The organism is Pseudotenacibaculum haliotis (assembly GCF_042684245.1).
In the GTDB taxonomy this organism is placed as follows: Bacteria; Bacteroidota; Bacteroidia; order Flavobacteriales; family Flavobacteriaceae; genus Polaribacter; species Polaribacter haliotis_A.
Window position 1 is genome coordinate 980,413 of the sequence record NZ_JBHULH010000001.1, and the last position, 57,671, is coordinate 1,038,083.

Annotated in this window: 50 protein-coding genes (1 of these 50 running past the window's edge); 13 read left to right on the forward strand and 37 right to left on the reverse strand. The window is 35.4% G+C overall.

The window, feature by feature from the left end; genetic code table 11:
- The 4 genes in view from ACFSRZ_RS04685 to rnpA are tightly spaced (at most 38 nt apart) and all read right to left on the reverse strand, a layout consistent with a single transcriptional unit that may run on beyond the window.
- On the reverse strand, positions 1–692 hold the 5' portion of the coding sequence (locus ACFSRZ_RS04685) for a hypothetical protein (RefSeq protein ID WP_379665362.1). It extends 352 nt beyond the left edge of the window; 692 of the gene's 1,044 nt are visible here — the first part of the coding sequence; it begins with the start codon at positions 690–692; its stop codon lies off the left edge, out of view.
- A 24-nt stretch (positions 693–716) separates the two neighbouring features.
- Positions 717–2,396 carry a DUF6909 family protein gene (locus ACFSRZ_RS04690; RefSeq protein WP_379665363.1) on the reverse strand — a complete coding sequence of 560 codons (1,680 nt, stop codon included), beginning with the start codon at positions 2,394–2,396 and terminating at the stop codon, positions 717–719.
- Between the two features lie 38 nt (positions 2,397–2,434).
- Positions 2,435–4,066, reverse strand: a complete 1,632-nt coding sequence (locus ACFSRZ_RS04695; protein WP_379665364.1) for a S41 family peptidase — start codon at positions 4,064–4,066, stop codon at positions 2,435–2,437.
- Positions 4,053–4,445 (reverse strand): ribonuclease P protein component, encoded by a 393-nt coding sequence (rnpA, locus tag ACFSRZ_RS04700; protein WP_379665365.1) that lies wholly within the window; start codon positions 4,443–4,445, stop codon positions 4,053–4,055. The genes ACFSRZ_RS04695 and rnpA overlap by 14 nt, the downstream gene beginning before the upstream one ends.
- 211 nt (positions 4,446–4,656) lie before the next feature.
- On the opposite strand from rnpA, the gene ACFSRZ_RS04705 reads away from it, so the two are divergent.
- Entirely contained in the window at positions 4,657–5,835 is a 1,179-nt protein-coding gene (locus ACFSRZ_RS04705) for an acyl-CoA dehydrogenase family protein (RefSeq protein ID WP_379665366.1), read from the forward strand.
- Positions 5,836–5,889: 54 nt separating this feature from the next.
- Here the strand turns inward: ACFSRZ_RS04705 and ACFSRZ_RS04710 are convergent, their stop codons facing one another.
- From ACFSRZ_RS04710 to ACFSRZ_RS04735, 6 genes are all read right to left on the reverse strand, one after another.
- A complete protein-coding gene (locus ACFSRZ_RS04710; RefSeq protein ID WP_379665367.1) occupies positions 5,890–6,075 on the reverse strand; it encodes a YgaP family membrane protein in 186 nt (61 codons plus the stop codon).
- Complete coding sequence (locus ACFSRZ_RS04715; RefSeq protein WP_379665368.1) at positions 6,065–9,271, reverse strand: efflux RND transporter permease subunit; 3,207 nt, start codon at positions 9,269–9,271, stop codon at positions 6,065–6,067. The genes ACFSRZ_RS04710 and ACFSRZ_RS04715 overlap by 11 nt, the downstream gene beginning before the upstream one ends.
- Before the next feature lie 5 nt (positions 9,272–9,276).
- Complete coding sequence (locus tag ACFSRZ_RS04720) at positions 9,277–10,350, reverse strand: efflux RND transporter periplasmic adaptor subunit (protein ID WP_379665369.1); 1,074 nt, start codon at positions 10,348–10,350, stop codon at positions 9,277–9,279.
- A gap of 5 nt (positions 10,351–10,355) precedes the next feature.
- On the reverse strand, positions 10,356–11,663 hold the full coding sequence (locus ACFSRZ_RS04725; RefSeq protein ID WP_379665370.1) for a TolC family protein: 1,308 nt from the start codon (positions 11,661–11,663) through the stop codon (positions 10,356–10,358).
- Between the two features lie 101 nt (positions 11,664–11,764).
- Complete coding sequence (locus tag ACFSRZ_RS04730; RefSeq protein WP_379665371.1) at positions 11,765–12,397, reverse strand: Crp/Fnr family transcriptional regulator; 633 nt, start codon at positions 12,395–12,397, stop codon at positions 11,765–11,767.
- 42 nt (positions 12,398–12,439) lie between these two features.
- Entirely contained in the window at positions 12,440–12,577 is a 138-nt protein-coding gene (locus tag ACFSRZ_RS04735) for a hypothetical protein (protein ID WP_379665372.1), read from the reverse strand.
- Between the two features lie 443 nt (positions 12,578–13,020).
- Here ACFSRZ_RS04735 and ACFSRZ_RS04740 point away from each other — a divergent pair, with 443 nt between their 5' ends.
- From ACFSRZ_RS04740 to ACFSRZ_RS04770, 7 genes are all read left to right on the forward strand, one after another.
- Positions 13,021–13,341, forward strand: coding sequence for a hypothetical protein (locus ACFSRZ_RS04740; RefSeq protein ID WP_379665373.1), 321 nt, complete (start codon positions 13,021–13,023; stop codon positions 13,339–13,341).
- Positions 13,342–13,414: 73 nt separating this feature from the next.
- The gene (locus tag ACFSRZ_RS04745) at positions 13,415–14,452 is read left to right on the forward strand and encodes a transporter (protein ID WP_379665374.1); all 1,038 of its coding nucleotides are present in this window, start codon (positions 13,415–13,417) and stop codon (positions 14,450–14,452) included.
- 64 nt (positions 14,453–14,516) lie between these two features.
- Positions 14,517–15,704, forward strand: coding sequence for a GNAT family N-acetyltransferase (locus ACFSRZ_RS04750; RefSeq protein ID WP_379665375.1), 1,188 nt, complete (start codon positions 14,517–14,519; stop codon positions 15,702–15,704).
- Positions 15,701–16,567, forward strand: a complete 867-nt coding sequence (locus ACFSRZ_RS04755; RefSeq protein WP_379665376.1) for an acyl-CoA thioesterase — start codon at positions 15,701–15,703, stop codon at positions 16,565–16,567. The genes ACFSRZ_RS04750 and ACFSRZ_RS04755 overlap by 4 nt, the downstream gene beginning before the upstream one ends.
- A 171-nt stretch (positions 16,568–16,738) precedes the next feature.
- Positions 16,739–18,649, forward strand: a complete 1,911-nt coding sequence (locus tag ACFSRZ_RS04760) for a helix-turn-helix domain-containing protein (protein WP_379665377.1) — start codon at positions 16,739–16,741, stop codon at positions 18,647–18,649.
- A gap of 168 nt (positions 18,650–18,817) precedes the next feature.
- On the forward strand, positions 18,818–20,314 hold the full coding sequence (locus ACFSRZ_RS04765; RefSeq protein ID WP_379665378.1) for a leucine-rich repeat domain-containing protein: 1,497 nt from the start codon (positions 18,818–18,820) through the stop codon (positions 20,312–20,314).
- A gap of 320 nt (positions 20,315–20,634) precedes the next feature.
- Entirely contained in the window at positions 20,635–20,991 is a 357-nt protein-coding gene (locus tag ACFSRZ_RS04770) for an SdpI family protein (RefSeq protein ID WP_379665379.1), read from the forward strand.
- Here the strand turns inward: ACFSRZ_RS04770 and ACFSRZ_RS04775 are convergent.
- The 3 genes from ACFSRZ_RS04775 to porZ are packed head-to-tail and all read right to left on the reverse strand — an operon-like array spanning position 20,981 to position 26,501.
- Positions 20,981–23,419 (reverse strand): TonB-dependent receptor, encoded by a 2,439-nt coding sequence (locus ACFSRZ_RS04775; protein WP_379665380.1) that lies wholly within the window; start codon positions 23,417–23,419, stop codon positions 20,981–20,983. The two genes, ACFSRZ_RS04770 and ACFSRZ_RS04775, sit on opposite strands and share 11 nt — an antisense overlap.
- 26 nt (positions 23,420–23,445) lie before the next feature.
- The gene (recO, locus tag ACFSRZ_RS04780) at positions 23,446–24,171 is read right to left on the reverse strand and encodes a DNA repair protein RecO (RefSeq protein WP_379665381.1); all 726 of its coding nucleotides are present in this window, start codon (positions 24,169–24,171) and stop codon (positions 23,446–23,448) included.
- Positions 24,171–26,501 carry a type IX secretion system anionic LPS delivery protein PorZ gene (porZ, locus tag ACFSRZ_RS04785; protein ID WP_379665382.1) on the reverse strand — a complete coding sequence of 777 codons (2,331 nt, stop codon included), beginning with the start codon at positions 26,499–26,501 and terminating at the stop codon, positions 24,171–24,173. The genes recO and porZ overlap by 1 nt, the downstream gene beginning before the upstream one ends.
- 84 nt (positions 26,502–26,585) lie before the next feature.
- Here porZ and ACFSRZ_RS04790 point away from each other — a divergent pair, with 84 nt between their 5' ends.
- The gene (locus ACFSRZ_RS04790) at positions 26,586–27,059 is read left to right on the forward strand and encodes a CYTH domain-containing protein (RefSeq protein ID WP_379665383.1); all 474 of its coding nucleotides are present in this window, start codon (positions 26,586–26,588) and stop codon (positions 27,057–27,059) included.
- A gap of 255 nt (positions 27,060–27,314) precedes the next feature.
- Here the strand turns inward: ACFSRZ_RS04790 and trhA are convergent, their stop codons facing one another.
- Positions 27,315–27,956, reverse strand: coding sequence for a PAQR family membrane homeostasis protein TrhA (gene trhA / locus ACFSRZ_RS04795; protein WP_379665384.1), 642 nt, complete (start codon positions 27,954–27,956; stop codon positions 27,315–27,317).
- Positions 27,953–28,720: a lysophospholipid acyltransferase family protein gene (locus ACFSRZ_RS04800; protein ID WP_379665385.1), complete on the reverse strand. Its 768-nt coding sequence runs from the start codon at positions 28,718–28,720 to the stop codon at positions 27,953–27,955. Before ACFSRZ_RS04800 ends, trhA begins: the two co-directional genes overlap by 4 nt.
- Before the next feature lie 79 nt (positions 28,721–28,799).
- Here ACFSRZ_RS04800 and trpS point away from each other — a divergent pair, with 79 nt between their 5' ends.
- Positions 28,800–29,768: a tryptophan--tRNA ligase gene (gene trpS / locus ACFSRZ_RS04805; RefSeq protein WP_379665386.1), complete on the forward strand. Its 969-nt coding sequence runs from the start codon at positions 28,800–28,802 to the stop codon at positions 29,766–29,768.
- A gap of 53 nt (positions 29,769–29,821) precedes the next feature.
- Here the strand turns inward: trpS and ACFSRZ_RS04810 are convergent, their stop codons facing one another.
- From ACFSRZ_RS04810 to trhO, 13 genes are all read right to left on the reverse strand, one after another.
- Positions 29,822–30,319 (reverse strand): DUF1761 domain-containing protein, encoded by a 498-nt coding sequence (locus ACFSRZ_RS04810; protein ID WP_379665387.1) that lies wholly within the window; start codon positions 30,317–30,319, stop codon positions 29,822–29,824.
- Positions 30,320–30,432: 113 nt separating this feature from the next.
- Complete coding sequence (locus tag ACFSRZ_RS04815) at positions 30,433–31,413, reverse strand: DUF4837 family protein (RefSeq protein ID WP_379665388.1); 981 nt, start codon at positions 31,411–31,413, stop codon at positions 30,433–30,435.
- Positions 31,414–31,417: 4 nt separating this feature from the next.
- On the reverse strand, positions 31,418–32,917 hold the full coding sequence (locus tag ACFSRZ_RS04820) for a lytic transglycosylase domain-containing protein (RefSeq protein WP_379665389.1): 1,500 nt from the start codon (positions 32,915–32,917) through the stop codon (positions 31,418–31,420).
- A gap of 3 nt (positions 32,918–32,920) precedes the next feature.
- On the reverse strand, positions 32,921–33,682 hold the full coding sequence (locus ACFSRZ_RS04825; protein WP_379665390.1) for an exodeoxyribonuclease III: 762 nt from the start codon (positions 33,680–33,682) through the stop codon (positions 32,921–32,923).
- Between the two features lies 1 nt (position 33,683).
- Positions 33,684–34,337 (reverse strand): 3-oxoacid CoA-transferase subunit B, encoded by a 654-nt coding sequence (locus tag ACFSRZ_RS04830; protein ID WP_379665391.1) that lies wholly within the window; start codon positions 34,335–34,337, stop codon positions 33,684–33,686.
- Between the two features lie 34 nt (positions 34,338–34,371).
- A complete protein-coding gene (locus tag ACFSRZ_RS04835; protein ID WP_379665392.1) occupies positions 34,372–34,725 on the reverse strand; it encodes a four helix bundle protein in 354 nt (117 codons plus the stop codon).
- 56 nt (positions 34,726–34,781) lie between these two features.
- Positions 34,782–35,483 carry a CoA transferase subunit A gene (locus ACFSRZ_RS04840; RefSeq protein ID WP_379665393.1) on the reverse strand — a complete coding sequence of 234 codons (702 nt, stop codon included), beginning with the start codon at positions 35,481–35,483 and terminating at the stop codon, positions 34,782–34,784.
- Between the two features lie 28 nt (positions 35,484–35,511).
- A complete protein-coding gene (locus ACFSRZ_RS04845) occupies positions 35,512–37,812 on the reverse strand; it encodes a penicillin-binding protein 1A (RefSeq protein WP_379665394.1) in 2,301 nt (766 codons plus the stop codon).
- A 1-nt stretch (position 37,813) separates the two neighbouring features.
- The gene (locus tag ACFSRZ_RS04850; RefSeq protein ID WP_379665395.1) at positions 37,814–38,317 is read right to left on the reverse strand and encodes a gliding motility lipoprotein GldH; all 504 of its coding nucleotides are present in this window, start codon (positions 38,315–38,317) and stop codon (positions 37,814–37,816) included.
- A complete protein-coding gene (locus ACFSRZ_RS04855; protein ID WP_379665396.1) occupies positions 38,292–39,635 on the reverse strand; it encodes a PSP1 domain-containing protein in 1,344 nt (447 codons plus the stop codon). The genes ACFSRZ_RS04850 and ACFSRZ_RS04855 overlap by 26 nt, the downstream gene beginning before the upstream one ends.
- A gap of 192 nt (positions 39,636–39,827) precedes the next feature.
- The gene (locus ACFSRZ_RS04860) at positions 39,828–40,058 is read right to left on the reverse strand and encodes a ferredoxin (protein WP_379665397.1); all 231 of its coding nucleotides are present in this window, start codon (positions 40,056–40,058) and stop codon (positions 39,828–39,830) included.
- Positions 40,058–41,305: a peptidase U32 family protein gene (locus ACFSRZ_RS04865; protein ID WP_379665398.1), complete on the reverse strand. Its 1,248-nt coding sequence runs from the start codon at positions 41,303–41,305 to the stop codon at positions 40,058–40,060. Before ACFSRZ_RS04865 ends, ACFSRZ_RS04860 begins: the two co-directional genes overlap by 1 nt.
- Positions 41,305–42,336, reverse strand: coding sequence for an oxygen-dependent tRNA uridine(34) hydroxylase TrhO (gene trhO / locus ACFSRZ_RS04870; protein WP_379665399.1), 1,032 nt, complete (start codon positions 42,334–42,336; stop codon positions 41,305–41,307). The genes ACFSRZ_RS04865 and trhO overlap by 1 nt, the downstream gene beginning before the upstream one ends.
- A 236-nt stretch (positions 42,337–42,572) precedes the next feature.
- Here trhO and ACFSRZ_RS04875 point away from each other — a divergent pair, with 236 nt between their 5' ends.
- Genes ACFSRZ_RS04875 through ACFSRZ_RS04885 form a run of 3 tightly spaced genes read left to right on the forward strand, consistent with a single transcriptional unit; the run spans position 42,573 to position 45,319 of the window.
- Positions 42,573–43,583, forward strand: a complete 1,011-nt coding sequence (locus tag ACFSRZ_RS04875; RefSeq protein ID WP_379665400.1) for an aspartate-semialdehyde dehydrogenase — start codon at positions 42,573–42,575, stop codon at positions 43,581–43,583.
- Entirely contained in the window at positions 43,567–44,613 is a 1,047-nt protein-coding gene (locus tag ACFSRZ_RS04880) for a 2Fe-2S iron-sulfur cluster-binding protein (RefSeq protein WP_379665401.1), read from the forward strand. Before ACFSRZ_RS04875 ends, ACFSRZ_RS04880 begins: the two co-directional genes overlap by 17 nt.
- Positions 44,614–44,632: 19 nt before the next feature.
- Entirely contained in the window at positions 44,633–45,319 is a 687-nt protein-coding gene (locus ACFSRZ_RS04885; protein ID WP_379665402.1) for a LysE family translocator, read from the forward strand.
- Between the two features lie 30 nt (positions 45,320–45,349).
- Here the strand turns inward: ACFSRZ_RS04885 and ACFSRZ_RS04890 are convergent, their stop codons facing one another.
- The 9 genes from ACFSRZ_RS04890 to ACFSRZ_RS04930 all read right to left on the reverse strand — a co-directional run bounded on the left by ACFSRZ_RS04890 (position 45,350) and on the right by ACFSRZ_RS04930 (position 56,752).
- Complete coding sequence (locus tag ACFSRZ_RS04890; protein WP_379665403.1) at positions 45,350–47,170, reverse strand: M1 family metallopeptidase; 1,821 nt, start codon at positions 47,168–47,170, stop codon at positions 45,350–45,352.
- Positions 47,171–47,193: 23 nt separating this feature from the next.
- Positions 47,194–48,834, reverse strand: coding sequence for a S8 family peptidase (locus ACFSRZ_RS04895; protein ID WP_379665404.1), 1,641 nt, complete (start codon positions 48,832–48,834; stop codon positions 47,194–47,196).
- Positions 48,835–48,839: 5 nt separating this feature from the next.
- Positions 48,840–49,685 (reverse strand): MBL fold metallo-hydrolase, encoded by an 846-nt coding sequence (locus tag ACFSRZ_RS04900; protein WP_379665405.1) that lies wholly within the window; start codon positions 49,683–49,685, stop codon positions 48,840–48,842.
- Positions 49,686–49,935: 250 nt separating this feature from the next.
- Positions 49,936–50,088: a hypothetical protein gene (locus ACFSRZ_RS04905; RefSeq protein WP_379665406.1), complete on the reverse strand. Its 153-nt coding sequence runs from the start codon at positions 50,086–50,088 to the stop codon at positions 49,936–49,938.
- Positions 50,089–50,098: 10 nt separating this feature from the next.
- Positions 50,099–50,299: a hypothetical protein gene (locus tag ACFSRZ_RS04910; RefSeq protein ID WP_379665407.1), complete on the reverse strand. Its 201-nt coding sequence runs from the start codon at positions 50,297–50,299 to the stop codon at positions 50,099–50,101.
- Between the two features lie 125 nt (positions 50,300–50,424).
- Entirely contained in the window at positions 50,425–52,548 is a 2,124-nt protein-coding gene (locus ACFSRZ_RS04915; protein ID WP_379665408.1) for a DUF4114 domain-containing protein, read from the reverse strand.
- Between the two features lie 97 nt (positions 52,549–52,645).
- Positions 52,646–53,965 (reverse strand): glycosyltransferase family 2 protein, encoded by a 1,320-nt coding sequence (locus ACFSRZ_RS04920; RefSeq protein ID WP_379665409.1) that lies wholly within the window; start codon positions 53,963–53,965, stop codon positions 52,646–52,648.
- Positions 53,965–55,347: a TackOD1 domain-containing metal-binding protein gene (locus ACFSRZ_RS04925; protein WP_379665410.1), complete on the reverse strand. Its 1,383-nt coding sequence runs from the start codon at positions 55,345–55,347 to the stop codon at positions 53,965–53,967. Before ACFSRZ_RS04925 ends, ACFSRZ_RS04920 begins: the two co-directional genes overlap by 1 nt.
- A 34-nt stretch (positions 55,348–55,381) precedes the next feature.
- The gene (locus ACFSRZ_RS04930; RefSeq protein ID WP_379665411.1) at positions 55,382–56,752 is read right to left on the reverse strand and encodes a nucleotide sugar dehydrogenase; all 1,371 of its coding nucleotides are present in this window, start codon (positions 56,750–56,752) and stop codon (positions 55,382–55,384) included.
- Positions 56,753–57,671: the final 919 nt, after the last annotated feature.

The following is a 57,671-nucleotide window of genomic DNA, read 5'->3' on the forward strand; positions in this document are numbered from 1 at the left end:
GTAAGGTTTTTTCTTAAAAGGGAATCTGTTCTGTATAAATTTTCTCGAGTTAGAGATTTTAAACGATCAAAATATTGGTTTTTAACAATAGAGGAAATAATTACATCATCTAACTTGGAAAACACTTTATTGTCAGCAGACTCTGCATGAACTGTGTGTATTTTGTAATCGTAATTTGTAAAGGCTTTTTTAAATTGTGTAAATGAGTAGCTCTTAACAGTTAGTGTATCTATAGAAAGAATTAACTCATCATACGACTCTAAAATATCATTGTCATTTATAACCGGCTTGATGGTAAACAACCTCAACTTCCCTGCTTCATCTTTACTAATATTGAAAGTATTCATTAAAAGAGAGGTATCTCTCTGCTTTACAAGATCGTTGTAGTAATTGATGTTGTTATACAGTTGCCTAGAACTCTTAAAGTTTGGTTGCACCAGCAAATCAGAACCATAGGTGGTTTCTTTGTTGAAAAATTCTATATATGCTCCTATTCCTCCTCCAACTAAAGCTGCTATAGACAATTTAATGATATTTCCTTTGATGAATAAAAGGATCAATATGAGAAAATGGAAAAGCCACGAAAGAATTTTCCATATAAAGTTGAAGAACTTCTTAATTCCGTTACCAATAATGATAAACAAAGAACCTAAGTCTACTTCTTCTTCTCTATTTTGTTGGTTTGTTGACATAATATTGTCTATTAATTTTTTTGATTAAAATATTTGCTCCAATATACGCTGTGTGATTGCATATGTAGGAACAACTCCCGTCATTCCTAACCCTCCTGAGGCTAATGTTGCTCCTGTTTCTAACGGGTTATCCGAAGCATAGTAAGCATATCTTACTTTTACATCTTCAGAAATATTTCCTCTGATCTTAGATGCAGATTGAATTGCTTTTTGATAATGAGCTCCTTCCATTTCTAATCCTATTACATTCCAGGTTGAATCGTGGAAGAATTTTAAAAGATCTTTATTTTGTAATGATGTTCCTAAAACTGTAACCATAGCTCCATCGAAAGACTCAACTCCAAAACCTTCTAAATCTTCTTTAGAAAGCTCGTTTTTGAAAGGATAATTATCTGCTGTCCCTTCAAAAATATGAGCTGATGGAATCATAATATCTCCTTTCCCTCCTTCTAAAATTCCTGCTTTCCCCATAATGGAAATAGACTCAACATTCATGTGGGTTAGGTTTCCGTCTTCTTTGTAAGGCTTTAACAACTCATCCATCGTTTCATAAGCTTGCTCTCCAAAAGCATAGTCCATTACTATGATTACCGGATCCTGTCCTTGTGAGTTTACTTTTTCGAAACGGGTTTTACCTAAGTCTATTTTTTGAGTATCTATAACCTGAACATTGATATTAGTTCCCGAAGTATCTTTGATATAAATCAGTCCGTTTTGAGAAGCGTATTCTTTTATCTTCTTATGCAAAGGTTTGCTTTCTTCACTACTCAACAATTGGAATAGCTCGAAACCTTCTTTTTTCTTTGCTTCTTCAGGTAATGCATTAGGTGCATAAATAGAGTTTAGTACACTATGCATATTTGCACTTATAATATGAATAGGTCTTTCAAAAAGATCGTTTTCTTTTAAAACTTTTTTGATATTGTTTGCCCATATTTCACCGTAGATGTGGTGACCTATGCTTTCACTCAAGACAGAACTGAAAGTAACAGTTCTCTTCTTTTGGTGACAACTTTCATTGATCGCTAATTTTCCTAACCAATAGATAATTTGGAAGAAACGATCTGGGTTGTTCTCACTAGAAAAACTCTTATGTGCCTCTACAACTTGATCATATGTTCTTCCCAAAATATTTCCTAAGTGGGCAATTGTGATCTCTCTTTCTTTATCTGTAAGAGCTCTGTTGTGTAATACAATTTCCTCTAAGTGTTCCCACTCTCTGGTAACACTTCCTTCTAAGTTTAGAAGAACTCTTTCTTTGATCTTATGTGATTCTATGAATAAGAAGGTTAGATGCGTAAGAATATCATAAATCTCAGAGCGACCTCTAGTAATTTCGATATTCATTTGATCTCTATCGATACGATAGCAATTTCTTCTTCTTTTAGGAGGAATGATTACTTTAAAATGAGAATTCCCATATCCTTCATCTGAGGTTAAACTGATGTACTGGCATTCTTCAATTCCTTCCGGCAAACGTTCTATAACATACACCAATCCGCTCAACTCAATTCGGTCTTCAGCAATCGATCCATAAATTTCTGGGCGAAGTAACAATAACGATTTTCGTAAAGTTTCACCGGAAACCCCCATGGGTTTATAAAAACCTCTACTAAACAAGTGACGCATAGAGATGTACAATCTCTCTATAGCATTGGTAGATTCTTGGGCTCTCGTTCTCTCTTTGTGTTTGGTTTGTGACATATGGTTTTAGGGTTCAAAGATAAGAAATTACGCTAGAGTTAACTCCCGCTTAATATTTTCGCATATTGCTCATTATTTTTTAGAACTTTCAATGCTTCTGAGATCACTTTATCTTGTGCCAATTTATTTTCAAAACTTCCTTCTTTGAAGTAATAACGAGTTAGTACTTCGTTTTGTATTAAGTCTGTTAAATAATCTTGGTTTTTGGAGATCTCATCAATCTTATCTTGATTTAATTTCTTTTTGATCTGTTGGTATTCTCTTGAGATCAATTTCTCATCATCTACAGATTCGAATGCTTCTAAGAACATTTTCTCTTGTTTTGTCTTAAATGATTTATCTGTTTTTGAGAGATACTCTTGGAATTTCTTAAAATCCTGAAATGCATATTCTTTGGAAGAGGCAATTGATGGATTCTTGTAATAGTACTCTGTAACAAAATTGAAGATTGCTCTTGATTTTATAAGCTCTTCTGTAGCTTCTGTCTTTTTAGAATATCCTACTTTGATATCGGGTTGAACTCCTCCTCCATCGTAAACGGTTCTTCCGTTTTTTGTTTTAAAAGCTGTAACGGTTCCATCAGAAAACTTCGGTACATTTCCACTCTCATCTCTGTTGGCATAATCTAACTCTTGAATGCATCTTCCGCTAGGCGTGTAGTATTTAGAGATAGTTACTTTTAATTGAGTTCCATAGTTCAACTCTCTGTATCGCTGAACTAATCCTTTTCCAAAAGATCTTTCTCCTAAAACAACAGCTCTGTCAAAATCTTGTAAAGCTCCACTTACAATCTCAGAAGCTGAAGCAGATCTGCCATTCACCAAAACAGCAATAGGCATTTCTAAATCTAACGGATTGTTAGATGCTCTGTAGGTATTGCTCCATTTTTTCACTTTTGCTCTGGTAGATACAATGGTACTTCCTTTGGGTAAAAAGAAGTTTGATATATTGATTGCTTCTAATAAAGATCCTCCCGGGTTGCTTCTTAGATCGAAGATCAATTTCTTCATCCCTTTTTCTTTTAATGCTTTGTAAGCTTTCTTTACTTCTGAAGATGCTTTTTCATTGAATCTTGTTAAAATGATATATCCTGTTTCTTCATCAATCATATCATAAAAAGGAACGGGGTTTACTACCACTTTTTCCCTTTTTACCGTAAGCGTTCTTTTAGCTCCTTGTCTATCAATTTCTATGGAAACAGTAGAATTTGGTGTTCCTTTTAAAAATTGTGATAGTTCTTCTCTCTCCATATTTTGGAGCGGTTGACCATCTACTTTTGTAATAATATCTCCTGCTTTCAATCCTTTTTTATCAGCTTCGTATCCTTTGTAGATTTCTCTTAGCGTGATTCCCTTCTCATCGTAATACACAGAAACTCCTATTCCGGCATATTCTCCTTCTCTACGTATTCTTGCTTCTTCAACTTCCTGCTCATCGTAATAATTGGTATACGGATCAAGGTCTTGCAATGTGTTTTTTATGGCCTTGTTGGTAAATTCTGCCGGATTGATCTCATTTACATAGTACATATTCAACTCTTTGTAAAGCGTTGTATAGATCTCTAACTGCTTTGCAACTTCAAAAAACTTTGATTTGAATGAGTATGAAATGGTAAGTACTCCAACCAAGAGAATGATTACCTGATATTTTTTTATTTTAAACCGTCTCATTGGATTGTTTTTTTATTTCTTTTTTAAATAACGCTAAAACTTGCTTAATCTTTTGCTCAACTTCTACATATGAAGGCTCCTTCTTACCCATAAAGGTAAACATAAATACAAAAGGATGCTCTAGGTCTTCGTAGACCTCATTCTTGGTTAGTCTATAGGTTTCTCTCATCAATCTTTTGATGCGATTTCTATCCACAGCATTTTTAAAATTCCTTTTCGGCACTGAAAATCCAGCTTGTATTGGATAATCTGAAGTATGCTCTGTTTGAAGATATACCAATCGAATAGGAAATTTCTTTACCGAATCTCCGTCTTCGAACAATCTTCCTATGAGCTTTCTACTTTTTAATTTTTCTTGTTTCCCAAACGTATACTTCATTACTTACAAACTTACTGAAAAGAAGGTTTTTTCTCTCATTTTAATTGTTATTTTTCTTCTGCTAAAAAGCTAAAGTTTGTTAAAGAGAAGAATTCGAAATTTAGTTTTAGACCGGGATTTACTTTGCTGGGTTATGCAATTTTTTTATTTCGTTTTTCTGAATCTTCAAATGAAAAAAATCCTGTACTTTTGAAGCAACAAATCAAAAAAAATGAAGCCAGATTTATTCCAAGCTCCAGATTACTATCAACTAGACGAGTTACTTACAGACGAGCATAAGTTAGTAAGAGATGCCGCTAGAGAATGGGTAAAAAGGGAAGTATCTCCTATTATTGAAGAGTATGCTCAAAAAGCAGAATTTCCAAATCAAATTATTAACGGATTAGCAGAGATCGGTGCGTTCGGTCCTTACATACCCGAAGAGTATGGAGGTGCAGGATTGGATCAGATTTCATATGGTTTAATCATGCAAGAGATTGAAAGAGGAGATTCAGGGGTTCGTTCTACTGCATCTGTACAATCATCTTTAGTTATGTATCCTATTTGGAAATATGGAACTGAAGAGCAGCGACAAAAATACTTACCAAAATTGGCAAGTGGTGAATGGATGGGATGTTTTGGATTAACAGAGCCTGATCATGGTTCAAACCCAGGAGGAATGGTAACCAACTATAAGGATATGGGCGACCATTACTTGTTAAACGGTGCTAAAATGTGGATCTCAAACGCTCCTTTTGCTCAAGTGGCAGTTGTTTGGGCTAAAAATGAAGAAGGTAGAATTCACGGATTGATCGTAGAAAGAGGAATGGAAGGTTTCTCTACTCCTGAGACACATAATAAATGGTCTTTAAGAGCTTCTGCTACCGGAGAGTTGATCTTTGACAATGTAAAGGTTCCAAAAGAAAACTTATTACCTAACAAATCTGGTTTAGGAGCACCTCTAGGATGTTTAGATTCTGCTCGTTACGGAATTGCTTGGGGAGCTATTGGAGCTGCTATGGATTGTTATGATACAGCTTTGCGTTACAGTAAAGAACGTATTCAGTTTGGAAAACCTATTGGTCAGTTCCAATTACAACAAAAGAAGTTGGCAGAAATGATTACTGAGATTACCAAAGCTCAGTTGCTTACTTGGAGATTAGGAGTATTGCGTAACGAAGGAAGAGCTACTTCTGCTCAGATCTCAATGGCTAAGAGAAACAATGTAGATATGGCTATTAATATTGCCCGAGAAGCAAGACAAATGTTAGGTGGAATGGGTATTACGGGTGAATACTCGATCATGCGTCATTCAATGAACTTAGAAAGTGTGATCACCTACGAAGGAACACACGACATTCACTTACTCATTACAGGTTTAGATATTACAGGTTTAAACGCCTTTAAATAAATACCAAAAAGCCCATGAAGAAATTCATGGGCTTTTTTTCAACTAACCAACTAATTAGTCTTTCACTCCCAATTTGTCTAATATTTGCTCCATTAGACACCATTTTGTAATGGATGATTGCAAAAGATTTGCTCCTACAAAAGCGGTAAACCACAACCAGTTTTCATTTACATACAAAGCCAGTAATACACTAACCAGTACAAAGGTTCCTGCTATTGCTCTAATAATTCTATTTTTCATTTCTATACTTTTTTTGTTCGATCATATAATACACTAGGGGAACTACCAACAAGGTTAATACTGTAGAGGCAATGGTTCCTCCCATCAACGAGATGGCCAGACCTTGAAAAATGGGGTCGAAAAGGATTACAAAAGCCCCGATTACTACAGTTCCTGCTGTTAAAAGAATGGGGGTAGTTCTTACTGCTCCGGCTTCAATTACTGCATCTTTCAAAGCTGCTCCTTCTGACAAGCGAAGGTTTACAAAGTCGATAAGTAATACCGAATTACGCACCATGATCCCTGCTAATGCAATCATTCCGATAAAAGAAGTCGCGGTAAAATACGCTCCCATGATCCAATGCCCTAAAATGATTCCGATCATTGACAAAGGGATGGCCACCATCATTACTATTGGTGCTTTGTAGTTTTGAAACCACCCAACAATAAGAATGTAGATAATTAAAATTGCTCCTAAAAACGCAACTCCCAAATCTCTAAACACTTCTAAGGTTATTTGCCATTCTCCATCCCACTTAATCGTAAAATCATCTTCATAATCCGGTTGCCCCATGTATAATTCACTTAAAGAATATCCGGTTGGCAAATTGATCTCTTGTAACTTTTTATCAATTCCCAAAATTGCATAAGCCGGACTTTCTAATTCTCCTGCCATATCAGCCATCACATATACAACTCGTTTTTGGTTCTTTCTATAGATACTTTTCTCTTTATATGTTTCTTTAACCTGAACCAAATCACCCACAGGAATCATTGCTCCATTTCTACTTTTTATTTTCAAAGATTTGATGGCATCTAATGATGACTTGTCCTTTTCGTCTAGCATAAGTGTTAATCCTACTTGCTCTACAGTACTATCGTCTGAGAGTACCGCCACAGGATGATTTGATAGTGCTAGACTTATATTTTGATTGATTACATTTGGTAAGATTCCATTCAAAGAGGCTTTCTCTTTATCAACAACAAATTCATATTCTCTTTGCTTGTCTTCTACCATCCAATCTACATCTACAACATCTTTTGTATTACTTAGTATCTGCTTTACCTGCTCTGCAATTTTTATCTGTTCTTCGTAATTCGGTCCATATACCTCAGCAACCAATGTAGATAATACCGGAGGTCCTGGCGGAACTTCGACGATCTTTACATTTCCTTTATATTTTGCAGCGATTTTCTGAATTTCTCCTCTGAGTTTTTTCGCAATTCCGTGGCTTTGTTCTGATCTTTCATCCTTTGGCAAAAGGTTTACCTGAATGTCAGCCATATTGCTTCCTCCTCGCAAATCGTAATGTCGTACTAATCCATTGAATGTAATAGGAGCTGCTGTTCCTACATAACTCTGATAGTTCACTACTTCTTTGCTTTGCGATAAAAATTGTGCGATCTCTTTGGTTAGTACAGCTGTTCTTTCTAAGGTAGTTCCTTCCGGCATATCTATGATTACCTGAAACTCATTCTTATTATCAAATGGTAACATTTTAACGGCTACTGATTTTGTAAAAAACAAACTCATTGAGCCTAACAACAGCACTATAGTAACTCCCAAGAACAACCATCTCTTTGAAGTATTCTCTATCAAAGGTTTTTCAAACTTTGTATATAGTTTGTAAATAATAGTTTCTTCTACTTTCTTTCCTGATTGAACTTCTTTTTTGTTGGTTTTTTCTTTCTCTCGTAAGAAGATCACACCTAAATACGGAGTAATTGTTAAGGCTACAAACAGAGACAAGATCATGGCAATGGAAGCTCCAATAGGCATAGGACTCATATAAGGCCCCATCAACCCAGAAACAAACGCCATAGGTAAAACGGAAGCAATTACTGTAAAGGTTGCTAAGATTGTTGGATTACCTACTTCATTAATAGCATACAAAGCCGCTTCTTTGAATGGCATTTTCTTCATTCTAAAATGACGGTGCATATTTTCGGCAATGATGATAGAATCGTCTACTACTATTCCTGTTACAAATACCAAGGCGAATAATGTAATTCTGTTTAGTGTGTAATCTAACATGTAGTAACTCAACAAGGTCAGAGCAAATGTGATGGGTACCGATAAGAAAACTACCAAGCCTCCTCTCCAACCCATAGCCAACATCACCACCAAAGTAACTGCAATGATGGCCCCAATAAGATGCAACAAGAGCTCTGATACTTTTTCTGAAGCTGTTTCTCCGTAGTTTCTGGTGACTTCTACATGAACTTCATCCGGAATCAAGGTCTTTTTTAAATTTTCAATTTTAGCCAAAATCACTTTGGCTATTTTCATTGCATCTGCTCCTTTTCTCTTTGAAACGGATAGTGTTACTGCGGAATATTCTGATGGATAGTTTGTTCGAGATTCTGTTGCGCTTCCATAACCAAAAGACACATAGTTCAAGGGCAATTCCGGACCATCTACAACTGTTGCAACTTGATGTAAGTATATTGGTTGCTCTTTGTGAACTCCTACAATTATGTTTTCTATTTCCTTTGCGCTGCTTAAAAACTTACCTGTGGTTACTAAAAACTCTTTATCCTTTTGAAGAAAACTTCCTGCGCTGTTTTGCGAATTATTCATTTGGATCATTTGAGCTACCGAAGTCATATCCAATTGACTTTCTGCCAGTTTATCTTTATCCAAGATCAATTGAATTTGCCTATTCCTTCCACCAATGTTGCTTGTTTCGGCAACATCAGAAATCTTCTTGACCTCATTACCCAGTTCTTGTGCTATTTGCCTTAGTTGAAAATCATCATATTTCTCGCTCCAAAGTGTCAACCCTAAAATAGGAACATCATCTATTGCGCGAGTTTTTACCAAAGGCATACTTACTCCTTTTGGCATCTGATCCATGTGTTTTTGAATCTCGTTATAGAGGTTTACGTATGATCTTTCAATATCTTCTCCTACATAGAATTGCACGATCAACATAGCTTGCTCTTTCATCGATGTTGAATACACATATTCTACTCCTTTGATGTTAGAAACCAACTTCTCTAAAGGCTTGATCACCTTATTTTCTACTTCTTTTGGGCTTGCCCCGGGGTATCCCACAAAAATATCGGCGATCGGCACTTCTATCTGAGGCTCTTCTTCTCTTGGAATAATGTAAGAACTATATACTCCTACAATCATAAAAACGATCATTAAGAGTACTGTTAACTTAGAGCCTATAAACACTTTGGCTATTCTACCTGCAAAACCTTCTTTCATAACTGTTATTTGATGGTGATACCAACTCCGTTAAACAACTTTCCTTCAGAACTTATAATGAACTGTTCTCCTTCAGACAATCCTGACAATACTTCTACTTGCCCATTGTTTTCTTCTCCCAATCGCAACCATCGTAAAATTGCCGTGCCTGACTGACTAATGGTATAAATTCCTTTTAGCTGTCCTTTTTGAACGATTGCTGAAACAGGTACTTCTATTTTATCTGCGCTTCTTTTTTCTGATGAGAAAATGCTTGCATTCACAAACATTCCTGATCGTATATTTTTATCTGGATCTAACACTTGAACCTTCACCAAATATTGTCCGTTTGAGTTTTTGGCAGAAGCACTCAACTCTGTTAATTTCCCTCTGTAATTTCTATTGATAGATTTTACATAAAGCTTAACTTCTTTGGTTTTGTCGATTGAAGTAATCTCATTCTCCGGAACTGTAGCTAGTACTTCAAATGTACTTTGGTCTTCTATGGAGATAATGGGCTGCCCCGGATGCGCCAATGTTCCTTCTTTAACTCTGCTGCTTGTTATTACTCCATTAAAAGGTGCCAAAATATGGGTGTATGATAATTGGGCTTTGATTTCTTTTTTCATTTCCAAGGCTGCTTCATAATTAGCCTTTGCCAAATGAAATTGTGCTTCAATATTTTCCAATTCTTTTTGGGTTGCGCTTTTCTTTTTGAATAGATTTTGAAAGCGTTTTAAATCATTCGTAGCATTTTTATATGCAATTTCTGCTGCTTTGATCTTTGCTACTACTTGGGCTTCTTTTGCTTTGAGATCATCACTATTGATGATCATAAGAAGTTGTCCTTTGGTTACTCTTTCTCCTACTTTCACCAAGACCTTGTCTACAAAACCCATCATTCTTGTTCCCAAATCGGCGCTTTTTACAGCTTGTGTTTTTCCACTTACCTGTATATTACCAGCTTGTGTACCTAATTGCACTTTCTTTACAGTTACTGCAACCGGATCAAGGTTTATTTCTGAAGTTGTAGCTTCCTCCTTACAGCTTACCAATAAAACGCTTAACAGCAAACCAATTGTGTATATATATTTCTTCATGATTATTATTCTTTGGTCAAAAATTTCAAATATTCTAATGTCGTGTTGTACTCGTAAACACTTTGATGATATGCCAGTTGTTTTTGCGAAAACAACGCTTCTACTTGTAACAGATCTGCTATTTTTTCTAAGCCCTCTTTAAAGCGATCTTGTTTGATTCTGTAGATCTCTTTGGCAGATGTCATTGCTTTTTTTGCAAGGTTTATTTTATGAGTTACATCTGAAAAAGCCCTCTGTACTCTTGCCAATTCAAGTTGACTTTCTGCCACGTAATCTTGATATTGAGTTAGCGATTTTTCTGCTTTTGCTTTGCTTTTTTGAACTCTTCCCAAACGGCTCCCTCCTTCAAATAAGTTCCATTGAAGCGCAAACCCCATCGTGTACCCTCCTTTGTTGGAATTGAAAATCTGATCTCCATTCCAATCGTAGCTTCCAAAAGCATTCAAGCTTGGTAAAAAATGAGATTTGTTTGCTTTGTTCATTTGAACATAGGCTTTACTCATTTCGCTCATTGCTTTGATATCTGATCGTTCTTCACTGATCGAAAAGACCATTTTCTTTGTCTCGTTTAGTTTCAATTCTCCAACTGGTTTGTACACCATTTCTCTTGACGTATTCATTAAAATGGATAATTTTCCGGAGATGTTCTTTATATTACTTTCTGCATATTGAAGTTGATTTTTGATCTCTATCAAACGTACTTCTACTTCCAGCGCGTCAGATTCTTGAAGCAAACCTTCGGCTACATAATTATCAACCGTCTTTTTATTTTCCAGCGTCGCATTTAAGATTGTTTTTACAATCTCTTCAACTTTGTAAGCGAGTTGCAATTGAGCGTATGTATTTTTTGCTTCCAACAGTATATGATCTTGCACTCTTTGAGCTGAAAACTCAGAAGCATTTACTTGATTTTGTATTGCTTTTCTAGCATAGAATCCATCAACATTTACAATAGGCTGCATGATGTTGATCTTGGTATTGTAGTTTTGAATTGCATCCGGATTGTTCAATAAACTTGGAGTGAAATCAGTTTGCTTTACAATTCCTTGATTCAACTTGGTTCCAAAGACCATTAAAGGGTTTGTTGTAGATATTCCTGTATGTGAAATTGAGACTGTAGGTAAAAAGAATGCATTGGTTTCTTTTTTTGCTCCTTTAAGCATTCTCACCTCTGAATTTGCTATTTTAATTTTAGCATTTTCAGCAGTTACAGCTTTTAAAACCGTTGTAAGAGAGAGCTCTTTTGATTCTTGTGCTTGTAGTTGCAAGAATCCGAACAGATATACAAAAACTACTATTGCTTTTCTAATCATGGTATTAGATTTTGAAGCAAAATTAGTTTGAGATTCTACGTCAGTCTGTAACAAATGTTACGGAACTCAACATAGTTTTTTCATATATCTAGTTAGAGGGTTTATAAGTTTAATACGGTAATTTGATTTCTATTGAGTTTGATTTCTTCTTTTAATTCTAGCGATTTTAGTAGTCGAGAAACCACAACCCTGGAAGTGTGCAGATCGTTTGCTATTTCTGAATGAGTCACCTGAATTTCTTCGTTTCTATTTACCATAGCTTTGTCCTTCAGGTATTTCAACAGTCTCGAGTCTAGGTTTGAAAAGGCTAGTGTATCAATAGCTTCTAACATTTCTGACATACGATCTTGATAGCTTTGTAGTATAAATTGTTGCCATGTGGGATATTTAGACATCCACCTCATCATATATTCAACAGGGATCAACAGTAAAGAACATGGGGTTTCTGCAACGGCTTTGATCTCACTTTTCTTTCTTCCCATACAACACGCCATAGTCATAGCACAGGTATCGCCTTTTTCTAAAAAATACAACAAAAGGTCATCACCTTGACTATCGTTTCTGAGCACTTTAATAGCTCCGTCTAAGATCAAGGGTATGTATTTAATATAAGATCCTATGCCTATGATCTCATCTCCTTCTTCTATATGTTTTTCTATGGCAACCTCACTGATCTCCTTCAAAAGAATAGGCTCAAAGAGATAACCGTAGTATGTTTCTAGCTGTTTGTACATACTACTAAAAGTAAGGATTTTTCCTTTTTAACAAAGAAGTATCTAAGATTCCTTTTTCTTGCTTCCTCCATTAACCAATAGTAACAAAGCAATGATTAGCCCGATACATACAAGGGCAAATACACCGATCATTACGGTTCCGTTGGACCAAGAAACTAAAGGGATATTTTGAAAAGTCATATTTGATGGTTTTATACTTCAAAAGTACACAACCCAAAAAGGTCAAAATATGATTTTTATCAAGTTTTAGGAAGCTTGTTGTAAAAGAACATGAGGGCAACGTTTACAGTTGACTCCTTTCTTTTTGTACTTCTGACAACATTTGCTCTTAGGCTTTATACAGCTTGCATCACATACATTATCACAACTCGTAAGAGAAAGTTGCTTGATCCTCGGCTGTTGTTCTGTATAAAAAATGATCATATTAGAATGAATTTCGATGCAAAAGTAACTATTTATTTAGAATAAATAAAAATAAACATTCTGAATTTCACTGCAATACGTATTTCTACCCTTTTTTGTTGTCTTTCATTTGAGCGTGAAGTACCTTTGCACTCTCAAAAAAAGTCATCTTGTTCTCAAGAATTTCTGCATCTTTTTTGGTTTGCCTTTACTTGGTTGCTATGCTAAAACCTATTGCTCCTTTTATTGAGTTTGCTATCAACCAAGATTATATTGCTGAATTTTTATGTATCAATAAAGACAAGCCCGAATTGGCCTGTGGCGGAAAATGTCATTTGATGAAGCAATTGGAAAAACAGGAGAAAGAAGACCCCAAACAATTGAGAATTGCTTTTGAAGAATATCCTATTGGTTTTGTAAAAGTATATCAAGATGCATCAAAAGTTGAAGCTAGAAAAAAGCTTAAAAATCCTTTTGATCATCTCAACAACTACTCATATTTATACAGTCCTCAGATCTTTCACCCACCTACGATTTCGTAATTCTTATTCAACTATTCGCTGGAAATCATTCAGCAAAAAACTTTATTACAAATCTTTAAATTTTACTGAAAGGATGAAATCAATAAAAATCATCTTAACGGAAGTGGTATGTATTGCTACAACCCTTTTAAACGCACAAGAAAAAGAAACTGAAAATACATGGAAAGGAAGCAGACCTGACGGTCATGCACCTATAAGTGTTATGGGTGATCATTATCATGGAAAAGGAGAATTGATGTTCTCATATAGATATATGTATATGAATATGGAAGGGTTAAAAGCTGGTTCTAACAATATTGATGCTCAAGATGTACTAATTCCTAACGGAGGAAGTTATATGGTATCGCCAACCCAAATGCCTATGAATATGCATATGTTAGGAGCTATGTATGCTCCAAGTGACAAGTTAACTCTTATGTCTATGTTTAATTATATTTCTATGGATATGGACCATATTACAGCTGCCGGAGGTGCATTTGCTACAGAATCTTCAGGTTTGGGAGACATTAAGATCAGTGCTTTGTACAAATTCTTAAACAAGAACAAGCAATCGTTGCACGGTCAGTTAGGTTTTTCGTTACCAACAGGAAGCATAGACAATAAGAGTGTGACTCCTGCTTCTAATGGAAATGAAGTAATCTTGCCATACCCAATGCAAATTGGAAGTGGAACTTTTGATACAGATGTTGCTGTAACTTACTTAGGACAAGCTGAGCTTGTTTCTTGGGGAAGTCAGTTAAAAGGAACTTTCCGATTTGGAGAAAACGATAATGGATACCGTTTAGGAAATCAATTTGGATTGAACAATTGGTTTGCCGTAAAAGCAGCGAATTGGATCAGTTTTTCGGCTCGAGTTCAAGGATTGATCGTTAATGAAATTGAAGGTCTAAATCCGGCTCTGAATCCTAATATGGTGATCACAGCTAATACGGTAAACTCCGGAGGCGAATATATCTTTGGCGGACTTGGTTTTAACTTTTATGTTCCTGAAGGTAATTTGAAAAACTTCCGATTTGGTTTTGAATTTAGCAGTCCTTTATATCAAAACTTAAATGGAGTTCAACTCAAACAGAAAGAAACCATCACTTTAGGAGTACAATATGCTCTTTAAGATATGAAGCGGGTTTTTCAACCCGCTTTTTTTATCTTTACTCATACCAACCAAAACATATTTTTTGGAAAAAAGTCTCACAGTACAGAATGTGCATTATTTTGATCGAATCTCAAAGATTCCTGAAGAAGTATGGAAAGACCTTGATTGTTCGGAGAATTTGTATTTCAGCCCTGATTATTTAACGGCATTGGAAAACAACAACTCGCAATTGGATTTCTTTTATGTTGTTATAAAGAATGAACAACAAAAGGCTATTGCTTTTGCCAGTGTACAAATGATCGATTTTTATATTGACTCATTGCAAAATGAAGATCAGAGTTTATTAAATCGTATTGCTTGTATTGGAAGACAACTAAAGATTCTTCCTAAAGAAAAACCTCTTAAGATTCTGAACTGCGGGAATACTTTTGTAAGTGGTGAGCATGGGATCTTTATCAAATCGGATCAAAACAAAAGAAGCGTTTTACGTCTGTTGGCTAAAGCCATATTGCAGTATACACAACAGCAATATCAATCTCCGATTGATATTTTTATCATGAAAGATTTTTTAGAGGAATCTTTACCCATCAGTAACGAGTTGATAAGTTTGGGCTATTATGCTTTTAATGTAGAGCCTAATATGAAGTTAACACTTAATCCTGAATGGAATTCTTTTGATGATTATCTGATTTCTTTAAAAACAAAGTTCAGAGTCAAGGCTAAAAAGGCACTTCAAAGAAGCGATGAGTTGAAGGTTCAGAACATCACTCAAGAGAATATGGATGAGCAATTGGTTCCTATGACACATCTGTACCACAAAGTAGCATCCAAAGCATATTTTAATTTGGGTGATTTTAACCTAAAAACCTATAAAGAACTCAAGGCTAGTCTGAATGACTCATACATTCTTAAATCTTATTGGTTGAATGATAAAATGGTTGGCTTCTTATCTGGAATGATCAATGGTGCTACACTGGATGCTCATTTTGTAGGAATTGACTATTCTTCAAATAAGCAGTTTGCCATATACCAAAGGATGTTATACGATTATATCCAGGTTGCTATCGATCAAAAATTAAGTGTTATTAATTTTGCCAGAACTGCCAGCGAGATCAAAAGTTCTGTAGGTGCTGTTCCGGAACATTTAACCATCTATATTCGTCATAAAAAAACGATTACAAATAAATTTTTAAAATTATTTTTGTTGAGGATTCAACCTACGGAGTTCAATCAAAAATTTCCGTTCAAACAGGAATCAAATCGCTTATGAATACCATTGATGATCTATTAAAAGTCTTAACACTAGACAAAACAGATTCGCATACTTTTTCCGGGTTTAGTAAAACAATTGGGAGTCCCAATGTTTTTGGAGGACAAGTTTTAGCACAAGCACTACATGCTGCTTATCAAACAGTTCCAAAAGAACGTGTGGTTCATTCGCTGCATTCCTATTTTTTATTGCCTGGAGATCTTACTATTCCTATTTCTTATCGAGTAAATGAAATGAGAAATGGAGGAAGTTTTTCAACTAGACGAGTAACAGCAGTTCAAAACGATCAAACCATTTTTATTTTGGCTGCATCTTTTCATAAAAGAGAAGATGGTCACGAACATCAAGAGTCTATAAATACAGATATCAAACAACCGGAAGAGTTGATGAGCTGGAATGAAATGCTAGAACAGTTCGGTGATTTCTTACCCAACAAAATGAAGGCTTTTTTAAGCATTGAAAGACCTGTGGATTTTAAGCCTGTAGAGATTATGAATTCTATGGAGCAAAAAGATCTTCCTGCCGTAGAGGATGTTTGGTTTAAGTTAAGAGGAAATGCCGGTAACTTAGATCTAGATGTAAAGCAGCAAATCTTAACATATATCTCTGATTATAATATTCTGACAGCCGCTTTAAAACCCAACGCTAGTAAAGCACATTTTGGAAATACACAAATGGCAAGTTTAGATCACTCTATGTGGTTTTTTAGAGATTTTGATTTTGATGATTGGATGTTATTTTCAGCCAAATCTCCTAGTACTTCAGGAGCCAGAGGTTTTGCTACCGGAAATATTTTTACCCGAGACGGAAAACTAATTGCTTCTGTTGCACAAGAAGGATTAATGAGGCCGAAAACTCGATAAAACTCAGTGCAAAACACTGTTTTCAAATAAATTTATCTTATAGTTTGTGTACATTACACATGGGTACAGCTTACCTATAAGTTCCTAAATGTATTTACGAACAGATACATTTATGGCAAGTAAGTGTTATCATTGTATTTTCAACATTGTGAAAAACTGTTTGCTATTGTTATGATCATCTTTAAACCAAACTTTCATTTCAACTTGTATATTGCAACTTTGTTGTGGCTTTGCTCATTTACATTGAGTTGGGCACAGTCTAGTGAAATTTTGTTTGAAGAAATTACAATCTCTTCTGATGACGGGCTTCAATCTTGGGAAAACATTGATGTTTTTTATGAAGATGATCAAGGTATTATCTGGGCATTGATCGAGGGTGGCTTATATCAATTCAACGGTCATACCGCCACCAATGTAACTCATTATTTATCAAAAAAACACCCTGTAAATATTGATCAGTATTCTGCTACCAGTTTTTTAATTGACAACAATATCATTTGGTACGGTACTCGAAAAGGTCTTTTTAAAATAGATCTTAAAAACAGATCTTCAGAAAAGGTATTTTTAGACAAACCTCTTCATCAGCCTAATTGGAGAAATTATATTCTAGAACTTCAAAAACAGGATCATCTTCTTTATGTGGGAACTTCTAACGGTTTGTATCTGGTTGATACAAAATCAACTACTGTTCTTAAAAAATATTTAACTGACGGAATTGATGTCAACCATCGCGATAGTTCACATGCAGTGGAGTCTTTTTATATTGATACGGAGAACGATCTTTTGTGGGTAGCCATGCCCGACGGTTTTTATCAGATCAATACCGGCAATGATCAAGTAGATCAATATCAAATTCAAGATGCTCCTTATGCTTATCCTCACAATTTTCATGATATTATCAGAGATAACAATGTCTTTCTTATGCCTTCTCACGGATTAGGCATAGTTGAGTTTGATCTAAAAACAAAACAATTTTCTCGCTTTGAAACTGAAAGCCCTCTCAAAGAATGGAATCGAACTCGCAATATCATTCGCTCTGCTCTTCCTTTGAATGATAGTATTTTACTTGTCAATGCGGTTGAATTGGGAAATGGGCTGTATCATAAGAACACCAAAAAATATCAATGGCTAAAAACTCCAGAGCCTATGAAAAACGGAGTGTTTTTGAATCCTGACAAGAGTGGTTATGTATGGGCAGCAAAGCGAGGAAGGATTTTTCGTTCTGTGCAACCGATTCTTAAATCTTCAGAACATTTCAAACCCACTCTTGATATTAGTAGTCTACAGGTCGATAGCATTTTAAAAAGTAGACCTTCGCTAGATCGTTACGAGTCTATTGTACTAACACATGATGCGCATGACATTACTATTGATTTTTCTCTGACCAAACCTTATGTGTTTGATTCTATTTCTTACAGATACTCTATCAATTCCGAAAGTTGGAAGAAAGTTCTCACCCCCAATACTCTCACATTAAACGATATCTCTACAGGCCAGAATTTGATTCAAATTCAAGCAATAGATGCTCAACAGAGAATACTTGCTTCTCAAGAAATAACATTGATTGTTCCCAAGCCTTTTTATCGTTCTGTTTATTTCATCATTTTAGTCTCTCTTGTTATTTGTGCAATTGTATTTTTCTTAATGAAATATAAGCGTGCTCTAAAGCAATCAAAAGCCTCTAGTGAAGCAGAAAAAAAACTACGCATTGAGTTTAGCAATAAAGTTTTACTAAAAGTAAAGGATCTGGATATAAGTTCTACTGAAAAACAATTTTTAGACAAGGTTCAGAAAGTTTTGAATAAAAGGTTAACAGATTCTTCTTTTTCTGCGGATGAGTTCAGTCATGCTCTTGGTATGAGTCGTATGCAATTGCATCGTAAATTGAAAAGTTTGACCGATATGTCTACTTCCGAATTTATTCGTATTCACAGATTAAAATTGGCTGCTGAACTCTTAAAAAAATCCGATACTAATATTTCTCAAGTAAGCTACAGTGTTGGCTTTAACGATCCTGCTTATTTTAGTAAGTGTTTTAAGGAATTATTTCTTTGTACTCCTAGTGAGTACAGCAAAAAATAGGCAGTTTTTCCTTTTTATATCTTACTCTATTTCTTTCTAAAAATAGGTCGCTTACTTCTTCCGTGTTACAATTCTTATAGCTTCTGCTACATAATTCATAGCCCTATCCGGCAATTGACTATACATTTGAAGCAACCGCAAAAATGATTTAATCAATACTTTATGAAAATGAAAAAAATCCTTGCTTCTATACTCTTCACACTATCTATTCATGTGGGAATTGCTCAAACGGTAAACATCCCGGATGCGAATTTCAAAAATGCTTTGGTTTCTAATAATAGTATCAACACCAATGGTGATTCGGAAATACAGGTTTCGGAGGCAGAGGCTTTTTCTGGTTTGTTAAATGTTTCAAACAGGGCTATTGCCGATTTAACGGGCATTGAGGCTTTTTCAAACATCACAGTTCTCTTTTGCAATGACAATCAATTAACAGCATTGGATTTATCGGGAAATGACAAATTAGAATCCCTTTTTGGTTCAAACAATGTACTAACTTCTATAGACCTTAGTAATAATTCACTTTTAACCACTCTTTCAATACATGAAAACCAGTTAACAAGTATCGATTTAAGCAACAATACTTCTTTAACGTCTTTATCTATATATGATAATCATTTAACAAGTTTAAATCTTTCTACAAATACCGCATTATCTTCTGTAAGTTGTTACAATAATGCTTTGACTTCATTGGACGTGAGTACTAATGTGGATTTATCTCAACTCTATTGTCAGCAAAACTCAATCACCTCCCTAGATTTTAGTCAAAATGAAGAGTTAGAAATCATTTGGTGTTTCGAGAACAGTCTTTCTACTTTGAATGTTACTCAAAATATGCAACTTAAAGACCTCAGAACCAACCAAAATTCTTTACTTCAATTAGACGTAGCATCCAATACATTATTGGAAACTCTCTGGTGTTATAACAACTCTTTAAGCTCGCTTAACGTTAGTAATAATACTGCATTACGAAATTTGTTTTTTGAGAACAACGGCATCACTTCAATTAACTTAACAAACAATACAAACCTCAAAAACCTCAGAACTAGTAGCAATCCTTTAGGCTCTTTAGATATTAGCGCTAATACACAACTACTTAGTGTTACTTGTCGTGATAATCAGTTAAGCAATATAGATCTCAGTGAAAATTTTGACTTGAAATTCTTTTATTGTGAAAACAATATGCTTACAACTTTAGATCTTACTCAAAACACTTTTTTAGATTTTGTGTATTGCGATTTTAATGCACTCACTTCTATTGATATTCGTAATGGCTTTAACACTGATATTTTTGAGTTTAAAGCCACAAACAACCCCAGTTTAACTTGTATCTATGTTGATGACAGTTCTTATAGTACTGCCCAATGGACGAGTATAGACAGCCATAGTTCCTTTGTGGAAACCGAAGCGGAATGCAACACTCTGAGTACTGATACTACTGCTCACATTAACTATGATGTTTTTCCGAATCCTACCTCAGAAATGATTTCCATTACTTCTGAGCAAGAGGTTCTTTCTGTGAAACTGTATTCTTATTTAGGTAATAAACTGTTGGAAACTACTAAAGACACATTTTCCGTATCTCAGTTGTCATCGGGAGTTTACATCTTGCACATTCGGTTTGCTAATGGGGGTTTTGCTCGAAAAAAGATCGTCCGGGAATAGTTTCTTTTCAAAACAACAAGTCTGAATGAAGAAGGGAACTCTCAGGCCAGACACCGCTCTAATACTTTTTATCTGACCCAAGAAACTTCATAGCATTTTTCCTTAATATTGCTTGCAAGTTATAAAGGTTCTTTTATTCAATTTTCTTTTTTTTCTATTAGGTAGTAAAAGAGTACTTTTATAAAACAGCTATATACTTTTTGTAACTAAAAGGTAAAGAGACTTTTCATGAGAGTTAAAATCGTGGGGAATTCTACTGTAAATAAAGAGTTGAAACATTAATAATTTCTACTTTTGTTATAGAAATTAAAACATTCCTCATGAACCCATTTATCTACGTATTAAGTGTAAACGGACTGATGTTTTTAATCAGTGTTATCTTTTACTTTTTTCCACCTAAAAAAATCAATAGTTTGTATGGATATAGAACACACAGAACCATGCAAAATGAAGATATCTGGAGTTTTGCCAACGGAATGTTTAATAAAGTACTATTAAAATACGCTGCAATCAGTTTTGTAGCTGCAATGGGGCTTGCTTATGCGTACCCTAATTTAATGACCTCATGGTTTCCCATGGCCTTTTTGTTCTTTACGCTATTAGTATGTATCCTTTCTACAGAAAATGCACTGAACGAGCATTTTGATAAAGAAGGAAATCGAAAAACTAGAAAGTAGTAATTAAGGAGAATGAAAAGTTCCTTCCAGGAGCTGAAATCCCAGAGGCAAACTCTCTGTAATGTTGGTCAAAGATATTATTGATCATTCCTTGGAGTTTCCAATTTTGATTAAAGGCATAACTACTATTCAATCCTACTGTAACCCAGCTTGGAGATCCGTAATAAATCTCTGTTTCTGTAGTTCCACTTGGATTTACAATCGGAGTTAGATCATGATTGTCAATTCCTTCTGTGATATTAAAATCTGAAATATCTTTTTTAGAGTTGAAACGCAAACTCGCTCCTAACTGAAGCTTGTTATCTACATAGTTTAGGTCAAACTGTCCAAATAAAGGTGGAATAGACGATAAAGGTTCATCCGTATCGTAGGTTCTTCCTTTGGTATATGTAATGAAGCCTGAGGTACTCAACTTATTAGAAATCTTCCCTTGGTAGCTTGCAGTGTAGCCAAAAACATAAGCTGTTTTTCTGTTCTGATTGGCAACAATATTTCCTAACTCACCATCATACAGGATCGTAGAAGAATTATTCAATGTAAAGTTATCACGAATAATGTAATGTTCTAATAATGTATAGTATGTGTTGAATCCTACTCTAAATCTTCTATCGTTAAAATATTTTTGAATTCCAATCTCCGCATTGTACGCAAACTCAGGTCTCACATTGATATTGGGCACTGTTACATTTCCACTTTTTTCACGTACTCTACCCACATCATCAATATTTGGTGAGCGGAATCCAGAAGAGATCACACTGTTCAATTGCCAATTCTTATTAGGCCTGTACACATATCCTGCGGTTAATGTAAACGCAGAGTTGTTCAGGTCAATATCTGTATCTGGTAGTGTAATGAACGTTTGATCAATCCACTTTGCTTTTAAATTGGTTCTGGTAAATCGAACTCCTGTATTTAAGGTAGACTTTGCATTCAAATCTTGTCTGTATCCTGCATAAACAGCTGAGCTGGTATAGCTACTTCCTCCATCTGGATAACGAGATTGTACGGTAAAATCTCCTGAGAATCCTAAAATCTCATTTCCTGAAACGTTTAGTGTTCTTCCAAAAGAATTAGAATGTACATCGTTATGAGAAAATTCAAACCCGTAAGTCAAGCTTCTCTTTTTATTTTCTGTTAATGGAACCGAAAAATCTCCATTGATACTAAAGATGTCTACTTCTTCTTCTCTGTACGATCTGTCTAAACTACCAAAACGTCTCTGAATCCTAGACTCATTAATGTTTTGATATGCTAATGTAAATGTTCCTTTGTCTAACCAACCTTTTCCCGGATTGATATCTAACTGAGGTGAAATTAACAAACGATCTTGTGGCCCATAGTACCATTCTGCAAACTTCAACACTCCGCCTGATTGTTCATCCAATCTATCAAACCTAGGAATATCTGACGATGTTGAGTATTGTAAATTCAGTTTCAAATCTGTTTTAGATGATAACGGAATAAAGAATTTTTGCAAAAGATCGGTTTGATTGAACCCTGTATTACGTTGTAAGTTCGGGTTGTCATTTGCCGTCTGAGTCGCAGAGAAAAAATCGTCTGTGTTCTGCGAATAGAAAAATACCTTTCCCCAGTCGTCAAAACCATGCGATCTGTTTTTTCCCATTTTTAGATCTCCAAAATCACTGTAGGAAATACTTGTAAAAGAAGCCCAGTTCTTCGTGCTAATCTCTACAGAAGCATTGGTTGTGATCTCATTGTTGATGGATGAAAATCGATTGAAAAAACTGGTATTCACTTCCGTTTGTTCCGAAAGTTTTGGTGTTCTTGTATAGTAATGAATTACCCCTCCAAGTGCATCTGATCCGTAAACTACGGAAGAAGGACCAAAAACGATCTCTGTTCTGTCTAACAAGTTTGGAGATACAGTAATTGAATTTTGTAGGTGCCCTTTTCTGTAAATAGCATTATTCATTCGAACTCCGTCTACTACCAAAAGTACGCGGTTAGATTCCATTCCTCTTAATACCGGGCTTCCTCCTCCAAATTGCGATTTCTGCACTTTGATCCCCGGAACTGCTGCCAAAAGGTCTGCTGATGTTTGTGGCGAGATTTGTTGAATCTCTTTTGCTGTAACAACGGCTATTTGCTCTGCAACTCTATTGGTTTTTGCATCACCTTTAAATACTGATAATACAACTTCATCCAATTGTTCAGAGCCTTTGGTCAAATAGATCGTATAATTTGCTTTTTGTAAGGTAGATTTTCTCAGCTTTTTTAAGGCATAGGAAATATGTGAAAAAATCAGAATCTCATCAGACTTCACTGTAGATACATCTACAAGTCCATCTTCTTTTGTAGAAGAGTTAAATGTTTCTGCCTCATTAAAGACAGTTACATTGTTAATGGGTCTTCCTGTCTCTCTATCTAGTACTTTAACCTCCTGGGCTAAAGCTGAAAATGTTATCAAAAAAAATATAAAAAATCCTATCGTCCTCATCTACTAAAAACAGCTTCTAAAACATCTAATGATTTTGGTTTTTTAAATCCGTCCAAATGTAGCTCAAAATATCGAATTAACATCCGTAATAAATCTTGCCTTTGATTTTTAGAAAATTTAATGGATTCTATACTATCAAAATTTATGCCTAACAGCTTTTTAAATTGAACTATTTCTTCTCCTCGTATTACTTCTTTTTCATGAATGATATCCGTAAAGATTCCCTCTCTCAAATGAAAGTTATTTTTATTCATTTCTGAGGTGTCAGGATAAAACCCTAAAAACCTGGTTAAGTTCAATAAAAAAAGAAGATGAAAGTTTGCTAGATCATCATGTGAATCCAACCAAAGAAAAGCCTGTTCTAAGTAGTCGTACAGCAAATGACTAGATTCTTGTTCTTGAATAGAGTTTGACATCATTTCGGAAAGAAACATCACTACTGATTGCTTTATAACATCGGTATGTAAAGTAGCGTACACATGTGTAACTTGAGCTTCTCGTATAGATTGTAAATCTCTTTTGTCTTGGTGATTTGCTTCGATTTTCAACTGTGTTAAGGGTTGAAAATAGGCTGCTTTCAACTTTCCTTTTTTAGACTTGAGTACTCCTTTGATCAGATAAGATGTAAGTCCTGATTCTTTGGTATACAATCTTGCAATTAAACTTGAATCACCGTATTTAATTGTACTAATGACAATAGCTTTGGTAGAAATAACAGCCATTAATTGATAATTGCGATTTTGGTTGTAGATGTTTCTGTAGCGTCTTCATTGGCCAACACAACAATATAGATTCCTGACGCTACTTTTCTTCCGGCTAAGTTTGTTTTATCCCAAACTACCTTTCCTCCTTGCAACTCTTGTCCTTCAACTACATTGGTTTCATAAACAAGATTTCCAGCAACATCCAAGATCTTTACATTAGTGCCTCGAGGTAAGCTTGTTCCATTTCTTCCATCTATAGTTACTGTGTTATGAAACTTTCTTGCGGGGTTTGGATATGCGTATACTTCTCCCAATGTATCTCCAAAGGGCGATACATTGCTATTGTATGCAACAATTCCTTTATCGGTAGCAAAATATACTTTCCCGGTTTCTTCATCTACCGCAATCTTAACAATACGATTAGATGGTAATGGCGAATTTTCTGTACTGAAATTAGCAATGGTCGTTTGTCCGTTAGGATTGGTATAAGTAACACCTCCATTGTCTGTACCAAACCATTTGTTATTGGCTCCATCTACAGCAATGGTATTTACAATTTGTTCTCCTAACAATCTTCTTGGAACTCCATCATCAAGAATAATGATAGGGTTTGCATCTACTACATCTGCATCAAATACTCCGGAAGCATTATTAAACACTACCAATCCGGCGATGGTTCCTATCCAAACACGATTGTCTTTGTCTACCACAACACTCTCCACTCTAGAATTTGGTAAACTTCCCTGAGTTGCTGTAGGTGTTAAAGCTCTTAATCTGTTTCCATTTTCATTAAACGCTATAACACCATCTCCTCTGGTTGCAATCCAAAGACTACTGTTTCTGTCAATTGCAATTTCTGACAATCCAAATGAGTTTTGAGGTTTTACTGAACTGATATCAAAACCTGACCAACTTCCGTTTGAGAATTTTTTGAGTTCTGTTGGTGTATCAATATTCGTCATCCATAAATTCCCTTGACGATCAAAAACACTACCGCTTACGCGAATACTAATACGACTGGGGTCTGTGGGTTCTAAATCTTCAAGACCACTATTTGACTGGTTGTAAAAACTGATTATTTGATCTCCTTCTACTTCAAAAAGTCCTCCGGTATTGATTGTATTAAGCAAGTTTGTGTCTCCAAAACTACTAATGAATGCTTTGTTTGGATCATTTGGATCTATAGTTACATCTACCAAATCAGGAAAAGGGTTTGCAGGGTCATTTGTTGCTGTAAACCATGTTTCTCCATTGTAATGTGTATATCCTAAACGTCTTTGTATAGGTGCAAAAGTTGGACTATATCCTCCGTAAACGATCCATACATGATTGTTTTGTGCACTTACTGAAAAGATATCATTGGAAACAGGCCCATCAGGATGTATCTCTGTATAATCTGTTGGGTTTGCAAAAGGGGAAGTTAAGATTCCATATTGCTGAGTTGACAAGTATAAGGTATTATCTTCAGCAAAAGCATTATTTAATATATAGTTGAATTCTGAATTGGCATTACTTTGTAAGATTTGAATCAATCTTGTATCAAAAACATATGCCGAGTTTGTTAGCGCAATAGACAAATGTGTTGTAGATTCTTTCATTCCATTCACCGTTCCGAAGAAGTCCCTAATAAATGACAATCCGTTAGTGTTTACGATCTCAAACAATCCGGTGTTCAGAATTGTAAAAAGTCTACCATCAAAAATAGCGACGTTCTTAAATAGGTTATTTCCTCCAACGATCTGTTGCCAATTGTTGAAGTCTATCAAATTAGGATTGGTTACATCTGCATAAAAAACACCATCATCTGTAGCTGCATAAATAAGTCCATTGAAAACAACAACCTCATTTACTTTTACATCGGTAGAGTTATTTCCAATAAAAAAGGTGTCTCCAAATTCCAATTCATTGATGTCATATTCTACAATAGCAAAAGCTGTAGAAAGGTATAAGGTTCCGTTATGTTCAAAAATATCATTGACACTTTTCTCTCCTGATTGGTTGAAGTTTACGATATCTGCGGAAATGGTAATACTTCCATCTTCATCTACAACTTCAATTAATCCATTTTCGTATCCAATAACCAACCTGTTTGTAGCACTGCTAAAATGAATAGATGTGGTTGTTTCTCCAGACAATCCTTGAACGGAAGAAAGTTTTTGAGTCTCTTGTGTTGAGATGTTATAAGTAAAAATAGCATTATCTGACAGAGCATAGATCGTATTACCAACCTTTACAAAATCTTTTACATTATTATACGAGAAAAAATCTTCCCAAGAATCGCTAAAATCTACCTGAGCATTGCTAAGTAAACTACAGAATAAGAGAAGTATTAATGCTAATTTACGCATACAGTTTAAATGAGGTCAAATATATCGCATTTCTTCCTAAGATAACGATAAATCCTTTACATTAGTACACTACAAACTGTTTAAATGGGTATAGAGATCGAAAGAAAGTTTTTGGTAAAAAACACAAGTTTTAAAGACTTGAGCTTTCAAAAAAACTACATCAAACAAGGCTTCTTAAATTCGGATAAAGAGCGAGTGGTTAGAATTCGTATTACAGACGATACTGCTTTTCTAACCGTTAAAGGTGTTTCTAACAAAAGTGGAACTTCTCGATTTGAATGGGAAAAGGAAATTTCCAAAGAAGAAGCTCAAGATCTAATGCAACTTTGTGAACCCGGAATTATTGAAAAGTACCGTTATCTACATCAAGTAGAAAATCATGTTTTTGAAATTGATGTCTTTTTGGGAGCTAATGAAGGTTTGATTCTTGCCGAAGTAGAAATCTCAAATGAAGATGAACAATTTATATCGCCTTCTTATTTGGGTGATGAAGTAACGGGTCAGGAAAAATATTACAACTCTAATTTAAGTAAGAATCCATTTAAAAATTGGGCATAAAAAAACCTCGAACTGAAAGTTCGAGGAAATTTAATAAACCTACCCCCTAAAATAAGATTTATAATACCTAAACGTTCAATAATTAAAATTATTATCTCGCATTCAGGTACGCAAATATAAATCTTTTTTACTGATTCACAAACGTTTCCATAATTTTTGTAAAATCATAAATAGTTAACAGCTTATTTTTCAGCTTTTTAAATAAAGCCACAGAAATCATTAAGAAAAGTGTAAAGAAATTAACCTTTTTTTAAATTATATGTAATAGTAAATACTCAAAAAATGACTAAAACTTCCTAAAACAACAAAAACATGAAAAGTTGCATGATAGTATGGAAGTTTTTTTATGGAATATAAAACTGCTCCTATTGTGTAAAATATTCCGCCGGCAATAAGCCAATACAATCCTTCTTCCGAAAAATTCTTCATAAGTGGCTTGATTGCAAAAATGATTTGCCATCCCATTAAGATGTACATCAATGTAGATAGTTTATCAAATCTTCCTGTATAAAATAGCTTTAGGATAATTCCGGTAAGTGCAAATCCCCAAGTGAGACCAAACAAGACCCATCCAACTGTGCCTTCTAAAACAATAATAGTAAACGGTGTATAGGTTCCTGCAATCAACACATAAATAGCTGCGTGATCAAATATATTGAGTCTTCTTCTAAGTTTTGCTTCTTTGGCAGCATGATAAAAAGTAGAGGCTGCGTAGAGAATAATCATACTCAATCCGTAGATGATAAAGCTTGCAGGTTTCCAAAACCCTTCAAAATCAAAAGCCTTGATAATCAAAAATGGGAAGCCAACAACACTTAAAAGCAATCCGATTCCATGAGTAATGATGTTAAGTCTCTCTTCACTTTTGGAGTATCGGGTTATTAAATGCTCTTTCATTTGTTTCGGTTGGTATCTGCCATATACAACTGATCTGAAGATAATTCATTGTATATAATGTCAAAAGTTTTTTGCTTTACCTTTTCCATATCTTCTTTAGATTCTAAACCTATTGTGTCTATAAAATGGTGTTGTTTGATTCTGAATGTTCCCATTCCTCCTCTAAAAAAATCCCATGAAAATAATCGTTTGCAATCGTAATATGTTTGCGGCACAATGGGTATTTGGAACTCAATTGCTAAGTTGAATGCTCCGTTTTTAAATGGTGCTAAGATCACCTCATCTTCCGGAACAAGTCCTTCGGGGAAAATTCCAATACTAGTTCCTCCTTTTAATTTCTTTTTGGCCATTTCATAAACCCTCTTTCTACTTTTTGGGCTACTTCTGTCTACCATGATAACCACTCGCTTGTAAAAGAATCCAAAAATGGGAATCTTAACCAGTTCTTTCTTTCCCACAAAAACAATAGGGTTCTTACTTAAAGCAATCAAGACAAAAGGGTCCATTAGCGAAGCGTGATTTGGACAAAACAAATAGCTTTGATTAGGGTCTAATTCTTCTTCGATCTCTTTTTTCAGGCGAAAACCCATTCCATAGATCAATACAAACGACCAACCTCTAACCAGTTTCCAAAATGTGGGGTAATAACTCTCTTTTGCTGTTAGTATTAACAAAAAAGGTACCATTAGGATAATGGTACTGAATTGCAGTATATAAAACCAAGCTCTCCAGAGGAGTAAAAACGGAATTTTAATCCAATTCATACAGCGAATGTAGTAATATTCTTTTGTTTGATTCTTTTTCTGATGAAAACTGTATTTTTGCTGCAACAAAATTGAACTCATGTCACGAATACTTACTGGTGTACAAAGTACGGGAACTCCTCATTTGGGGAATTTATTAGGGGCTATTTTACCAGCCATAGATATGGCAAATGATCCTAATAATGAATCATTTTTATTCATTGCAGATATGCATTCCTTAACTCAAATTAAAGACGGAAGTCTTTTAAGAGAGAATACTTATAGTACAGCAGCGACATGGCTTGCTTGTGGAATAGATATTAATAAAACCATTTTTTACAGGCAAAGTGATATTCCTGAAGTTACAGAATTATCTTGGTATTTAAGTTGTTTCTTTCCATACCAAAGATTAACATTGGCACACAGTTTCAAAGATAAGTCGGATCGTTTGTCTGATGTAAATTCCGGATTGTTTACTTATCCTATGTTGATGGCTGCAGATATTTTGTTGTACGATGCTGAAGTTGTTCCGGTAGGAAAAGATCAGTTGCAGCATTTAGAAATGACAAGGGATGTTGCCAATCGATTGAACAATGTTGTTGGAGAGATTTTAGTTCCTCCTCAGGCAAAAGTTCAGGAACATACAAAATTAGTTCCTGGAACAGATGGAGAAAAAATGAGTAAGTCTAGAGAGAATGTGATCAATATTTTCTTACCTAATAAGAAGTTAAGAAAGCAAATCATGTCTATCAAAACAGATAGTACTCCTTTAGAAGAGCCTAAAAATCCGGATACAGATAATGTATTTGCTTTGTATAAGTTGATGGCATCTGAAGAGCAGATTGCAGAAATGAGAATTAAGTATGAAGGTGGAAATTATGGGTATGGTCATGCCAAGCAAGAGTTGTATGAGTTGATTATCGATAAATTTGCCATTATCAGAGAAAAATACTGGCATTATATGGAAAACAAGCACGAGATAGATGATGCTTTAGCCATTGGTGCAGAAAAAGCGCGAAACGTTGCTAAAGATGTTTTACAACGTGTACGAGAAAAAATAGGATACTAACTAAAAAAAGCTTCACAATGTGAAGCTTTTTTTATGTTTAGAGTTTGCCTTTATTAAGCCCATTGGCAGATAATCCCTCCCATTAATGCAAGACATATTACCCAATAGCCTACATTAATTGCTATATATTTTACTGTTTTCCTTTCAAACATTGCTTGCGTTGCCAAAACCGGTAAGATAAAGAAGATTCCTCCTAAAGCTCCATGCAATGCTCCGTGTTTAAATGTTCTGTAGTTGTTTCCATATTTTGCCATAAAATCTTCAAAATACGCCAAACCATCTCCTTGTAATTCTGTTGCTCCGGATTCTAACAAAGTAGAGAACACTCCCATTTGGTGAATGGTAATGAACTGTAAGAAAAAGGCTAACATAAAGCTGAACACATAACTTAATATGAAAATAACAGCCATATTACCTCCTTTTAAAGACTCTTCTGTAAATCCCATTTGTTTCATCCATGCCTTCTGAAACAGCATAGGTCCGTACCAAATGAATCCCATTACCATAGGAACCAAAGCAGCAAGTGCAAGAATTAAATAATTCGTAGTCATAAGTAAAAAGTTTAAGTTGATACCCAAATATAAACAAATAACACACTGTTTTACAATTAGATATAAAAAAACCGAAGCGTTTGCTTCGGTTTTCTATTCGTATTTTTTTATTTTTAATTGATCTGGACTGATTTGGCAATTGCTTCTAATTCCATTACAAAATTTCGCTTGTCTATAGAAGGAGCATATGTAAATCCTTCAATAACTAAAAGACGATTGTTCTTCTTATCTACAATAGCATAGTTTAAGAACGGCCCTGCCATAAAATCATTCTTCACTTCCCATTTTCCACGGGTTTCAAAAGCTTTGTTATCCTTTACTTTTGTTTCTATAGTGAAAGGGGTATACGCTTCTTCTGTAATCATATACATTCCTTCTTTTGCTCCCGGAATATATTTTTCTCCAATAGCATCTCTCATTGCAATGATTCCATCAGCAATTGTAGATTCGTCTTCTAAAGGCAAAGAGTATACTAATATATTGTTACTTCCTGTTCCTTTTGCAATTCCGCTTTTTAAATGATGTCTTAACCATAAAAAATCTCCGGTGTCATCTACAGTTCTAAAATCTTTAGGAATAGTTAGAGAGATATCTAAGTTTTGTAAAGTCTTATACTTAGAATCATCTAATTTTCTTTTTGCGAAAAGTCGTTGTAAATAATTAATATCTGATTCTCTAAAAGTGTCAATAATCTCATTACTGTGTTTTTTGATCATTGCCAATAAACCTTCTTTGTCTTTCGCAGTAATGTATACTACAGTTTGTGGTCTAGAGTATTTATCATTAACTACAGACATTGTTTCTTTGTCTGAAACTTCTACAATAAAGATGTTTCTACTGTTGCGCATCATAGAAGAAAATCCGTTAGCAGCAACTTGAGATACTGATAATGTTTTTTCTGGTTGAGGAAGTCCAACTTGTAATTTTCCAAAGGATTGTCTGATCTCGTTTCCTATATCTCCTTCCCAATTACTGTTGCTGGTAACTACCATCACTTTTCCAAAAGCACCTACTGAGTTAGGTAAGATCAATTGATCGTTTCCGCATGAAGTAAGTAAGAGAATTGCTACAAGGGATACAAATATTCTTTTCATCTTATTAGCTTTTATAGATTTTTAGTTTAGTTCCTGGTTTGATAGATTTAGCACTCCAAATATTGTTCCATTTTTTAATATCCTCTGTAGAAACTTTAGGGAATTTTTTTGCGATGGTCCAAAGCGAGTCTCCTTTCTTAACCACATAAACGGTATATTCTCCTTTAGGTTGCTTCTTTTTCTTTTTGGATTTTACTGCTGCTTCTTGCTTGGTAATTCGTAAACGCTTAGGATAAATGGTTAATCTTTGCCCTATTCTCAATCTATTGTTACGCAGTCGGTTCCATTTTTTAATATCGCTTACTCGAACTCCAAATCTGTTTGCTATTTTTCCTAAATAATCTCCATTTCGAACTCTGTATCGAATTCGCTGATCCATTTCAAAATACTTAGGTAATGGTTTTTCTCTCTTTGCATCGTCTTCATCTGCCAATGTATAAAGCTCTGTTTCGTTCTTTAAAAAACCTGTTGTGGTTGCTCTAGGCAAGATAAGCGTATAATCTCTTCCTTTAATATACGGAATGATGTCTAGTTTATAAGATGGGTTTAAAAATGCCAAAAGCTCGGCATCGACTCCTGTTTTTTCTGAGATTTGGTCAAAGCTAACTGTTCTTTTGATATGAACTGTGTCTGTGGCAAAGTGATGAATTTTGGGTGCGTTCCCTATCAGTTCATGTTCATCAGCATATTCAAACAGATACATGGTTGCATAAAACGCCGGTACATATCCTGCAGTTTCTCTGGGTAAGAACGGTCTGATGTTCCAGTAATTTTTATATCCTCCGGATCTCTTAATGGCCTTTGACACATTTCCAGGTCCCGAATTATAGGCTGCCAAAGCCAAGTCCCAATCTCCAAAGATCCTATAAAGATCACTTAGATATTCGCATGCAGCAATCGTAGATTTTATTGGGTCTTGTCGTTCATCAACATACGAACTGATTTTGAGTTTGTATTGTTTCCCTGTTAGATACATAAACTGCCACAATCCGGTTGCTCCTACTCTGGATTTAGCTCTTGGATTTAAGGCTGATTCTACAATAGCCAGATACTTCATTTCTAAAGGAATGTCATACTGATCCAAGTATTTTTCAAACATTGGGAAATAGTATGCTGCCTTCGCCATTAAATTTGGATAGTACCTCTTTCGATATTTCAGGTACGATTTGATCACCTTTTCTAATGCCGGATTGTAGGCTATATGAAATGGTGTCTTTGCATCAATTACTTTTAATCGCTCTTTTAAAAGGTCTGCTGTTAACTTAACTCCTGCAATTTCTTTTTTATCGGCATCCTTCATATAGTACGTAATGGTATCGTACAAAGGTGAATTGTATCGGGATTCCAATACTAAGCTGTCAATCATTGCTAGGTCTACATCAGAAAACAGATCGTTTTCCGGAATTGTAATGGAATCCATCTTAGATGGAATCGAATCTTTTTCGGCCTGTGCAAACAAGTTGATCGACAGTAAAAAGAAAAGGATGAGTAGTTTGTTCTTCATTATTTATATAGCTAGTTCAACAGCAATCGGACAGTGATCTGAATGCTTTGCTTCCGGTAAAATATACGCTCTGGATATTTGATCTTTTAAAGGTTCTGTAACCATGGCGTAATCTAATCGCCAACCTTTGTTATTGGCTCTGGCGTTGGCTCTGTAACTCCACCAAGAGTATTCTTGTCGTTCTGGGTTTAGATAACGAAAGCTATCAACAAATCCGCTATCTATAAATCGTCCTAACCATTCACGTTCTTCAGGCAAAAACCCTGAAACTCCTTTCATTTTCGGATTGTGAATATCTATGGCTTCGTGACAAATATTGTAATCTCCACAGATAATTAAGTTAGGGATTGTTTTTCTGAGTTCGGTAGCATATTCTAGAATCTCATCCATATAATTGAACTTAAATCCTAGCCTTTCGTCATTGGTTCCTGAAGGCAAATACATGCTCATAATGGACACTCCATCAAAGTCTACACGTACATTTCTTCCTTCAAAATCCATGCTTTCAATTCCTGTACCGTATTCTACGTGATTGGGTTCTTGCTTACAGAAAACAGCAACTCCTGAGTATCCTTTCTTTTGAGCAGAAAACCAATATTGATATGGGTATCCTGCCAACTCAAAATCCATAGGGTTTACTTGATCTGGCTGTGCTTTGGTTTCTTGAATACAGATTACATCTGGATTGGCTTGTTGCAACCAATCTAAAAATCCTTTTTTGATCGCTGCGCGAATTCCATTGACGTTGTATGAGATTATTTTCATGTTATAAGATCATTTCCGGAATTTCTCCTTCTACAATTAGAGTTCCTTCAGTTGCGTTTTGAATGTCTTCTACACTTACTCCCGGTGCTCTCTCTAACAGATGAAATGCTCCGTCTTTCACATCCATTACTGCTAAATTAGTAACTACTTTTTTTACACAACCAACACCTGTTAATGGTAATGAACAACTCTTTAGCAATTTAGATTGCCCTCTTTTGTTGGTATGCATCATTGCTACAATGATATTTTCTGCAGAAGCTACCAAATCCATGGCTCCTCCCATTCCTTTCACCATTTTTCCAGGAATTTTCCAGTTGGCAATATCTCCATTCTCTGCTACTTCCATAGCTCCTAAAATGGTTAAATCAACATGCTTTCCACGAATCATGGAAAAACTGGTTGCAGAATCAAAAAAACTAGCTCCCGGTAATGTCGTGATGGTTTGCTTTCCTGCATTGATAATGTCTGCATCTTCTTCTCCTTCAAAAGGAAAAGGTCCCATTCCTAAAACCCCGTTCTCACTTTGAAATTCTACTTCAATATCGTCTCTTACAAAATTGGCTACCAATGTTGGAATTCCAATTCCTAAGTTAACATAGTAACCGTCTTGTACTTCTTTTGCGATTCTTTTCGCGATCCCATTCTTGTCTAACATAGTTTACTAATATGCTGATTTGAAAATTTGAAGATTATCGCTTTTTTGATGACGATATAATCTTACTAATTATTTTAATAATTGTTTTTAATTTTTTCAATAACTCATCTTCTGGTGAAGGATAAAACTTTGATTCCGTACAAAGCTCTAACCAATATTCCAGCTCATCTGCCTCCTTAGCAGATATTTTAAACTTGTGTATAAAATCTGCCTTACTTTCTGCATTTTGAGCTTCTCTTATATTTGCTCCAATTGATGTACCGCTTCTAAATATTTGAGATGCCATCTCATATTTATGTATATCTCTTAGAGCTTCAGAAAATTCAATGATCTTAATTGAAAATTCGAATGTTAGTTTTACAATAACATTCTCTTTATCATTTCTCATAGCATTTTCAAATATTCAAATTGATCAATTAATACATTGATTCATTTTTACATTAATCACTCTCGTGATCGAACGGTTCTTTGTTCGATTCGTTTTTCATACTTTTCTCCTTGGAAAATTCTTTGTACAAATATTCCTGGAATATGAATATGGTTTGGGTCTAATTCTCCAACCGGTACCAATTCTTCTACCTCAGCAACTGTTATTGTTGCCGCTCCACACATACATGGATTGAAGTTTCTTGCAGTTCCTTTGAAGATCAAGTTTCCTGCTTCATCACCTTTCCAAGCTTTTACAAAAGCGAAATCGGCTTTGTATGCAGGTTCTAATACGTACATTTTCCCATCAAACTCTCTGGTTTCTTTTCCTTCGGCTACTTCAGTTCCGTATCCAGCCGGCGTATAAAATGCAGGAAATCCTGCCTGAGCCGCTCTACATTTTTCTGCTAAAGTACCTTGCGGTGTTAGCTCTACTTCCAATTCTCCAGACAACATTTGTCTTTCAAACTCGTCATTTTCTCCTACATAAGATGAGATCATTTTTTTGATCTGTTTGTTTTGTAGTAACAAACCCAATCCAAAATCATCTACTCCCGCATTATTGGAAATACAGGTTACATTATTGATTCCTAAGCGTACAAGCTCTGCAATAGAATTTTCAGGAATTCCGCAAAGCCCAAAACCACCTAGCATTAAAGTCATATTGCTCTCAACACCTTTCAGTGCTACTTGAACATTTTCTACTTTTTTATTGATCATTGATTGTTGTATGATTTAATGAACCTGACTAGAAATCTGTATCGTCTTCTTCCGGTTCTACTTTCTTAATTTTCCCTTTTTCGTCCTTCTCAGGCTCTTTTCCACAATTGATATTGATCCCCACATATTCAGGTTTTTCAAAATCTTCCTGACTGATATTCAAATTAGGATCTGCATATAATTTTCTCATAAAAAGCGCCCATGTTGGTAAAGACATCGTTGCTCCTTGTCCTTCTGCAATCTTAGCAAAATGCGTAGCTCTGTCTTCCCCTCCTGTCCACACTCCAACTGCTAAGTTAGGAACAACTCCCATAAACCATCCATCGGTATGGTTTTGTGTGGTTCCTGTTTTCCCTGCAATTGGATTGGTAAATTGGTATGGAAATCCTGTAATGATATCTTTATAATAGTGGTCCTTGGTTCTTAAACGAACTCCTGAACCTGCTGTGGTTACTCCTTTTAGAAGGTCGAGAACAACATAGGCAGATTCTTCACTCATTACCTCTTTGGTTTTAGGTGTAAACTCTGCCAAAACAGTTCCATTCTTATCTTCTATTCGAGAGAGCATATTAGGTTCTACTCGTAATCCTTTATTGGCAAATGTTGCATAAGCACTGGTCATTTCCATTAAGGACAATTCTACAGATCCAAGAGCAATGGAAGGTGCTTCCGGAATCTTACTTTCTATTCCTGCTGATTGTGCTAAACGAACCACATTGGCTGGCGAAACCATATCTATCAATCGTGCAGAGATTACGTTGATAGATTTTGCCAAGGCTTCTTTTAATGTGAGTTCTCCTCCATACTGCTTATCGGAGTTTTTAGGAGTCCACTCTTCAGGAATTCCATACTTTCCTTTTGGGATTGTATATCGTGTATTTGGGTATTTATCACAAGGAGATAATCTCAATTGATTGATTGCTGTTGCATATACAAATGGCTTGAATGTAGATCCTACTTGTCTTTTTCCTTGTTGTACTTGATCGTACTTAAAGTATTTGTGATTGATTCCTCCTACCCATGCTTTGATATGTCCTGTTTGTGGCTCTACTGCCAACAACCCTGACCTCAAGAAGTATTTGTAGTATTTGATTGAATCATTTGGAGACATAATGGTGTCTATCTCTCCTTTCCACGAGAATACTTTCATTTTAGTTTTGGCAGCAAAAGCAGAGTCAATATATTTTTGTGACTTCCCAGATTTCTTCATTCGTTTGTAACGATCTGAATTCCTTCTGGCTCTCTTATAGATCATCTCTATTTGCTCGTCTTCCAAGTCATAAAAAGGAGCCGTCTTGTTTCTCTTTTGTTCTTTGTAAAAGTATTTTTGAAGATTGGCCATATGCTCATACAATGCTTCTTGAGCATATTTTTGCATTCGAGAATCAATGGTCACATAAATCTTTAATCCGTCTCTATTGATGTTATACAATTCTCCGTTTGGCTTTGGATTGTTCTTTACCCATTCTTTTAAGTACCCTCTTAGATACTCTCTGAAATAGGTTGCATATCCATCGTTATGACTCTCCGGTGTAAAGTTGATCTTTAGCGGAAGCTTTTGTAAAGAGTCTTTTTCTTGCTCTGTGATAAATCCATTCTTTGCCATTTGAGCAAAGACTACATTTCTTCTGTTAAGGGATTTCTTTTTTGAAACTTCTCTATAAGGGTTGTATTGCCTTGGGTTTTTAAGCATCGCTACCAAAATGGCCGATTCTTGAAGGTCTAAATCTTTAGGTTCTTTTCCAAAATAGATTCTTGCTGCTGAACGAATTCCAACGGCATTGAACAGAAATCCTTGCGTGTTCAGATACATTGCAACGATCTCATTTTTGGTGTACTGACGTTCTAATTTTACAGCTACAATCCATTCTTTTACTTTTTGCATCAACCTTTTAAAGGTATTGCTGGATGCTCTTTTGGTAAATAGGTTCTTAGCCAATTGTTGAGTAATTGTACTGGCTCCTCCTCCTTTACCCATTTTTACCACTGCTCTTGCTGTTCCTCTAAAATCGATTCCGGAATGGCTATAGAAACGTTCGTCTTCTGTGGCAATTAATGCTTTTACCAGGTTTTCCGGCAATTCTTTAAATCCTACAGGAGTTCTGTTTTGGAAAGCGTATTTTCCTAAGGTTACTCCATCAGAAGAGATTACTTCTGTTGCTAAATTCTTTTGCGGGTTTTCTAATTCTTCAAACGAAGGTAATTCACCAAATACTCCCCATGAGGTGAGTAAGAATAAGAGCAATAATGCTCCGAAACTTCCTAATGAAAGTATCCAAAATCGTTTGACATACTTTTTAAAGTTTGTTTGTTTTTTTTTCTTAGCCATTTTATTCTACTTTTTCAATTCTAAATCCAACATCTGTAATTCCTTCTAAGGATTCTATTCCCTCCACTGCTCCATTTTTCCTCATGGCTTGGTGTATTGATACTTTATAGTCTCCCGACATCGGGAAAATACTTCTCTCTTTATAAAATAGTTTGCTTTCTTTTACTTCTGATAAACCTGTTCCTAAGAAACGTCCTTGTTTGTCTGCCATCTCATATTCCAATGTGTCAACAATTTTCTTGCCATCCGGAAAATTTAAATGGGTAATCAAAAAAAGATTGCTGTATGCGTAATCGTTATTGTTTCTGATATTGATATACAAGTTATTTCTTGAAAGGGTATCTGCTACCTGAAATTCAAATTCTATAGGGTTTTCAAAACTCCAGGTATTGTTTTCTAAAGCTGTATATTGATCATAAACACGATTTGAATCACAAGATGTGAATGCTAATAACATTGCTAAAACAAGGAAAACTGCCTTATTTCTTTTGATCTCGATTTCCATTCTGCTTTGGATTACGTCTTCTTTTATTTTGAGGTCTTTTTTGACCTGATTCTTTCTTTTGTCCTTGTTTTTGCCCTTGCTTTTGCTGCGGCTTCTGAGATTGTTTTTGCGCCTGTTTCTGAGGCTGTCCTTTTTTGGATTGCCCTTTTTTAGGTTGATTTGTTTTTGCCTCTGGTTGTGCTTTCTTCTTGTTATTTCTCCTGTTGCGTCTTCTTCTACTCTTTTTAGGAGCATCAAAACGAGTAAGGCTATCTTGACCTACGGCATCTTCAAAATCGACTTTCGTTAGTTCTTCTATCTCAGACTCATATTCTTCTAACGGAATCGCCAATTCATTATTTTCATTTTGTTCAATAATTTCTTGAACCTGCTCTAAAGAGAGTTTATACCATTTAGATCTATCTTCTTTATAGGTATACCAAAGTAGTTTTTTAAAGATGTCCATCTTTACAAACTCTGCTTCCCCTTTTTCCGTTTTTAATCTTGTTTCTTGTTTTGGAAATTCTTCTAAAGCGTCTAAGTAAGTATCCAATTCAAAATTCAAACAACATTTTAGTTTTCCGCATTGCCCTGCTAATTTTAAAGGGTTTAATGAGAGTTGTTGATACCGTGCTGCTGTAGTGGTTACTTTTCTAAAGTCTGTTAGCCAAGTAGAACAACACAGTTCTCTACCACAAGATCCTACTCCTCCTAATCTGGCCGCTTCTTGCCTAGACCCCACTTGCTTCATTTCAATTCGAATAGAAAATGCGGCAGCCAAATCTTTGATCAGCTGTCTAAAATCTACTCGGGCATCTGCCGTATAATAGAATGTTGCTTTGTTTCCATCTCCTTGATATTCTACATCAGAAAGCTTCATTTTCAAGCCCAACCTTCCTATAATCTCTCTTCCTCTGGTTTGAGTTTCTAGTTCTCTATCTCTTGCTTTTTGCCAAACATCGATATCTTTTTGTGTGGCTTTTCTGTAGATCTTTTTAATGTTTTCATCGTCAAAGAAAACATTTCTCTTTTTCATTTGCACTTTTACCAGTTCACCAGCCAAAGAGACTACTCCAACATCATGTCCGGGAGATCCTTCAACAGCAACAACATCTCCCATACTGATGCTTAAGTTTTCTAAGTTCTTAAAAAAGTGCTTGCGTCCGTTCTTGAAACGGACTTCGTATATGTTAAATGGAGCTTCACCACTAGGCAATGTCATATTTGACAGCCAATCAAATACTGATAGTTTTTCGCAACCTCCTGTTGAGCAACTTCCGTTGCTTTTACAACCTCTTGGCTTGCCATCTGTACCAGTACCACAACTACTACATCCCATAAGATGACTTTATTTTTAGAGAGACCCTACAATCTCTTCCCGTTCTTAATTGATTTCTAGTTATTTATTCTTTTCCTAAGCAGATTTTCCTCTGTAAAACAGAGGCATCTATTTAATCAGTAAATATAAGGATTCTGAAAGAATGGGAAAATTGAAAAAAATCATAAAAAAAGCCTCCAAATGGAGGCTTTTTTATCGTTGCTTTACTTCTATAATTTTTACCGGACAGGCCTTTTTGGCCTCTTCTGCATTGTTAAAAATACTGTCGTCATGAGATTTCAATGTAAAGAATCCTTTTTTCTCTATAGAATGCATCAAGACTGATTTCCCGTCTTTTTTTGACATTTGAAATTGTCCCGGCGCCAGTTCTACACAGTAATTACATCCAATACATTTATTTCTTTGAAGTGTAATAACGACCATTAGTTCTGAGCAAATTCGGTTTTTACAATTTTATACAGTTTGTCTGATTTTCTGATTCTAAAATCGAGTTTTACCGTTACTTCATCACCTTTTTGGGCTGTTGAAGCAGCTGTTTCATTTACATACATCTCTTTCAACTCCATTTCTTGTGCTCCTGTTGTAGGACCTGTAATCAAAATAGTATCTCCTACTGCCAAATCATAGGCTTCGATCTTGAATTCTCCAATCCCAGCTTTTTGAAAATAATGGACTCCTTTTCCTAGGTAAACTTTCTTTTGTGTAGCATGCGAACCTGCTTCTTTACTCCATTCTCCTAATTTTTGCCCCAGATAATATCCACTCCAAAATCCTCGGTTGTATACTTTTTCCAGTTCCTGCATCCAAGAGATCACTTTCTCTTTGTCATAAGTACCGTTTTCTATACTGTCGATAGCATCTCGATAACATTTGATCACTTTTGCAACATATTCCGGAGCTCTTCCTCTTCCTTCAATCTTTAACACCTTAATTCCGGCATCAGCAATCTGATCAAGGAAATCGATGGTACACAGATCTTTTGGAGACATGATGTATTCATTATCCAACTCCATCTCAAATCCGGAATCCTGATCGATCACCGTATATTTCTTTCTGCAATTTTGTTTACAGGCTCCTCTGTTTGCAGAAGAGTTGTGTGAGTGTAGACTTAAATAACATTTTCCCGACACCGCCATACACAAGGCTCCATGTCCAAAAATCTCGATCTCCAACAAACGACCTGAAGGTCCTTTTATTTGTTCTTTTTCTATTTGCTCTGTGATCTTCTTTACTTGCCTAAGACTCAACTCTCTACTCAAAACCACCGTATCTGCAAACATGGCGTAAAATTTTACCGTTTCAATATTGGTAATATTGATCTGGGTAGAAATATGCACTTCCATGTTTTCTGCTCTTGCCATGGCAATTACAGCTTGATCCATTGCTATTACTGCTGTAATATCTGCCTCTTTAGCTCTTTTGATCAAGGTTTTTACAATAGATAGGTCATGATCATAAATGATCGTATTTAATGTTAGGTAGGTACGAACATTTTTCTCTTTACAACGACGAGAGATCTCTTCTAAATCGTCTAATGTAAAATTAATAGAGGCTCTGGCTCTCATGTTCAACTGTTCTACACCAAAATACACAGAGTCACATCCGTTGTCTAAAGCTGCTTGCAAAGATTCAAAGTTCCCTGCAGGAGCCATTAATTCAATCTTTTGCATCACTTCTTGTATTTTAGAACTTCTGAACGTCCTTTTTTGAAAATCTTGTTGCTTGCATGCTTCCCTTTTCTCATTTCTTTCTGAACTTCGTAGGGTAAGTGAATGGTTTCCTGACATTCTGTAGAACAGGTATTCTCCATCGTTTCTGCACACTCATCACATTGTATAAATAATAAATGACAAGCTTCATTGGCACAGTTGGTATGCGTATCGCAAGCTTTCCCGCATTGGTGACAGTTTGCGATCACATCATCAGAAATCTTTTCTGCTCTTCTATGATCAAACACAAAATTCTTTCCGATGAATTTATTTTCGATTCCGTCTGCTTTTACTTGTCTTGTGTATTCAATGATTCCTCCTTCTAATTGAAAGACGTTTTTGAATCCTTTGTGTTTGTAGTAAGCTGATGCTTTTTCGCAACGAATTCCTCCTGTACAGTACATCAACAGATTTTTATCTTCTTTGTGCTCTTTAAGATCTTCTTCTATAATGTCTAAAGATTCTCTAAAGGTATCTACATCCGGTGTTACCGCTCCTTTAAAATGACCGATCTCACTTTCGTAATGGTTTCGCATATCTACACAAACCGTATTTGGGTCATCCAACATTTTATTGAACTCACTTGCGTTTAAGTGAATTCCTTTATCGGTTACATCAAAAGTATCATCGTTCAATCCGTCAGCAACAATCTTATTCCTCACCTTTACTTTAAGTTTCAAAAAAGATTTGTTGTCTTGTTCTACGGCAACATTCAGTCGAATACCTTCTAAAAAGGAAATGGCATCTAATTGTTCTTTTAAAGCTAAAAAGTTTTCTGCCGGCACAGAGATCTGTGCATTGATTCCTTCATAGGAAACATAGGTTCTTCCTAATACATCCAATGTATTCCATTCGATGAATAACTTGTCTCTAAACAATTGTGGGTTTTCTATCTTATGATATTGATAGAATGAAATAGTGATACGGTCTTTTCCCGCCTCATCTATTAATGCAGCGCGTTCTTTAGCGCTTAACTTATTGTACAGTTGCATGCTATACTAATTTCGTTAAACAATGTATTTACTAATAAGCTATCGCTTATTTTCGGCAAAAGTACTATTATTTTTCAATTCTGGTCGACTCTAGTGGTCTGAAAACCATTTCGAATGTTTGAAATTAAACATTCTGTTATTTTTAGAGATATTTTCAAATTTTATAAAATTCTTAGTGCTTCACATGCCTTTGTTCGTTTCTTTTTTTAGCATCTTTGCAATAGAAATTTTAAGTCATGAGAATAGCAGTTGTAGGTGCTACCGGAATGGTAGGAAATGTAATGCTAAAAGTATTAGCAGAGCGTAATTTTGAAGTAACTGAATTGATTCCGGTTGCTTCTGAAAGGTCAATAGGAAAGCAAATTATTTTTAAAGGCGAAAGCTATACTATTGTTGGTATGCAAGATGCTGTAAATGCAAAACCAGACATTGCTTTATTTTCTGCAGGAGGAAGTACTTCTTTAGAGTGGGCTCCAAAGTTTGCAGAAGTTGGCACTACTGTGATCGATAATTCTTCTGCTTGGAGAATGGATCCAACAAAAAAGTTAGTTGTTCCGGAGATCAATGGTGATGTACTAACAAAGGATGACAAGATCATAGCAAATCCTAATTGTTCTACGATTCAATTGGTAATGGCTTTATCTCCATTGCATTTAAAATACAACATGAAGCGTATTGTTGTTTCTACGTATCAATCTGTTTCCGGAACGGGAGTTAAAGCGGTACAACAATTGGCAAATGAAGAAGCTGGTGTTGAAGGAGAAATGGCCTATCCGCATCCTATTGGAAGAAATGCTTTACCTCACTGTGACATTTTCTTAGAAAACGGATATACCAAAGAGGAAATGAAGCTGGTAAAAGAGTCTAAAAAGATCTTACGTGACGATTCGTTTTCTGTTACAGCTACTGCGGTAAGAATTCCAACTGCCGGAGGACATTCTGAGTCTGTGAATGTAGAGTTTGAAAACGATTTTACTGTAAAAGATGTTAGAACTCTTTTGAGTGAAACTCCTGGAGTAGTAGTACAAGATGATCTAGATAACAACCTCTACCCAATGCCTGTTACGGCTCATGAAAAGGACGAAGTTTTTGTGGGAAGAATTCGTAGAGATGAATCTCAAGAAAACTCCTTAAATTTGTGGATCGTTTCTGACAACCTTAGAAAAGGTGCTGCCACGAATACTGTGCAGATTGCAGAATATTTAGTAGAAAATAATCTAGTAGAAATCAATGAGTACATTTCATAAATTATCTATAAAAAATATTATTCAGGAAACCGCTCAGGCGGTTTCTGTTGTTTTTGATATTCCCGATCATTTAACTTCAAATTTTACTTTTGAAGCGGGACAATACATCACTATAAAAGCTACCATCAATGGCGAAGAAGTACGTAGAGCATATTCCATTTGTTCTTCTCCAAATAGCGGTGAAGTTAAGGTTGCTATTAAAGCTGTAGAAAACGGGACGTTTTCTGTGTATGCTACTGAAAAATTGAAAGTAGGAGATGTTCTTGAGGTTCATGAGCCGGAAGGAAAGTTTGTATTAGAGCCTCAGTCGGGTAAAAATTACATCGGACTTGCAGCAGGAAGTGGAATTACTCCTGTTTTATCTATGATCAAAACGGTTCTTCAAGACACATCGGATGCTACGTTTACATTGATTTACGGAAACAAAAGCGAAGCTGATACTATCTTTAAAAATGAATTAGCTTCTTTACAAAGTGAGTTTTCGGGAAGGTTTAATCTTCATTATGTTTTTAGCAGACAAAATGTGGAAGGTTCTTTATTTGGAAGAATTGATGAAGGATTCACCAACTATTTTGTGAAGAATACTTACAAGAATCTAACTTTTGATTTTGCTTATTTGTGTGGTCCGGAAGAAATGATCAAAACGGTTTCTAGTACACTTCAAGGAAATGGGTTTGCAGAGTCGTCTATCTTATTCGAATTGTTTACGGCTTCTTCTGAAGAAGAGAATACTGATGCCATTAAAGACGGAGAAAGTGAAGTAACTGTTTTATTGGATGATGAGGAAATTTCCTTTACCATGAAGCAAACAAGCGATATTCTTTCAGAAGCTCTTAGAAATAAGGTAGATGCCCCTTATTCTTGTCAAGGAGGTATTTGCTCAAGCTGCCTTGCTAAAGTAACTGAAGGGAAAGCTGTGATGACCAAAAACAGCATCTTAACAGATGCGGAAGTTGAGGAAGGTTTCATTTTAACATGTCAAGCTCACCCTACAACATCGAAAATTTATATTGACTATGATGATGTGTAAAAATCTGTATATTTAGCTGATGGATTTTTACGATTTTAAAAATGCTTTCCTGATAGGTTTTTTCTTGGCTTTCATGATTGGACCTGTTTTTTTTGTACTTATTAAAACCAGTATTTTAAAAGGTGCAAGAGCTGCCATTGTTTTTGATCTGGGAGTTATTTTAGGCGATATTGTTTTTATGCTAATTGCCTATTACGGAAGTAGAACCTTGTTGGAAAAAATAAAGGATGATCCCAGACTCTTTATTGTTGGTGGATTGGTATTGGTTGTCTATGGCTTGATTACTTATTTGGATAAGAATAACAAAAAGGAAGTTGAAGGCAATGAGGAAGTAAAGATTCCTGTGAACAACAATTACATTCGCCTGTTCTTTAATGGTTTCTTCTTGAACTTTATCAATATCGGAGTTCTTATTTTCTGGTTGGGAATGATCGTTGTTATTGGTCCAACATTAGACATGAATCCTACATCAATATTGTATTATTTTGGAGTTGTTTTACTGGGTTATTTTGTAACTGATATCGGAAAGATTCTTCTTGCCAAACAGCTTAAAAATAAAATGACCCCTTTAGTTATATACAGAATTAAGAAGACCATGGGTATTTTACTCATGTTCTTTGGTGTTGTTTTGATGTTAAAGGGCTTTGGTTTTTTACCGAAAGAAGCGAAAATAAATACGCTCTTAGAGCAAGTAGATAAAAAATAAAAGCGAGGTAAAAACCTCGCTTTTATTTTTTTATTCTTTTACTGTTTCTTTTTGCAGAACAGCTTCAAGTTTATTGTTTTCTGAATTGACATCTGCCATTAATCCTGAAGGGTCAATTTTTACACTCTTTACTTTCTTTGGAGTTGTAAAAGTGTAGGTAGGGTGTGCAAAAGTCCAATCTTCAATTACTGTTGCATTGGTTGGCTTTTGTCCTCTCATCATTCGCAATGGGATGTTAAACATCTCTTTGCTTCCATCTTCATACGTTACCTCTACATCCATAGGCATTGGCATTTGACCTACTCTTTCTAAAGTAACATTCTTACCGTTTATTTCTTTTACTCCATAGTCAATAGTATGAGTTGTTTGAGTCCACTCATTTAAATACCAATCTAAGTGAATACCCGATACTTTTTCCATAGATCTCTTGATATCATTTGGTGTTGGGTGCTTGAAACTGAAATCATCAAAATACTTTTTCAATCCTTTGGCTACATTTTCTGCTCCAATTATGTATTCTAACTGAGATAAGAAAATATTCCCTTTGCTATAACTAGCAATTCCGTATCCAGTGTTTGTATGGTAGCGGTCTGCATGAGTAGACAAAGATTCTTCCAAGCCGTTTTTCACAACGTAATTATATCCTCCGTAAGATCCTCTGTGTGGATTTGTTTTTCCTGATTTTAAGATCTCGTTCTCTGCTTTGTTAGAGATATATACTGTAAATCCTTCATCCATCCATGGATGCTTGCTTTCGTTAGTTGCTAATAAGAACTGGAACCATGTATGTGCTAATTCATGTGCTGTTACTCCAAATAAGCTTCCAAAGTTTCTTTTTCCGGTAATTAAAGTACACATTGCATACTCCATACCACCGTCTCCTCCTTGGATCACAGAATACTGCTTATAAGGATAAGCTCCAACATTTTTGCTAAAGTATTCCATTAACTCAGCCGTTTTAGGTTGAAGTTCTTTCCAATTCTTTAGGTATTTCTCTTCTAGAGTTTTTTTGTACAAGAAATGCAAATCGATTCCATTATCCATCTTGTAGGTATCGTGAATGTATTCTGGATCTGCAGCCCAAGTAAAGTCATGTACGTTTGGGGCTTTAAAGTGCCATGTTAATTTCTTTCCTCGTTGCTTTTTAAGCTTCTTGTTCTTGTCTTCATATCCGTGCCCTACTTCTTGTGGGTTTTGAATATATCCGGTACCTCCTACAACATAACTTTTATCAATGTGTAATTTCACATCAAAGTTTCCCCATACTCCGTGAAACTCACGTCCAATGTATGGAGGTGTATGCCATCCTTCAAAGTCGTATTCAGCCATTTTAGGATACCATTGTGTCATAGACAAAGCCACTCCTTCTTTGTTATTTCTTCCTGAACGACGAATTTGCTTAGGTACTTGCGCATCAAACACCATGTCAAATGTTACTTTTTGACCTGACTTGATAGGCTTATTTAATTTTACTTCTAAAATAGTTCCAACAGTTTCAAAAGATACTGCCTTCCCGTCTTGCTTTAAGGATTTTACTTTGATATATCCAATCTCTTCTGGGCTTAATTTGCTAATTCTATCTCTTACTCTTCCATCTGGATCTTTGATGTTTCTAGAACGAATATCCATTTGTGAGTTAGGTTGAAATGCATTGAAATATAAGTGGTAATAAACACTACTCAACTCATCGGGAGAATTGTTTGTGTATACCAATTTTTGCTTCCCTTTGTATTGGAAAGTTTTTACATCCATATCTATATCCATTGTATAGTCTGCATGTTGTTGCCAATACCCATTTTGGGCAGTAACAACCGCACTAAACAAAAGAAAGATTGCTGTTATTTTTCTCATGTGATCACAATTGATTTTAAGTTTTATTTTCCGTTAACAATGGCGTCTGCCATTTTTAATGCATTGTATGCATTAGCAATTCTTCCGGTTACTGATAATTCAGCAAAAGGAACTTTTACTCCATCAGGATTCTCTCTTGAAGCAGATCCCGGTTTGATAACTTCTATATCTAATTTCGTACCAGAGTTCATAATGATTCTTTTCACTTGACTAGCACTTAATTGTGGATAGTAAGAACGAATTAACGCTGCAATTCCTGCAACTCCCGGAGATGCCATAGAAGTTCCTCCTTTAAAAGCATACTCATCTTCTGGAGTTGTAGAGTAAATTTGTACTCCCGGAGCAAAAATATCTACATTGATCTTACCGTAGTTTGTAAACGATGCCGGTAAGTTCTCGTTATAGTTTGAACTAATAGCTCCGATTGTAAGGAAATTATCTGAAATTTCATTTACCATATCCGGAGTATCGTTAGGGTATGTTACTTGCGTATCGATATCTTTAGAATCGTTTCCTGCTGCGTTTACAATTAGAACATCTTTTTCTTCTGCGTATTTGATCGCGTCATATACCCATTGTACTTTAGGAGAGTATCCTTTTCCGAAACTGGTATTGATTACTTTGGCTCCGTTGTCTACTGCATAACGGATTCCTAAAGCAACATCTTTATCATACTCATCTCCATCTGGAACAACTCTTACAGCCATGATCTTAACATTGGATGCAACACCATTCATTCCTTTTCCGTTGCTTCTTGTAGCTCCTACAATACCTGAAACGTGAGTTCCGTGAGATTCTTTCTTTACAGAGTGTCCTGATTTGTTATCTCCATAGACTTTGGTAGTCATAGAGTTTTCATCATCATTCAATTCTGTTCTGTAGTTTATTTTTAAAGCGTCTCCGCTTAAAAGATCGTCTGCGTTTTTTACAAGACTTGTTAGTTCATCTATAGCTTCTTGCAAAGAAGACAATCCTAGATCGAACATTTGATTTGCAATTGCAACGCTTCTTGCCATTTCTGGGTCTGAGGCATCAATTGATTTCAAGTCTTCTTTTTTGTATTCTTTCTTGTTTAATTTCTTGATGATATTGGTATTCGCAAAAGTTACAGCTTGTAAGATCTGCCCATATCTTTGCTTATTGGTTGTAGCTTCTGCTACTTTTTTATCATATGCTTTCTTAGCTCTCTTATACGTTTTAGCATCAGCAATGGTAGAGTCTTTTACAACCCTGTATAATTCTGCATTTTCTTTGTAGATCTTCCCTAAAAAGTTCCAACCGTTAATGTCATCAATAAATCCATTGTTATCATCATCCTTTCCGTTGTTAGGAATCTCATCTTCATTTACCCAAGCAACATCTTTTAAATCTTCGTGCTCAAGATCTGTACCGGAATCAACAACAGCTACAATAACCTGAGTTCCTTTTTTTCCTCTTAGGAAATCATATGCTTTTCCTACACTCATCCCCGGGATCGAATCTTTCGCAAGATCTGCATGTCCCCAAGATTTCTTTTCTTCTTCTGTTAGCGGTGCTTTTTTTCCTGTCGCAATAATAGCTACTTCTGATCCTGCAGGTACAGGGATAGTTGTAATCGCCGATTTACAACCTGTAACAAACATTGCAACTCCTAGCGTATATAACGCTGCTCTCATTATTCTCATAATCTCTAATTAAATATGTCAGTAAACTTAAAGGTTTCTTTTAATCGCACTCCTTTTTCGGTGTGTTGTACAGTACATAGTTCTGTATAAGCATCATGTTCTAAAAAAAGGAAGTATTCTTGATCGGCAGCTTCGTTTAAAAACTGCTCTTTTTCTTTAATCGTTAATAAAGGTCTGGTATCGTATCCCATTACATAAGGTAACGGAATGTGTCCTGTAGTTGGTAATAAGTCTGCCATAAAAACCACTGTCTTTCCTTGATAGTTGATCTTTGGCAACATCTGCTTTTCTGTATGACCATCCATAAACAATACATCAAACCCTACTTGTTCTTGTGTATTGGATGCTACAAAATTTAGTTGCCCGCTTTCTTCTATAGGCAGAATGTTTTCTTTTAGAAAGGAAGCTTTCTCTCTTGGGTTTGGATTTACTGCCCAATCCCAATGATTCTTATTACTCCAAAACTTTGCGTTCTTAAATGCAGGTTCGTACCCTGTACGGTCTTTATTCCACTGAATTGAACCTCCGCAATGATCAAAGTGTAAATGGGTTAAGAAAATATCTGTAATGTCATCTCTGTGAAAACCGTATTGCGCCAAAGATGCATCTAGAGAAAAGTCTCCAAACAGATAATAATACCCAAAGAATTTATCGGATTGTTTTGAGCCTAAACCGGTATCAACAAGTATTAATCTGTCTCCGTCTTCTATCAGCATACATCGCATGCTCATAGAAATCATATTCTTCTCATCTGCAGGGTTGGTTCTTTGCCATATAGACTTGGGAACTACTCCAAACATAGCGCCACCATCCAACTTAAAATTTCCTGTTTCTATCGGGTAAATTTTCATGGTTAACAAAGATGCAGAAAAAAGCTGAATATTATGTTAATAATTATCTTAAAAGCTTAAGGCTTAAGAAGTGGAATAAAAAAAGCGACGCTCGTTGGCGTCGCTTTAATAGCTTAATAAAATTCCCCCAAATTTTATTGTTATGATTTCTACTACAAAAAAACGATCTTTTTAAATGTTACTATTCTTTTATTCGTTACTGTGTCTTAAACCTTCGACGAATGGTTCATTTTTGTCGTTGAATGGAAATCTAGCTATTCTTCTTCAAAATCCAGTTCACAAACCCTCTGTATTTGTCAAACACTACGATCACAGCGATCAGTATAAGTGATATGGAAATGATAAACCCTAAATCAGATTGAAGAAAGGTTTCTTCCGTCGGCATTATCTGTAAAAATTTCATACGTGTTATGTTAAAGTCCTTTTGTTATAAAAAAATAAATCAGTGATACAAAAGCAAAGACAAAGATTGTCATTAGTGCAGTGATGATGGTCTTTTGCATTCCGTTAAACCCTCTGGTTTTTAGTCTCCATAAGTAGAATGGAATTTTCTTGAAGCTCAAAGTTCCTCGTGTGTAAGAATTTTGAACGATAGTGTAATTTTTTACCCCCATAAAAAAATGTTTTATTGTTCTTATTCACTGCTAAATTACTCTTAATCAGAACAAAACCTGCTCTAAATTCGATTAGATGCAGGTTTTGTTCGGTGAATGGTTTAAATTCTTATGTAAATAAAAATCTAATTTCCTATTTGAATAAAGGTGCTGGTATCAATAGCGTTAGGGTTGGACGTTGTAATTTCAAAGATAGCATCGTTAAAATCGTTATCTCCATTAGGCACTGTAATGTCTTCAAAAGCGATTACTGTTGAGTTACAGGTTGTGTCGTGGAAGATTAAACTCTGTTGCCTTCCACTTAAGTTGAAAGGAATATCTGTGTGTTGTGTATAGTATCCGTCTGTAATTTTTCCATTTCTCCATCCGTTTGCAATTACGAAGAACCCTATCACAGTTCCCGGTTGGAATGTTCCTAACAATCTCATGGTGTTTCCTCTGATCAATCCTCCTCCCGATCCTTGTGCTGAAGCATTCGGGAAAATAACGATCTTGTCTAGTTGATCTACAGATGTAGGTGGATTATCTGCCGGATAGGTATAATACCCCAGTACATTCTTATATCCTGCTCCTTCATCAATAAAAGTTAAAGAGACTTCTGTTTCTTCTAGGATTGTTAGATCTCTCACAGTATTGTCAAAGAATTCCGGATGTAATTCCATGGCATTTTGTTGCTCCGGCAATACATTTTGATAGATATTAGGCAATAGTGTGCTACACACTACAATATCCTCTTCCAATCCGTCTGGAGTTCCTTGATTATCGTAGGTGGTAATGGTTTTATATTCGTCTTTGGTTCTCTTTCTTAATATTTTGAAACCTCCACTTCCTTTGGCAACAAAGACCCATTCTCCATCGGCAATGATAAAGTTGGCCGAAGCATCTTCTTCTGCCAGATCCCAATAGAAAATAGGCTGAATATCTTCTCCACTTTCAGGATGTGGTGAAATAGAAATTCCATCTGCTCCGTTAGCGGCATATACATAATCATTATCTGTGGTAACACCGTTTGTATTTCCTACAACCAACATGGTTCCTTTTGACTCTGATACAACATTTCCGTTATTGGTATTGTACAATCCTATTCCATTTTTTCCTTTGGCGATATATATGTTACTACTATTGACCGGTGAAAACTCCATGGTAGATTTTCCTCTATAGGTTTCTACCACGTTTTGGTGGAAAATAGATCCTACATCATGTGAAGTTGTGCTAAGTGTTCCAGAAACATCCCCTACTCTTATAGAGGCATTATCTCCAGTAATAAGACTTACTACTTTTGAGTTGTCACTAACTCCATTTACAGTCACATATTTTGCATCACTATAACTTTCTGAAGATAACCCAGTCAGATTATCCTTATTTAAAACAACAGTTCCTCCATAGGTTTTTCCGGAAGTTACATATAAGTAGTTATTTGTAGAAGTAATTCCATTTGCTGAGGCAGATACCCCGGAGCCTTCCAAAATATTGGAAAGGTTGACCCTCTGATAGGTTTCTGAAAATAACCCTCCTAATGATTCTATTTCAATAACCTGGGCTCCGTGTAGGGCATCTGACATAGCTAACCATATTTTTCGTGAAGAATTTGTTCCTTCAAAATCGGATGTTACCGCGTTGATATCTGAATTCGGGAATGATGCTTGGCTGATGATCGATGGGAAATTAGGGTTTGAAAGATCGATGATCTCTACTGCACCCACATGTTCATTTCCTTGTTTGTGATAACTCACATAGGCTTTGTCGTCTGCCAATGTAATGTGCGTAGCACTCAGCGTCTTTCCATTGAGCACTAAAGGATCTACTTCTGCTACATGCTCCCAATAGTACATTTCTTGCGCTCCATTTACATCTGAGTTAGCAGATCTATCATTGTATCCACTTATAATAGGTTCAATGGTAGCTGTCCTGTTGATATAGGTAATTCTGTTGGACAATTGGTTTGCATCATTACTAATAGAATACGGTCTTGCTGATTCGCTTGTGACAATTTCAAGATTTTCATCTTCATAAGATTTATCTTGACAAGCAAAAAACAAAGACAGTACTAATAATTTTGTAGCTGTATTTTTGAAGCTATTATAGATCTTTTTTTCTTTAATTCTCATTTCTTTTAAATTTTTGGTTGTGTTAATAACTATATATATCCCGAATACTAATCCTGAGAGAATCAATACATATTCGCTTTCTATTGGTAATCCCGGCGGTGGCGGTGGCGGAATAGGTGGTGGTAAAGCTTGCATGAGCATGACTTATTCATTTATGGTTTACGAAGTAAAACTACCCTAACAATAAGTGTCATGTAGGTGTTTTTCGGTGAGAGACTAAGCTCTTACGGCAAATGGTTTACAATCCAGCGCGTTTGGCTTTTATCGAAGATTTATAAGGGTTCCATACGTCTTCGTATGACCTTTTAAAGAAGAACTCTTTGTAGTATGCTATCGTTCTTACAATTCTTAAATAGGTTCCTGTGTACAAGGTCATTAATGACACATAAGGCCATAGATACTTCTCTTCTTCTCTTCGTTCTGAAAAAATGTAGATACTAAACATTTGCACGTAGGACATCACGAAATAAAGCGTGAAATTCATAGGAATGATAAATTGCAGCTGGCTGCTGTAGTTAATTATGATATCTATGATATAGATCCACCAAAGAATATCTAAAACCACATTGTAAAAAACATTTTCTGCCAATGAGAAAAAGTTTGACCAATTAAAGTTGGCATTAGGGAAGTACACATCTTTGTGTTTTCTTACCCTGAATCTAATAATCGATTTATCCCAACGAAGCCTTTGCTTGGTTAATACCTTAAATTTTGAAGGTGCATTGGTTAGGCAAACTGCTTCTGGCTGGAAGAAGATCTTGTACCCGGACTTTCTGATTTTTACTGTAATGTCACCGTCCAATCCGGGTCCAATATCCCATCCACCAATACTGTCGATCACATCTTTTCTAAAGGCCCCAAAGGCTCCTGATATGATCTTATATATACCTAAATACGATGTTATAATTCTTCCTACAGAAACTGTTTTGAGATATTCTATGGCTTGAAGTTTTGCACACAAGCTTTCTCTATAGTTTCTCACTTTTACATTTCCTCCAACTGCTCCTATCTTATCATCTAAGTAAAAAGGGATTAATACTTTTTCAATGGCATCTCTATCAAACGAACAATCGGCATCTAAATGCACAATGTATTTTCCTTTGCTATAACGGAGAGCCAAGTTTGCTGCAGAGGCTTTTCCTCCTCTCATTTCATTTCTGATGAACATATCTATTAATCCCAGTTTTTCCAGATTTTTTCCAATAATGGGTGTGTCGTCATCTGAACCGTCATCAACAATAATCAGTTCAAAATTGCTAAAGGTTTGCTCATCAAGAGATTTGGTTAGTTTAAAAAGGTGCTTTCCTTCGTTCTTTCCGGGAATGATCACAGAGACAAAAGGGTTTTCTATAAACAGTTTTCGTCTGGCTTCTTCAAATTGCTCTTTTCGTGGTTTTCCTTTGAGCCAAAAAATGAATGCTACGATATAATCAATAATGATATATCGAGTAAACTCAAAGATGACAAAATACCAGAATACCCTAATGAACTTTTGTAAACCAACCACAAACCAGTAGTTCAGGTATTCTGGCAGTAGATTATGTACACTTAAAAACATCACGAAAAGTAATTTTGTATAAGGTCTTTACCTTTTATTTGTTGTATCGTTATATCTATTTTTTGTTGTTCTTCTACCAGGTTATCTGATAATAACTTTGATAAGTTATAATCGATATTTTCTAATCTTACTAATTGATTTTTTGTTGTCTCTGGTAGTAATAGGTAGTAACGATTGAAACTTTCTGAAGAAAGAATGTCTGTGTCTTTTAAATACGATTTTATAATCCCTCCGATCTCTTTCATCAGTGCTTTTTTAGCTGTTTTGTTTAGTAACTGAAGTTGACTGTTTTGAAACTTGATACTGGCAAAAAAGCTATTTCCGTTTGTTGCTTTCACTCTTTTGATCTCTTGATCTAGCAAGAGCTTAAATAGGTTTATATTTAAGCTACTTAAGTTCTCTGAATGACCATTTTTATTGAGAGTTTGATCTGTATTTCTTTTAAATAAGAACTGCTCTCCCATTTGTGTTAGCGCATAATTCCCAATGGTCTTTTGTAGTAATTCTTCTAATTTATTTTCTGTTCCACAATCAAAACACAGTGATAACATCCCCGGGTTTTGGAATTCGTGGCTACAAGAGTTACATGAATAAATGGTAGAAGGCTTATCGTAGTCGATTCCAATATGTCTTAAGTGTTTATCACATTTCGGGCACTCTAAATGTTCTTCTTTCTTGAAGTCTTTTTCCGGAGCTACATGAGCACACACAAAGTGATGAATCATGTCGTGAGCAGCAATATCAATAGAGTCACATTTTGGGCAGCACTCTCTAAAATTCAGGTAATTTCCTGAGCAACTTTTACACAGGTGAATGTAGTCTTGTAGTTTAAAAGATAAATAGTTCTTTTCTGTTACTTTTCTTAGGCTTTCCAACAACTGAACTCCTTCTGTATTTTTGAAGAACAGAGAAATAAATGGAAACTCATACCCTATAAGGCTTTCTCTCGAATGCGCAGGGGTTAATCTTGTATTTCTTGTATAGAGGTATGCTAATGTTTTGTACTGTATAAGCACCTCATGTGAAACCAATTTTGGCTCCTCCAGACTACTAATCCTGTTATTTATTGCTACAATTCTTTGAATGTAAGAACTGATCATAGTTAATTCTACTGAACCATCTATTTGAACTTGCAAATGTTTTGGTAAGTGATAGATGCTATTGACAAAAAGCGGCTTTAAAGCCACTTTAAGATTTGCATCGGTTCTGATTTCTTTAATAATCTCTTTTGAAAATACATGAGAGTCTGTATTAATAATAAAACCATCTAAGAGCGTCAATTCTTCTTTTTTCAGCTCACTCACATGTGACACCAAGAGCAGTGAGTATCCATCCTGGATAATCTTCCTCGAGTTATCATTATGCCTGACTAAATTTAACATGGTTTTCTATTTTTTAATTACTGCCTCATATTTTTTATAAAGACATGTATATCTTTTCCGGAAACTTATGTTTCTTATCTCCTTTTACATCAAAAACTACTGTTTCTCTATTTCCGTTCTTTAGGTGATCGTAATAAGACAAATGCTTGTAGTCTTCATGATCTACCGCTAGTACAATGGCATCAAATTCTCCTGAAGGAGTATTGTTCACCTCAATTCCGTAGTGCCTCTTTACTTCTCTGAAATCAACCATATAATCTTGTACTACAACTTTAAATCCTTTATTCATTAATTGCACACATAGTTCGGCTGCTTTCGAATTTCTGATGTCATTTACATTTTCTTTAAATGCAACTCCTTTTACCAGAACAGAGACAGGTTTTCTTTTGAAGATCCTTTCAAACAATCTTCTCTCTAATTGTGATACAATATGGTCTACCATTCCTTCATTAACTTCTCTCACCTGTTCTAGCAGTTTTGGTGTAAATCTATTTTGCTTGGCTTTGTTGATCAGGTAATAAGGATCTACTCCTATACAATGACCTCCAACCAATCCCGGGAAATAATTGTGGAAGTTCCACTTAGTTCCGGCTGCTTTCAAAACTTCTTTTGTATTGATATCTAAAACACTAAAGATCTGCGACAATTCATTCATCAATCCAATATTTACATCTCTTTGAATGTTCTCTACTATTTTAGCTGCTTCAGCTACTTTTAGAGAAGGTGCTTTATGAACTCCGGCCGTAACTACTGAGCTGTACACATCAGCAATTAGCTCAAGAGATTCTTTCGTACTTCCCGAAACGATCTTTGTGATCTTTGTAAACGTATGTTCTTTGTCTCCCGGATTGATTCTTTCAGGAGAATACCCTACGGTAAAATCTTCATTGAATTTTAACCTTGAAATTCTCTCCAAAATGGGCACACACACTTCTTCTGTACATCCTGGGTATACTGTTGATTCGAAAACCACACAGTCTCCTTTTTTTAGATATTTAGCAATGGTTGCAGTTGCCGATTTAATCGGACCTAAATTTGGCTTTTTTAAATCGTCAATTGGTGTTGGAACTGCTACTATATAAAACTTTGCTTCTCTCAAGATCTCCTCGTTAGAAGTAAAGTTGATATCTTTTCCTTTGAACTCTTCTTCCGGCAATTCTTCACATGGATCTTTATGCTGGATCAACTGCATTACTTTTTTTTCATTTACATCAAATCCCATGACTTTGAATTTCCCTGCCATATGAACGGCTAAAGGCAACCCTACATATCCCAAACCAACTACAGCAATACTTTCTGTCTTATTTAGTAATTGCTTGAATAGCTTTTCTTTCTTATAAGCTAACTTTGGGTACTGTATAGTTTCTTGCTCCAGAACTTCTGTTTTTAGTTTCGTTAAATTCATTTTGATTTATTTAAGGGTTAGATTTTTCTTTTGTATGATGCTAAATTAGCTAGGACTCTCTCTCTCCCCGGATTTATTAGGCTATTAAGGCTTGACAGCGGTTAAAAAGAAGAAAAGTGTAGATGAGTGGTTTTTTTCAATCTTTTTAATCAATTGCATTTTTAGGCGTGGCACAATTGAATGATTTGACTAGGATTGTCAAGATATCATGTTTCACATTTAGGGGTGTTTAACATTTTTTTTGGTGCTAAATCCGCCTTAATAACCCAATACTATTCCAGGCTCACTGTTGGACAACAGTGAACGAGAAGAAAAAATCAATAAGTAATTAGCTGCTTTTCAGCAATCGGATCAACCGGAGATTGGTCGGATCCTAGAATGGAAATAATTGTTTTGCTTCATTCTATGGGGGTGTTTAGTTTTTTATATGTCTAGTGTATGCAAGTCATATCAATACATACGTATTGTTTATGTTCATTTCTCTATGGTGAGGACATAGGAGGACTAATAAAATGAAGAGAATGTTGTTTTTTTAGATTAGCAGTCCTGCCTAAAAAAAATTAGGCCTGCAGAAAGTATTATAATCATAATCTTATTTTGGGGTGTCTAACAGTATTTTTTTAACGGCAGAGAGCCTAGAATCAACCTACAGCAATAGATGCTATTGTTAGGTAATTTTCTCTTTTTGTTGAGGACATTCAGAGGACTGTAGAAGGTGAAGAAAATTTGAGCTTTAGTTAGAAAGTAGTTATCTAGAAATCGTTTGGTTTAACTTGAGTTTATCATCTTGTCTTAGTTTAGAGGGATTAAACAATTTTTGTGACTGTTTCAGTGTATTAAATTTACTAATTATTTTACAAAGTTCCTTCAATGTTCTATTTAATTAGTTGAATGGTAGCTTTTTATAGGTGAATGGTAA

What these genes read in the sequence shown, in the direction of transcription:
- ACFSRZ_RS04690 (WP_379665363.1), bottom strand. Translation starts at nt 2,396, where the DNA reads ATGTCACAAACCAAACACAAAGAGAGAACGAGAGCCCAAGAATCTACC.
- ACFSRZ_RS04695 (WP_379665364.1), bottom strand. Translation starts at nt 4,066, where the DNA reads ATGAGACGGTTTAAAATAAAAAAATATCAGGTAATCATTCTCTTGGTT.
- rnpA (WP_379665365.1), bottom strand. Translation starts at nt 4,445, where the DNA reads ATGAAGTATACGTTTGGGAAACAAGAAAAATTAAAAAGTAGAAAGCTC.
- ACFSRZ_RS04705 (WP_379665366.1), top strand. Translation starts at nt 4,657, where the DNA reads ATGAAGCCAGATTTATTCCAAGCTCCAGATTACTATCAACTAGACGAG.
- ACFSRZ_RS04710 (WP_379665367.1), bottom strand. Translation starts at nt 6,075, where the DNA reads ATGAAAAATAGAATTATTAGAGCAATAGCAGGAACCTTTGTACTGGTT.
- ACFSRZ_RS04715 (WP_379665368.1), bottom strand. Translation starts at nt 9,271, where the DNA reads ATGAAAGAAGGTTTTGCAGGTAGAATAGCCAAAGTGTTTATAGGCTCT.
- ACFSRZ_RS04720 (WP_379665369.1), bottom strand. Translation starts at nt 10,350, where the DNA reads ATGAAGAAATATATATACACAATTGGTTTGCTGTTAAGCGTTTTATTG.
- ACFSRZ_RS04725 (WP_379665370.1), bottom strand. Translation starts at nt 11,663, where the DNA reads ATGATTAGAAAAGCAATAGTAGTTTTTGTATATCTGTTCGGATTCTTG.
- ACFSRZ_RS04730 (WP_379665371.1), bottom strand. Translation starts at nt 12,397, where the DNA reads ATGTACAAACAGCTAGAAACATACTACGGTTATCTCTTTGAGCCTATT.
- ACFSRZ_RS04735 (WP_379665372.1), bottom strand. Translation starts at nt 12,577, where the DNA reads ATGACTTTTCAAAATATCCCTTTAGTTTCTTGGTCCAACGGAACCGTA.
- ACFSRZ_RS04740 (WP_379665373.1), top strand. Translation starts at nt 13,021, where the DNA reads ATGCTAAAACCTATTGCTCCTTTTATTGAGTTTGCTATCAACCAAGAT.
- ACFSRZ_RS04745 (WP_379665374.1), top strand. Translation starts at nt 13,415, where the DNA reads ATGAAATCAATAAAAATCATCTTAACGGAAGTGGTATGTATTGCTACA.
- ACFSRZ_RS04755 (WP_379665376.1), top strand. Translation starts at nt 15,701, where the DNA reads ATGAATACCATTGATGATCTATTAAAAGTCTTAACACTAGACAAAACA.
- ACFSRZ_RS04760 (WP_379665377.1), top strand. Translation starts at nt 16,739, where the DNA reads ATGATCATCTTTAAACCAAACTTTCATTTCAACTTGTATATTGCAACT.
- ACFSRZ_RS04765 (WP_379665378.1), top strand. Translation starts at nt 18,818, where the DNA reads ATGAAAAAAATCCTTGCTTCTATACTCTTCACACTATCTATTCATGTG.
- ACFSRZ_RS04770 (WP_379665379.1), top strand. Translation starts at nt 20,635, where the DNA reads ATGAACCCATTTATCTACGTATTAAGTGTAAACGGACTGATGTTTTTA.
- recO (WP_379665381.1), bottom strand. Translation starts at nt 24,171, where the DNA reads ATGGCTGTTATTTCTACCAAAGCTATTGTCATTAGTACAATTAAATAC.
- porZ (WP_379665382.1), bottom strand. Translation starts at nt 26,501, where the DNA reads ATGCGTAAATTAGCATTAATACTTCTCTTATTCTGTAGTTTACTTAGC.
- ACFSRZ_RS04790 (WP_379665383.1), top strand. Translation starts at nt 26,586, where the DNA reads ATGGGTATAGAGATCGAAAGAAAGTTTTTGGTAAAAAACACAAGTTTT.
- trhA (WP_379665384.1), bottom strand. Translation starts at nt 27,956, where the DNA reads ATGAAAGAGCATTTAATAACCCGATACTCCAAAAGTGAAGAGAGACTT.
- ACFSRZ_RS04800 (WP_379665385.1), bottom strand. Translation starts at nt 28,720, where the DNA reads ATGAATTGGATTAAAATTCCGTTTTTACTCCTCTGGAGAGCTTGGTTT.
- trpS (WP_379665386.1), top strand. Translation starts at nt 28,800, where the DNA reads ATGTCACGAATACTTACTGGTGTACAAAGTACGGGAACTCCTCATTTG.
- ACFSRZ_RS04810 (WP_379665387.1), bottom strand. Translation starts at nt 30,319, where the DNA reads ATGACTACGAATTATTTAATTCTTGCACTTGCTGCTTTGGTTCCTATG.
- ACFSRZ_RS04815 (WP_379665388.1), bottom strand. Translation starts at nt 31,413, where the DNA reads ATGAAAAGAATATTTGTATCCCTTGTAGCAATTCTCTTACTTACTTCA.
- ACFSRZ_RS04820 (WP_379665389.1), bottom strand. Translation starts at nt 32,917, where the DNA reads ATGAAGAACAAACTACTCATCCTTTTCTTTTTACTGTCGATCAACTTG.
- ACFSRZ_RS04825 (WP_379665390.1), bottom strand. Translation starts at nt 33,682, where the DNA reads ATGAAAATAATCTCATACAACGTCAATGGAATTCGCGCAGCGATCAAA.
- ACFSRZ_RS04830 (WP_379665391.1), bottom strand. Translation starts at nt 34,337, where the DNA reads ATGTTAGACAAGAATGGGATCGCGAAAAGAATCGCAAAAGAAGTACAA.
- ACFSRZ_RS04835 (WP_379665392.1), bottom strand. Translation starts at nt 34,725, where the DNA reads ATGAGAAATGATAAAGAGAATGTTATTGTAAAACTAACATTCGAATTT.
- ACFSRZ_RS04840 (WP_379665393.1), bottom strand. Translation starts at nt 35,483, where the DNA reads ATGATCAATAAAAAAGTAGAAAATGTTCAAGTAGCACTGAAAGGTGTT.
- ACFSRZ_RS04845 (WP_379665394.1), bottom strand. Translation starts at nt 37,812, where the DNA reads ATGGCTAAGAAAAAAAAACAAACAAACTTTAAAAAGTATGTCAAACGA.
- ACFSRZ_RS04850 (WP_379665395.1), bottom strand. Translation starts at nt 38,317, where the DNA reads ATGGAAATCGAGATCAAAAGAAATAAGGCAGTTTTCCTTGTTTTAGCA.
- ACFSRZ_RS04855 (WP_379665396.1), bottom strand. Translation starts at nt 39,635, where the DNA reads ATGGGATGTAGTAGTTGTGGTACTGGTACAGATGGCAAGCCAAGAGGT.
- ACFSRZ_RS04860 (WP_379665397.1), bottom strand. Translation starts at nt 40,058, where the DNA reads ATGGTCGTTATTACACTTCAAAGAAATAAATGTATTGGATGTAATTAC.
- ACFSRZ_RS04865 (WP_379665398.1), bottom strand. Translation starts at nt 41,305, where the DNA reads ATGCAAAAGATTGAATTAATGGCTCCTGCAGGGAACTTTGAATCTTTG.
- trhO (WP_379665399.1), bottom strand. Translation starts at nt 42,336, where the DNA reads ATGCAACTGTACAATAAGTTAAGCGCTAAAGAACGCGCTGCATTAATA.
- ACFSRZ_RS04875 (WP_379665400.1), top strand. Translation starts at nt 42,573, where the DNA reads ATGAGAATAGCAGTTGTAGGTGCTACCGGAATGGTAGGAAATGTAATG.
- ACFSRZ_RS04880 (WP_379665401.1), top strand. Translation starts at nt 43,567, where the DNA reads ATGAGTACATTTCATAAATTATCTATAAAAAATATTATTCAGGAAACC.
- ACFSRZ_RS04885 (WP_379665402.1), top strand. Translation starts at nt 44,633, where the DNA reads ATGGATTTTTACGATTTTAAAAATGCTTTCCTGATAGGTTTTTTCTTG.
- ACFSRZ_RS04890 (WP_379665403.1), bottom strand. Translation starts at nt 47,170, where the DNA reads ATGAGAAAAATAACAGCAATCTTTCTTTTGTTTAGTGCGGTTGTTACT.
- ACFSRZ_RS04895 (WP_379665404.1), bottom strand. Translation starts at nt 48,834, where the DNA reads ATGAGAATAATGAGAGCAGCGTTATATACGCTAGGAGTTGCAATGTTT.
- ACFSRZ_RS04900 (WP_379665405.1), bottom strand. Translation starts at nt 49,685, where the DNA reads ATGAAAATTTACCCGATAGAAACAGGAAATTTTAAGTTGGATGGTGGC.
- ACFSRZ_RS04905 (WP_379665406.1), bottom strand. Translation starts at nt 50,088, where the DNA reads ATGAAATTTTTACAGATAATGCCGACGGAAGAAACCTTTCTTCAATCT.
- ACFSRZ_RS04910 (WP_379665407.1), bottom strand. Translation starts at nt 50,299, where the DNA reads ATGGGGGTAAAAAATTACACTATCGTTCAAAATTCTTACACACGAGGA.
- ACFSRZ_RS04915 (WP_379665408.1), bottom strand. Translation starts at nt 52,548, where the DNA reads ATGCTCATGCAAGCTTTACCACCACCTATTCCGCCACCGCCACCGCCG.
- ACFSRZ_RS04920 (WP_379665409.1), bottom strand. Translation starts at nt 53,965, where the DNA reads ATGTTTTTAAGTGTACATAATCTACTGCCAGAATACCTGAACTACTGG.
- ACFSRZ_RS04925 (WP_379665410.1), bottom strand. Translation starts at nt 55,347, where the DNA reads ATGTTAAATTTAGTCAGGCATAATGATAACTCGAGGAAGATTATCCAG.
- ACFSRZ_RS04930 (WP_379665411.1), bottom strand. Translation starts at nt 56,752, where the DNA reads ATGAATTTAACGAAACTAAAAACAGAAGTTCTGGAGCAAGAAACTATA.